The organism is Streptomyces sp. SCPE 10 (assembly GCF_051980735.1).
GTDB classification, from domain to species: Bacteria; Actinomycetota; Actinomycetes; order Streptomycetales; family Streptomycetaceae; genus Streptomyces; species Streptomyces misionensis.
The window spans coordinates 2,706,431-2,764,101 of the sequence record NZ_CP197069.1 but is presented as its reverse complement, the minus strand read 5'-3'; the positions used below and the strand labels follow the sequence as shown (position 1 = coordinate 2,764,101).

General features: G+C 72.7%; 48 protein-coding genes and 2 tRNA genes (2 of these 50 running past the window's edge). 43 read left to right on the top strand and 7 right to left on the bottom strand.

Annotated elements, in window-relative coordinates; all coding sequences use genetic code 11:
* Together ACSP97_RS12955 and ACSP97_RS12950 are read left to right on the top strand one after the other, a co-directional pair.
* Positions 1 to 1,311, top strand: partial view of a CYTH and CHAD domain-containing protein gene (locus tag ACSP97_RS12955; RefSeq protein WP_440557562.1) — the 3' portion only. The gene continues 186 nt to the left of window position 1, outside the view; only the last 1,311 of its 1,497 coding nucleotides appear in the window; the start codon falls outside the window, past its left edge; its stop codon occupies positions 1,309 to 1,311.
* Between the two features lie 70 nt (positions 1,312 to 1,381).
* Complete coding sequence (locus ACSP97_RS12950; RefSeq protein WP_355144708.1) at positions 1,382 to 3,343, top strand: TIGR03960 family B12-binding radical SAM protein; 1,962 nt, start codon at positions 1,382 to 1,384, stop codon at positions 3,341 to 3,343.
* A 77-nt stretch (positions 3,344 to 3,420) separates the two neighbouring features.
* Here the strand turns inward: ACSP97_RS12950 and ACSP97_RS12945 are convergent, their stop codons facing one another.
* Complete coding sequence (locus ACSP97_RS12945) at positions 3,421 to 4,281, bottom strand: YhjD/YihY/BrkB family envelope integrity protein (RefSeq protein ID WP_440557560.1); 861 nt, start codon at positions 4,279 to 4,281, stop codon at positions 3,421 to 3,423.
* 282 nt (positions 4,282 to 4,563) lie between these two features.
* On the opposite strand from ACSP97_RS12945, the gene ACSP97_RS12940 reads away from it, so the two are divergent.
* The 8 genes from ACSP97_RS12940 (at position 4,564) to ACSP97_RS12905 (ending at position 18,041) form a co-directional block, all read left to right on the top strand.
* Positions 4,564 to 5,340: a TIGR03936 family radical SAM-associated protein gene (locus ACSP97_RS12940; RefSeq protein WP_355530095.1), complete on the top strand. Its 777-nt coding sequence runs from the start codon at positions 4,564 to 4,566 to the stop codon at positions 5,338 to 5,340.
* 260 nt (positions 5,341 to 5,600) lie between these two features.
* Positions 5,601 to 10,055, top strand: a complete 4,455-nt coding sequence (locus ACSP97_RS12935) for an Rne/Rng family ribonuclease (RefSeq protein ID WP_440557558.1) — start codon at positions 5,601 to 5,603, stop codon at positions 10,053 to 10,055.
* 230 nt (positions 10,056 to 10,285) lie between these two features.
* Positions 10,286 to 10,606, top strand: a complete 321-nt coding sequence (rplU, locus tag ACSP97_RS12930; RefSeq protein ID WP_030653874.1) for a 50S ribosomal protein L21 — start codon at positions 10,286 to 10,288, stop codon at positions 10,604 to 10,606.
* Between the two features lie 14 nt (positions 10,607 to 10,620).
* Positions 10,621 to 10,875, top strand: a complete 255-nt coding sequence (gene rpmA, locus ACSP97_RS12925) for a 50S ribosomal protein L27 (protein WP_023550764.1) — start codon at positions 10,621 to 10,623, stop codon at positions 10,873 to 10,875.
* A 119-nt stretch (positions 10,876 to 10,994) separates the two neighbouring features.
* Positions 10,995 to 12,443 carry a GTPase ObgE gene (obgE, locus tag ACSP97_RS12920; protein WP_355144691.1) on the top strand — a complete coding sequence of 483 codons (1,449 nt, stop codon included), beginning with the start codon at positions 10,995 to 10,997 and terminating at the stop codon, positions 12,441 to 12,443.
* 290 nt (positions 12,444 to 12,733) lie between these two features.
* Positions 12,734 to 14,230 (top strand): bifunctional cytidylyltransferase/SDR family oxidoreductase, encoded by a 1,497-nt coding sequence (locus ACSP97_RS12915; protein ID WP_355530100.1) that lies wholly within the window; start codon positions 12,734 to 12,736, stop codon positions 14,228 to 14,230.
* Positions 14,231 to 14,400: 170 nt separating this feature from the next.
* Positions 14,401 to 16,503 carry a hypothetical protein gene (locus tag ACSP97_RS12910; protein WP_355327361.1) on the top strand — a complete coding sequence of 701 codons (2,103 nt, stop codon included), beginning with the start codon at positions 14,401 to 14,403 and terminating at the stop codon, positions 16,501 to 16,503.
* Positions 16,504 to 16,829: 326 nt separating this feature from the next.
* A complete protein-coding gene (locus ACSP97_RS12905) occupies positions 16,830 to 18,041 on the top strand; it encodes a glycosyltransferase family 2 protein (RefSeq protein ID WP_355144685.1) in 1,212 nt (403 codons plus the stop codon).
* Between the two features lie 18 nt (positions 18,042 to 18,059).
* Here ACSP97_RS12905 and ACSP97_RS12900 read toward each other — a convergent pair whose 3' ends face one another.
* Positions 18,060 to 19,490, bottom strand: a complete 1,431-nt coding sequence (locus ACSP97_RS12900; protein ID WP_440557554.1) for a polysaccharide pyruvyl transferase family protein — start codon at positions 19,488 to 19,490, stop codon at positions 18,060 to 18,062.
* Positions 19,491 to 19,707: 217 nt separating this feature from the next.
* Here ACSP97_RS12900 and proB point away from each other — a divergent pair, with 217 nt between their 5' ends.
* From proB to ACSP97_RS12875, 5 genes are all read left to right on the top strand, one after another.
* Complete coding sequence (proB, locus tag ACSP97_RS12895) at positions 19,708 to 20,835, top strand: glutamate 5-kinase (RefSeq protein ID WP_355327358.1); 1,128 nt, start codon at positions 19,708 to 19,710, stop codon at positions 20,833 to 20,835.
* A 122-nt stretch (positions 20,836 to 20,957) separates the two neighbouring features.
* Positions 20,958 to 21,383, top strand: a complete 426-nt coding sequence (locus ACSP97_RS12890; RefSeq protein WP_070027071.1) for a hypothetical protein — start codon at positions 20,958 to 20,960, stop codon at positions 21,381 to 21,383.
* A gap of 75 nt (positions 21,384 to 21,458) precedes the next feature.
* Positions 21,459 to 22,745, top strand: a complete 1,287-nt coding sequence (locus ACSP97_RS12885) for a glutamate-5-semialdehyde dehydrogenase (RefSeq protein WP_355144679.1) — start codon at positions 21,459 to 21,461, stop codon at positions 22,743 to 22,745.
* Between the two features lie 76 nt (positions 22,746 to 22,821).
* Positions 22,822 to 23,370 (top strand): SCO2584 family spore wall biosynthesis protein, encoded by a 549-nt coding sequence (locus ACSP97_RS12880; RefSeq protein WP_440557551.1) that lies wholly within the window; start codon positions 22,822 to 22,824, stop codon positions 23,368 to 23,370.
* 84 nt (positions 23,371 to 23,454) lie between these two features.
* Positions 23,455 to 24,522, top strand: coding sequence for an SCO2583 family membrane protein (locus tag ACSP97_RS12875; protein ID WP_355144675.1), 1,068 nt, complete (start codon positions 23,455 to 23,457; stop codon positions 24,520 to 24,522).
* 46 nt (positions 24,523 to 24,568) lie between these two features.
* On the opposite strand, the gene ACSP97_RS12870 is transcribed toward ACSP97_RS12875, so the two are convergent.
* On the bottom strand, positions 24,569 to 25,648 hold the full coding sequence (locus ACSP97_RS12870) for a M48 family metallopeptidase (RefSeq protein ID WP_382014103.1): 1,080 nt from the start codon (positions 25,646 to 25,648) through the stop codon (positions 24,569 to 24,571).
* Positions 25,649 to 25,748: 100 nt separating this feature from the next.
* On the opposite strand from ACSP97_RS12870, the gene ACSP97_RS12865 reads away from it, so the two are divergent.
* From ACSP97_RS12865 to ACSP97_RS12800, 14 genes are all read left to right on the top strand, one after another.
* The gene (locus tag ACSP97_RS12865; RefSeq protein WP_107409123.1) at positions 25,749 to 25,919 is read left to right on the top strand and encodes a hypothetical protein; all 171 of its coding nucleotides are present in this window, start codon (positions 25,749 to 25,751) and stop codon (positions 25,917 to 25,919) included.
* A 141-nt stretch (positions 25,920 to 26,060) separates the two neighbouring features.
* On the top strand, positions 26,061 to 26,213 hold the full coding sequence (locus ACSP97_RS12860; protein ID WP_180331113.1) for a hypothetical protein: 153 nt from the start codon (positions 26,061 to 26,063) through the stop codon (positions 26,211 to 26,213).
* 50 nt (positions 26,214 to 26,263) lie between these two features.
* Positions 26,264 to 26,962, top strand: a complete 699-nt coding sequence (gene nadD / locus ACSP97_RS12855; RefSeq protein WP_355144670.1) for a nicotinate-nucleotide adenylyltransferase — start codon at positions 26,264 to 26,266, stop codon at positions 26,960 to 26,962.
* A 19-nt stretch (positions 26,963 to 26,981) separates the two neighbouring features.
* Positions 26,982 to 28,850: a LytR C-terminal domain-containing protein gene (locus tag ACSP97_RS12850; protein WP_388310587.1), complete on the top strand. Its 1,869-nt coding sequence runs from the start codon at positions 26,982 to 26,984 to the stop codon at positions 28,848 to 28,850.
* A 92-nt stretch (positions 28,851 to 28,942) separates the two neighbouring features.
* On the top strand, positions 28,943 to 29,386 hold the full coding sequence (gene rsfS, locus ACSP97_RS12845) for a ribosome silencing factor (protein WP_355144666.1): 444 nt from the start codon (positions 28,943 to 28,945) through the stop codon (positions 29,384 to 29,386).
* Complete coding sequence (locus ACSP97_RS12840) at positions 29,386 to 30,054, top strand: histidine phosphatase family protein (RefSeq protein ID WP_355144664.1); 669 nt, start codon at positions 29,386 to 29,388, stop codon at positions 30,052 to 30,054. The genes rsfS and ACSP97_RS12840 overlap by 1 nt, the downstream gene beginning before the upstream one ends.
* Positions 30,055 to 30,152: 98 nt before the next feature.
* Positions 30,153 to 30,225: transfer RNA gene (locus tag ACSP97_RS12835), tRNA-Ala, on the top strand.
* Between the two features lie 217 nt (positions 30,226 to 30,442).
* Entirely contained in the window at positions 30,443 to 30,676 is a 234-nt protein-coding gene (locus ACSP97_RS12830) for a hypothetical protein (protein WP_067006897.1), read from the top strand.
* Between the two features lie 118 nt (positions 30,677 to 30,794).
* Positions 30,795 to 30,867, top strand: a tRNA-Ala gene (locus tag ACSP97_RS12825).
* Positions 30,868 to 31,142: 275 nt separating this feature from the next.
* A complete protein-coding gene (leuS, locus tag ACSP97_RS12820) occupies positions 31,143 to 34,016 on the top strand; it encodes a leucine--tRNA ligase (RefSeq protein ID WP_355144662.1) in 2,874 nt (957 codons plus the stop codon).
* Between the two features lie 128 nt (positions 34,017 to 34,144).
* Positions 34,145 to 34,798 carry a hypothetical protein gene (locus tag ACSP97_RS12815; RefSeq protein ID WP_422129950.1) on the top strand — a complete coding sequence of 218 codons (654 nt, stop codon included), beginning with the start codon at positions 34,145 to 34,147 and terminating at the stop codon, positions 34,796 to 34,798.
* Positions 34,799 to 34,882: 84 nt separating this feature from the next.
* Positions 34,883 to 35,728 (top strand): DegV family protein, encoded by an 846-nt coding sequence (locus ACSP97_RS12810; protein ID WP_355144658.1) that lies wholly within the window; start codon positions 34,883 to 34,885, stop codon positions 35,726 to 35,728.
* Positions 35,729 to 35,925: 197 nt separating this feature from the next.
* Entirely contained in the window at positions 35,926 to 36,924 is a 999-nt protein-coding gene (locus ACSP97_RS12805; RefSeq protein WP_391870046.1) for a helix-hairpin-helix domain-containing protein, read from the top strand.
* Positions 36,921 to 39,443 (top strand): ComEC/Rec2 family competence protein, encoded by a 2,523-nt coding sequence (locus ACSP97_RS12800; RefSeq protein ID WP_440557546.1) that lies wholly within the window; start codon positions 36,921 to 36,923, stop codon positions 39,441 to 39,443. The genes ACSP97_RS12805 and ACSP97_RS12800 overlap by 4 nt, the downstream gene beginning before the upstream one ends.
* A 26-nt stretch (positions 39,444 to 39,469) precedes the next feature.
* Here the strand turns inward: ACSP97_RS12800 and ACSP97_RS12795 are convergent, their stop codons facing one another.
* Entirely contained in the window at positions 39,470 to 39,979 is a 510-nt protein-coding gene (locus tag ACSP97_RS12795; RefSeq protein WP_388310580.1) for a DUF3761 domain-containing protein, read from the bottom strand.
* Positions 39,980 to 40,255: 276 nt separating this feature from the next.
* Between ACSP97_RS12795 and ACSP97_RS12790 the strand changes: the two genes are divergently transcribed.
* The 3 genes from ACSP97_RS12790 to holA all read left to right on the top strand — a co-directional run bounded on the left by ACSP97_RS12790 (position 40,256) and on the right by holA (position 42,480).
* A complete protein-coding gene (locus tag ACSP97_RS12790; RefSeq protein WP_355144650.1) occupies positions 40,256 to 41,137 on the top strand; it encodes a YceI family protein in 882 nt (293 codons plus the stop codon).
* A 41-nt stretch (positions 41,138 to 41,178) separates the two neighbouring features.
* Entirely contained in the window at positions 41,179 to 41,424 is a 246-nt protein-coding gene (locus tag ACSP97_RS12785) for a hypothetical protein (RefSeq protein WP_180331125.1), read from the top strand.
* Between the two features lie 66 nt (positions 41,425 to 41,490).
* Entirely contained in the window at positions 41,491 to 42,480 is a 990-nt protein-coding gene (gene holA / locus ACSP97_RS12780) for a DNA polymerase III subunit delta (protein ID WP_440557544.1), read from the top strand.
* Between the two features lie 213 nt (positions 42,481 to 42,693).
* Here the strand turns inward: holA and rpsT are convergent, their stop codons facing one another.
* Positions 42,694 to 42,960, bottom strand: a complete 267-nt coding sequence (gene rpsT, locus ACSP97_RS12775; protein ID WP_070027045.1) for a 30S ribosomal protein S20 — start codon at positions 42,958 to 42,960, stop codon at positions 42,694 to 42,696.
* Between the two features lie 225 nt (positions 42,961 to 43,185).
* On the opposite strand from rpsT, the gene lepA reads away from it, so the two are divergent.
* The 4 genes from lepA to hemW all read left to right on the top strand — a co-directional run bounded on the left by lepA (position 43,186) and on the right by hemW (position 50,552).
* Positions 43,186 to 45,060, top strand: a complete 1,875-nt coding sequence (gene lepA / locus ACSP97_RS12770) for a translation elongation factor 4 (RefSeq protein ID WP_355144646.1) — start codon at positions 43,186 to 43,188, stop codon at positions 45,058 to 45,060.
* Positions 45,061 to 45,341: 281 nt separating this feature from the next.
* On the top strand, positions 45,342 to 47,216 hold the full coding sequence (locus ACSP97_RS12765) for an AMP-dependent synthetase/ligase (RefSeq protein ID WP_440557541.1): 1,875 nt from the start codon (positions 45,342 to 45,344) through the stop codon (positions 47,214 to 47,216).
* A gap of 239 nt (positions 47,217 to 47,455) precedes the next feature.
* Positions 47,456 to 49,276 carry a SpoIIE family protein phosphatase gene (locus ACSP97_RS12760; protein ID WP_440558414.1) on the top strand — a complete coding sequence of 607 codons (1,821 nt, stop codon included), beginning with the start codon at positions 47,456 to 47,458 and terminating at the stop codon, positions 49,274 to 49,276.
* 43 nt (positions 49,277 to 49,319) lie between these two features.
* Positions 49,320 to 50,552, top strand: coding sequence for a radical SAM family heme chaperone HemW (gene hemW, locus ACSP97_RS12755; RefSeq protein ID WP_382009650.1), 1,233 nt, complete (start codon positions 49,320 to 49,322; stop codon positions 50,550 to 50,552).
* A 21-nt stretch (positions 50,553 to 50,573) separates the two neighbouring features.
* Here hemW and ACSP97_RS12750 read toward each other — a convergent pair whose 3' ends face one another.
* Both ACSP97_RS12750 and ACSP97_RS12745 read right to left on the bottom strand, forming a co-directional pair.
* A complete protein-coding gene (locus ACSP97_RS12750) occupies positions 50,574 to 51,383 on the bottom strand; it encodes a DUF3097 domain-containing protein (RefSeq protein ID WP_355144640.1) in 810 nt (269 codons plus the stop codon).
* A 34-nt stretch (positions 51,384 to 51,417) separates the two neighbouring features.
* Positions 51,418 to 52,140, bottom strand: coding sequence for an MBL fold metallo-hydrolase (locus ACSP97_RS12745; protein WP_440557539.1), 723 nt, complete (start codon positions 52,138 to 52,140; stop codon positions 51,418 to 51,420).
* A 163-nt stretch (positions 52,141 to 52,303) separates the two neighbouring features.
* Between ACSP97_RS12745 and hrcA the strand changes: the two genes are divergently transcribed.
* The 7 genes from hrcA to ACSP97_RS12710 all read left to right on the top strand — a co-directional run.
* The gene (gene hrcA / locus ACSP97_RS12740; protein WP_146467661.1) at positions 52,304 to 53,320 is read left to right on the top strand and encodes a heat-inducible transcriptional repressor HrcA; all 1,017 of its coding nucleotides are present in this window, start codon (positions 52,304 to 52,306) and stop codon (positions 53,318 to 53,320) included.
* Positions 53,321 to 54,457: a molecular chaperone DnaJ gene (dnaJ, locus tag ACSP97_RS12735; RefSeq protein ID WP_070027038.1), complete on the top strand. Its 1,137-nt coding sequence runs from the start codon at positions 53,321 to 53,323 to the stop codon at positions 54,455 to 54,457. It begins immediately after the preceding gene.
* A gap of 224 nt (positions 54,458 to 54,681) precedes the next feature.
* On the top strand, positions 54,682 to 55,755 hold the full coding sequence (locus tag ACSP97_RS12730; protein ID WP_355144635.1) for a nitronate monooxygenase: 1,074 nt from the start codon (positions 54,682 to 54,684) through the stop codon (positions 55,753 to 55,755).
* Positions 55,752 to 56,498: a 16S rRNA (uracil(1498)-N(3))-methyltransferase gene (locus ACSP97_RS12725; protein ID WP_355144633.1), complete on the top strand. Its 747-nt coding sequence runs from the start codon at positions 55,752 to 55,754 to the stop codon at positions 56,496 to 56,498. The genes ACSP97_RS12730 and ACSP97_RS12725 overlap by 4 nt, the downstream gene beginning before the upstream one ends.
* Positions 56,499 to 56,517: 19 nt before the next feature.
* Positions 56,518 to 56,910 carry a VOC family protein gene (locus tag ACSP97_RS12720; RefSeq protein ID WP_358675550.1) on the top strand — a complete coding sequence of 131 codons (393 nt, stop codon included), beginning with the start codon at positions 56,518 to 56,520 and terminating at the stop codon, positions 56,908 to 56,910.
* Positions 56,911 to 57,022: 112 nt separating this feature from the next.
* A complete protein-coding gene (locus tag ACSP97_RS12715; protein WP_355144629.1) occupies positions 57,023 to 57,562 on the top strand; it encodes a hypothetical protein in 540 nt (179 codons plus the stop codon).
* Positions 57,563 to 57,658: 96 nt separating this feature from the next.
* Positions 57,659 to 57,671, top strand: partial view of a S41 family peptidase gene (locus tag ACSP97_RS12710; RefSeq protein ID WP_388289498.1) — the start only. Its footprint extends 3,146 nt past the window's final position; only the first 13 of its 3,159 coding nucleotides appear in the window; the start codon lies at positions 57,659 to 57,661; its stop codon lies beyond the right edge, outside the window.

Below are 57,671 nucleotides of genomic sequence, written 5' to 3'. Positions count from 1 at the left end.
GGAGGCGCGGACGCCGGCTGGCACCTCAAACTCCCGGTCGCCCCGGACATCCGCGACGAGATCCGGGCCCCGCTGGCCGACACCCTCCCCGCCGAACTCGCCGCCCTGGTCCGCTCCCGCGTCCGCGGCGCCGAACTCGTCCCCCTGGTCCGGCTGCGCACCGCCCGCACCATCCGCCACCTGGTGGACGCGGACGGCGCCCTGCTGGCCGAGGCGAGCATCGACGCCGTGACCGCCGAGCGGCTCACCGGCGCGGGCGGCACCGCCGAGTGGACCGAGATCGAGCTGGAACTGGCCGACGGCGGAGACCCGGCACTCCTCGACCGGGTGGAGAAACGGCTGGTCAAGGCGGGAGTGCGGCCCTCCGCCGCGCCGTCCAAGCTCGCCCGCGCACTGGCCCGGACCGGAGCCCGTCGAGGGCCCGCCGCGCCCGCCGAGCCGGTCACCGCGGGCGACCACGTCCTCGCCTACCTCCGCGCCCAGCGGGACGCGCTGGTCGCGCTCGACCCCGCCGTCCGCCTGGACACCCCCGACGCCGTGCACCGGATGCGCGTCGCCACCCGCCGCGCCCGCGGCACCCTGCGCACCTTCCGCAGCGTCCTCGACCGCGCCGCCACCGACCCGGTCGCCGCCGAACTGAAATGGCTCGCCGGCGAGCTGGGCGTCGACCGCGACCAGGAGGTGCTGGCCGACCGCCTCACCACCGCCCTGGACGCCCTCCCGCCCGCCCTGGCCCTCGGCCCGGTCCACGACCGCCTCACGGCCTGGGCACGGGCCCGGCGGGCCGGCGCCCACGGCCATCTCACCGGCGTCCTCGACTCCCCCCGCCACCTCGCCCTGCTGAACTCCCTCGACGCCCTCCTCGCCGACCCGCCGCTGCGCGCGGCCGCCACGCGCAAACCCCGGAAGGTGCTCGGCAAGGCGGTGCGCAAGGACCTGGCGCGGCTCACCACACGCGTCGAGCGGGCCCTGCGCCTGCCCCCGGGCGAGGAACGCGACCTCGCCCTGCACGAGGCCCGCAAGAAGGCCAAACGCGCCCGCTACGCCGCCGAGGCCGCCACCCCCGCCCTCGGCACCCCGGCCGCCGAGCTGACCGCCGCCATGAAGACCCTCACCACCCTGCTCGGCGACCACCAGGACAGCGTGATGGCCCGCAAGGCCCTGCGCGAGCTGGCCGCGGTGGCCCACGCGGCGGGAGAGAGCGCGTTCCCGTACGGGGTGCTGTACGGCCGGGAGGAGGCCCGGGCGGCGGCCGCGGAGGCCGAGCTGCCCGACCGCTGGCGGGCGGCCGGCGCCCGCTTCCCCCGCTGACCGTTCGGAGGAGCCCTTCGGCCGGGTTACGCTGGATGGTCACCCCTGTCAGCTCATGAAGGTTCGCGAGATGCCTGTCGAGTCGGTTTTCCCGCAGCTCGAAGCTCTGCTCCCGCACGTGCAGAAGCCCATCCAGTACGTGGGTGGAGAACTCAACTCCACCGTCAAGGACTGGGACGAGTGCGACGTCCGCTGGGCGCTCATGTACCCGGACGCGTACGAGGTCGGCCTGCCCAACCAGGGGGTCATGATCCTCTACGAGGTTCTCAACGAGCAGGAGGGCGTGCTCGCCGAGCGCACCTACAGCGTCTGGCCGGACCTGGAGGCGCTGATGCGCGAGCATCGCGTCCCGCAGTTCACGGTCGACAGCCACCGGCCGGTGAAGGCCTTCGACGTGTTCGGGCTGAGCTTCTCCACGGAGCTGGGCTACACCAACATGCTCGCCGCGCTGGACCTGGCCGGCATTCCGCTGGAGTCCAAGGACCGCACCGACGAGGACCCGATCGTCCTGGCCGGCGGCCACGCCGCGTTCAACCCGGAGCCGATCGCCGACTTCATCGACGCGGCGGTCATCGGCGACGGCGAGCAGGCCGTCCTCGACATGACCCGGATCATCCGCGAGTGGAAGGCCGAGGGCCGCCCCGGCGGCCGCGAGGAGGTCCTCTTCCGGCTGGCGAAGACCGGCGGGGTCTACGTCCCGGCGTTCTACGACGTCGAGTACCTGCCCGACGGCCGTATCGCCCGCGTCGTCCCGAACAAGTCGGGCGTGCCGTGGCGGGTGTCCAAGCACACCGTCATGGACCTGGACGAGTGGCCGTACCCGAAGCAGCCGCTGGTCCCGCTGGCCGAGACGGTCCACGAGCGGATGTCGGTGGAGATCTTCCGCGGCTGCACCCGCGGCTGCCGCTTCTGCCAGGCGGGCATGATCACCCGCCCGGTGCGCGAACGCTCCATCACCGGCATCGGCGACATGGTCGACAAGGGTCTGAAGGCCACCGGCTTCGAGGAGGTCGGCCTGCTCTCGCTGTCCTCCGCGGACCACTCGGAGATCGGCGACATCGCCAAGGGCCTGGCGGACCGCTACACGGACGACAAGATCGGCCTGTCGCTGCCGTCCACCCGCGTGGACGCCTTCAACGTCGACCTGGCCAACGAGCTGACCCGCAACGGCCGCCGCTCCGGCCTGACCTTCGCCCCCGAGGGCGGCTCCGAGCGCATGCGCAAGGTCATCAACAAGATGGTCTCGGAGGACGACCTCATCCGCACCGTGGCGACGGCCTACGGCAACGGCTGGCGCCAGGTGAAGCTGTACTTCATGTGCGGCCTGCCCACGGAGACCGACGAGGACGTCCTGCAGATCGCCGACATGGCGACGCACGTCATCCAGAAGGGCCGCGAGGTCTCGGGCTCCAACGACATCCGCTGCACGGTCTCCATCGGCGGCTTCGTGCCCAAGCCGCACACGCCCTTCCAGTGGGCCCCGCAGCTGTCGGCGGAGGAGACGGACGCACGCCTGGAGAAGCTGCGCGACAAGATCCGCGGCGACAAGAAGTACGGCCGCTCCATCGGCTTCCGCTACCACGACGGCAAGCCGGGCATCGTCGAGGGCCTGCTGTCCCGCGGCGACCGCCGGGTGGGCGACGTCATCCGCGCCGTCTACGAGGACGGCGGCCGCTTCGACGGCTGGCGCGAGCACTTCTCCTACGACCGCTGGATGGCCTGCGCCGACAAGGCCCTCGCCGACCACGGCGTGGACGTCGACTGGTACACCACCCGCGAGCGCACCTACGAGGAGGTCCTGCCCTGGGACCACCTCGACTCCGGCCTGGACAAGGACTGGCTCTGGGAGGACTGGCAGGACGCCCTCGACGAGACCGAGGTCGAGGACTGCCGCTGGACTCCCTGCTTCGATTGTGGCGTCTGCCCGCAGATGGACACCCACATCCAGATCGGCCCGACGGGCAAGAAGTTGCTGCCCTTGACGGTCAAGAACGCGGGCCCGGCGCCGGCTTCGAGCGGGCACGCGCACTGACGACCGGTGTGGGCGGGGCCCGTCGGCCCCGCCCTTCGCGGGTCGGTCCAGGTGGGGCGGGCCGGGATGTGGCGGCCTCAGTCGTCCGTCGGAGGGCCGGGGCGGCGCAGGGTGCGGCGGGCGTCGCGCCAGCGGGAGCGGGCGTGGTCGACCATGGCGTTCCACTGGCGGCGCACCTCGTCGTCGGGGGTGCGTTCGCCGTGGCCGATGCGGGTGAGTTCGTCGCGGATCTCGCGGCCCGCCGCGGCGGAGCCGACGATGCACAGCATCACCGCGAACAGCGCGGAGATCATCGCGAAGACGGCGCCGACGACGCCGTAGCGCTGGGCGGAGGTGTTGAACAGGAGGGGGAGGTAGAGGGACGCGCCCACCGAGTAGGCCGCGATGGCCACGGCGCCGGTGACGCCGAACGGGACCAGGTCGCGCCAGGCGACGCGGTGCGCGGACAGCAGGACGCCGCTCCAGACCAGGAAGACGGCGGTCACCGGCAGTTCGGCGGTCGCGCCGATCAGGTGCGCGCGGCTTTCCCCCGGCAGGGCCTGGACCAGGGCGCTGACGACCATGTAGCAGGCGCCTAGCAGGAGCCAGGCCAGGCCGCCCCGGGTGTTGCGGACGCTGAGGGAGCGCAGTTCCCAGGTCTGCTCGAAGAGGCGTTGCAGGGCGCGGGTGAAGCTCAGCGCGGAGACCGCGAGGAAGAGCACGCCGACGACGCTCACGTCCGGTTGTCCCTGCCCGGGCGCGAAGAGGGAGTTCACCGCCGCGGCGCCCTCGCCGGTCAGGCCGTAGCGCGTGATCAGCTGCTGGGCGACGTCGTGCGAGCCGATGCTCGTCAGCAGGGTCGCGCCCAGGATCGCCAGCGGGACCAGCGCGGTCAGGGCGCTGGAGGCGAGCGCCATGGAGCGGTCGAAGCCCGCGATCCGCTGGAACCGGGCCAGCACCCGCAGTACGAACGCAGGACGCAGCCAGAAGGTGAGGGTCCTGCGCAGACGACGGCCGCCGTGCTCCGCGATCGTGCCCTCCGGGGATCGGTCGGAAGGGGGCGAATTGCTTGAAAGGGGCTGGTTGTGAAGGGTATCCGGCCGTCCCGTGCCGCCCCTGGTCGACACGGCGGGAACCTCCGGGCGCGACGGCACGTACTCTTGGTAGGAGTACGACCGCTCTCACGAAGGACTAGGACACTGGGCAAGCGACAGCCCGAAGGCCCGCCGCCCGCACCCGCGGTGCAGCGCATCCGACTGCGCTACACCAAGCGCGGCCGCCTGAGGTTCACCAGCCACCGAGACTTCCAGCGCGCCTTCGAGCGTGCGCTGCGCCGTGCCGAGGTGCCCATGGCCTACTCGGCCGGGTTCACGCCGCACCCGAAGGTGTCGTATGCCAATGCCGCACCCACCGGCACGGGCAGTGAGGCGGAGTACCTGGAAATCGCGCTCACCGCGCCGCGCGACCCCGAGAAACTGCGCGTCCTCCTCGACGAGTCGCTGCCCGCCGGGCTCGACGTCGTCGACGCGGTGGAGGCGCACACCTCGGGCCTCGCCGACCGGCTGACGGCCTCCGTCTGGGAGCTCACGCTGGCCGGAGTCGATCCGGCCGACGCCGAGCGCGCGGTCGAGGCCTTCAACGGGGCCGAGACCGTCGAGGTGCAGCGCATGACCAAGAACGGTGTGCGCACCTTCGACGCCCGCCCGGCCGTGGTGAGCCTCCAGGCGCACGGCGCACCGGCTGATGGGCCGATCGACCAGCCCTGTGCGATACTGCGGCTGGTTGTTCGGCACGTGACGCCTGCCGTACGACCCGACGACGTCCTGTCCGGTCTCCGCGCCGTGGCCGACCTGGCGCCGCCGGTCCCCGCAGCGGTGACCAGGCTGGCGCAGGGGCTGTTCGATGAAGAGACCGGCACGGTGACCGACCCGCTCGCGCCCGACCGCGAGGCAGCCACGGCCCTGACGGCCGCACCCGCTGCCGCCGCGACGGCGGCGATGCCGGAAGGTCCCGCGTAGGACGGACGTCGTAGCGCCGCCCTCGTACTCGGGAGCCACCTGGGTCGGGCAGCGCACCGACCAGAAGACTTTCGCCAGGCCGTACCGACAAGGCGTACGGAACCGGCGAGACAGGACACAGAGTGCTCCCGTGCGGCGCCCGCGCCCCGGACGGCGGCCATCGCGCATCGCGCGGGCCGCGGACGTCAACGGCGGACGGCCACTGAGGCCGATGCCGGACCGGGTGCGGCGCCCGGGAGCCTGACGGGAGAAACGCCCGCATGCTCGAACCGACCGAACCCAACGAGGGTTCCGAACTGAACACTCCGAGCGACACCCTGCCGCCGCGCAGGCGTCGCCGTGCCGCCTCCCGCCCGGCGGGTCCGCCCGTCGCGGCGGAGGCGCCCGCCGAGGTCACCGTCCCGGCCATACCGGCCGCCGAGACGGACGAACCGGCCGAGGCCGAGGAGACCGCAGCCGAGGCAGCCGCCCCGGCCGAGGAGGCACCGGCCGCGCGTCCGCGTCGCCGCGCCACCCGCCGGGCGTCCGCGCCCGCCGGGGCTCCCGCTTCCGCCGAGGAGGCACCGGCCGCGGAGACCGTCGCACCGGCCGCGTCCGCGGCCGTCGCCGAGGGCGGCGAGGTCGTCGTCGGTGAGGAGGCCGCACCGCGCCGCACCCGCCGCCGGGCCACGCGCAGCGTCGCCACGCCCACCGCCGCGGCCGGGGAAGCGGACACCGCGACCCCTGCCGAGACCCCCGCCGAGGCCGAGGCGCCCGCCGCGCGTCCGCGTCGCCGGGCCACGCGCCGTACCGCCGCGGCCGCCGAGGCGCCCACCGTGACCGAGGCCGCCGAGACCGCGCCGGCCGTCGCCGAGGAACCCGCCCGGCAGACGGAGGAGGCCGAGGCGCCCGCGCGTCCGCGGCGCCGCGCCACCCGCCGGGCGTCCGCGCCCGCCGGGGCGCCCGCCGAGACCGAGGCCGCCGAGACCGTCGTGCCGGCCGCCGCCGAGGCGGCCCGGGAGACGGCGCAGGAGCCGGAGACGGCCGAGGAGGCACCGGCCGCGCGTCCGCGCCGCCGGGCCACCCGCCGGGCGTCCACGCCCGCCGGAGCGCCCGCCGAGGCCACCGAGGCCACCGAGACGGTGGTCCGGGTCGCGGTCGAGGACACGCCCGTCGAGGCCGCCCAGCAGCAGAGCGGCCAGGAGCCGGCCGTCGAGGAGACGGAGGAGGCGGTCCCCGCCCCCCGTACCCGTCGTCGCGCCGCCCGCCGCGCCTCCGCCCCCGCCGGGGCGCCGAAGGCCGCCGAGGGCGCCGAGGGCGCCGTGACGGAGGCCCCCGCCGCGGCGGAGGCTCCCGTCGTCGCCGAGGCGTCCGTCGAGGACGAGTCCGCCGAGGACGCCGCGCCGCGCCGCACCCGTCGCCGCGCCACCCGCCGGGTCTCCGCGCCCGAGAGCACCCCCGCTGCCGAGGCCGCGCAGACCCCGGAGGTTCCCGTCACCACGCACACCACCGAGCCCGCCCCGGCCGCCGAGGCTGTACCGGCCGCCGCCGAGGCGACGCAGGGTGCCGAGAGTGCCGCGCCGCGCCGTGCCCGGCGCCGGGCCGTGCGCCCCGCGTCCGGCTTCGCCGCGCCCGCCCGGGAGGGCGCCGAGAACGAGGCGGACGGCCCGCGCCGGCCCGCCCGTCCCGCCGTCGCCGTCTTCCAGCCGCCGGTGTTCGCCGAGCCGCGCTTCCAGACCCCCGAGCGCGCCGCGGCCGAGGCCGCCGCGGAGGCCGCCGGGGCGGAGGAGCCCGAGGAGGCGCAGGCCGAGCAGGTCGAGGAGCGCCCCGAGGAGCGCGCGGAGGCCGGTTCGCGCCGTCGCCGTCGCCGCCGTGCCGAGCGTCCTGAGGAGACCCCGGTCGCCGAGGCCGCGGAGGCCGCCGAGGACGAGGACGCCGAGGAGGCGGAGGGCGCCGAGGACGAGGACACCGAGGACGCCGAGGGCTTCGAGGAGTCCTCCTCGCGCCGCCGTCGCCGCCGGGGCGGCCGTCGTCGCCGCCGCGGGGACGCCGCCGAGGGCGAGGGTGCCGACGGCGAGGGCGAGGAACTGGCCGCCGAGCAGGCCGCGCAGGACGCCGAGGACACCGCCGAGCAGGAGGAAGAGGACGCCGAGGACGCGCGTGGCGAGGAGTCCGGCGGTTCCAGCGCCGGCAGCCGTCGTCGCCGTCGCCGGCGCCGCCGTGCCGGTGACTCCGGCCTCGACGCCGAGCCGTCCGCCGACGACCCGGAGCGCACGGTCGTCAAGGTCCGCGAGCCGCGCAAGCAGAGCGAGCCGTCCGACGAGGTGCAGTCCATCAAGGGCTCGACCCGGCTGGAGGCGAAGAAGCAGCGCCGCCGGGAGGGCCGTGAGCAGGGCCGCCGCCGCGTCCCCATCATCACCGAGGCCGAGTTCCTGGCCCGCCGCGAGGCCGTCGAGCGGGTGATGGTCGTGCGCCAGCACGGCGAGCGCACCCAGATCGGCGTCCTCGAGGACAACGTGCTCGTGGAGCACTACGTCAACAAGGAGCAGTCCACCTCGTACGTAGGCAACGTCTACCTCGGCAAGGTGCAGAACGTGCTGCCGTCGATGGAGGCCGCCTTCATCGACATCGGCAAGGGCCGCAACGCGGTGCTGTACGCCGGTGAGGTCAACTTCGAGGCGCTGGGCATGGCGGGCGGTCCGCGGCGCATCGAGTCCGCCCTCAAGTCCGGGCAGTCCGTGCTCGTCCAGGTCACCAAGGACCCGATCGGGCACAAGGGCGCGCGGCTGACCAGCCAGGTCTCCCTGCCGGGCCGCTACCTCGTGTACGTGCCCGAGGGCTCCATGACCGGCATCAGCCGCAAGCTGCCCGACACCGAGCGGGCCCGGCTGAAGAGCATCCTCAAGAAGATCGTCCCCGAGGACGCGGGCGTCATCGTGCGCACCGCCGCCGAGGGCGCGAGCGAGGACGAGCTGCGCCGGGACGTCGAGCGGCTCCAGGCGCAGTGGGAGGAGATCCAGAAGAAGGCCAAGAGCGGCAACGCGCCGACGCTGCTGTACGGCGAGCCGGACATGACCGTCCGGGTCGTGCGCGACATCTTCAACGAGGACTTCTCCAAGGTCATCGTCAGCGGTGACGAGGCCTGGTCGACGATCCACGGGTACGTCTCGCACGTCGCGCCGGACCTGGCGGGCCGGCTGTCCAAGTGGACCTCCGAGGTCGACGTCTTCGCCACCTACCGGATCGACGAGCAGCTCGCCAAGGCGCTGGACCGGAAGGTCTGGCTGCCCAGCGGCGGCTCGCTGGTGATCGACCGGACCGAGGCGATGGTCGTCATCGACGTCAACACCGGCAAGTTCACCGGCCAGGGCGGCAACCTGGAGGAGACGGTCACCAGGAACAACCTGGAGGCGGCCGAGGAGATCGTGCGCCAGCTGCGGCTGCGCGACCTCGGCGGCATCATCGTGATCGACTTCATCGACATGGTGCTGGAGTCCAACCGTGACCTGGTGCTGCGCCGCCTGCTGGAGTGCCTGGGTCGCGACCGTACGAAGCACCAGGTGGCCGAGGTGACCTCGCTGGGCCTGGTGCAGATGACCCGCAAGCGGGTCGGCCAGGGCCTGCTGGAGTCCTTCTCCGAGACCTGTGTCCACTGCAACGGGCGCGGTGTCATCGTCCACCTGGAGCAGCCCGGTTCCGCTGGTGGCGGCGGCAAGCGCAAGAAGCGCGGCAAGGGTGGCGAGGCGACCGAGCAGACGCCCGAGCCGCATGTGCACGAGACCGCCGCGGTCGTCGTGGAGAGCGGCGAGGCCGTCGAGCCGGAGATCGAGACGGCCGCCGAGGTGGCCGCCGAGGCCGCCGAGCCGGTCGCCCTGCCGGCGCCCGACTTCGCGCCGGACGAGGAGCTGTACAGCAGCGTCGCCGAGGCGGAGGCGGCGGCCGGCCGTGGCCGTACCCGCCGCCGGGCGAGCCGCCGCGCATCGGCCCCGGCGGGCGCGCCGAAGGCCGAGAAGGCTCCCGCGAAGGCCGCCAGGGCCGCCGAGCCCGAGCGGGCCGTGGCGCCCACCGCCCAGGACGTCACCGCCGAGGAGGCGGCGGCGCGCCCGGTGCGGCCCGAGCCCGCCGAGCAGGCCCTGGCCGAGCCGGTGGCCGCCGAGGACCAGGTGGTGCCGGCGCCGCAGGCCGAGGCCGCCCCGGCCGCCGACGAGGCCGCGCCGAAGGGGCGCACGCGCCGTCGGGCGACCCGGAAGGTGTCCGCGCCGGCCGGTTCCCCCGCGGGTGCCGAGGCCGCCGCTGCCGTGGTGACCGTCGCCGAGACCGCCCCCGCGGCCCCGGAGCCCGCGGCCTTGGCCGAGGAGGCGCCGGCGCCTGCCGAGAGCGCCGCTCCGGCCCGTCCGCGCCGCCGTGCCGTGCGGCAGGCCGCCGCGCCGACCGCGCCCGAGGAGGCGGCCGTCGTGGTCGTCCCGTCGGCCGTACCGGAGACGGCCGGGGCGCCCGCCGACGCCACCGTCGAGGCCCCCGCCGAGGAGGCCCCGGCACCGGCCAAGAAGACCGCCCGCAAGACGGCCAAGAAGGCCACGGCGAAGAAGGCGGCCACCAAGAAGACGGCGGCCACCAAGAAGACCGCCGCCAAGAAGACGACGGCCAAGAAGGCGGCCAAGACCGCCAAGACGGCCGCCGCGAAGAAGACGGCGGCGAAGAAGACCACCAAGGTCTCCGCCACCGACGAGGGCTGACGCCCGGGGTGTGCGGCCGGTCCACGTGACCGGCCGCACACCCGAGGGGCCCGGTTTGATTTTGCCGGTCGTGGCCCCGTACTCTTGACCGTCGGCGTGTCACTGAGCACGCCACATCCCCGTAAACCTCTTCCTCCCGGACGCACGGCCGACCGGGAGAGGTCGCCCGTGCTGTTACCGGGCGGCTGGCCTGCGGGGGTGCCGTTTCTTCGAGCGAAAGAGAGATCCGCGTGTACGCCATCGTGCGCAGCGGTGGTCGCCAGCACAAGGTTGCTGTCGGCGACATCGTTGAGGTTGACAAGATTTCCACTGCCAAGGTGGGCGACACGGTCGAGCTCTCGACCCTGCTCGTCGTCGACGGCGACTCCGTGACCAGCGACCCGTGGGTGCTGGCCGGCATCAAGGTCCAGGCCGAGGTCGTGGACCACCACAAGGGCCAGAAGATCGACATTCTGCGCTACAAGAACAAGACCGGTTACCGTCGTCGGCAGGGCCACCGCCAGCAGTACACGGCGATCAAGGTCACGTCGATCCCCGCGGCTGCGAAGTAAGGGACTGAGGAGACATGGCACACAAGAAGGGCGCATCGTCCACCCGGAACGGTCGCGACTCCAACGCCCAGCGGCTCGGCGTGAAGCGCTTCGGCGGTCAGGTCGTCAACGCTGGTGAGATCCTGGTCCGCCAGCGCGGCACCCACTTCCACCCCGGCGCCGGCGTCGGCCGTGGCGGCGACGACACGCTGTTCGCCCTGCAGGCCGGTGCGGTGGAGTTCGGTACCCACCGTGGCCGCAAGGTCGTGAACATCGTTCCGGTCGCCTGAATCAGCTGATTCGGCACCGAACGCACGCGAGGCGGACCTCACTTCCCGGTCGGGAAGGCGGGTCCGCCTTTGCGCGTTAGTACCTAGACACACCCGTACTTTTCTGGAGGCACCGAACCATGACCACCTTCGTGGACCGCGTCGAACTGCACGTCGCCGCGGGTAACGGAGGCCACGGCTGTGCCTCCGTCCACCGTGAGAAGTTCAAGCCGCTGGGCGGCCCGGACGGCGGCAACGGCGGCCGTGGCGGTGACGTCGTCCTCATGGTGGACCAGTCGGTCACCACGCTGCTCGACTACCACCACTCCCCGCACCGCAAGGCCACCAACGGCAAGCCCGGCGAGGGCGGCAACCGCTCCGGCAAGGACGGCGAGGACCTGATCCTGCCGGTGCCGGACGGCACCGTCGTGCTGGACAAGGCGGGCAACGTGCTCGCCGACCTGGTCGGGCACGGGACGTCGTACGTCGCCGCGCAGGGCGGCCGGGGCGGCCTCGGCAACGCGGCGCTGGCCTCGGCCCGCCGCAAGGCGCCCGGCTTCGCGCTGCTCGGCGTGCCCGGCGACGTCCAGGACGTGGTCCTGGAGCTGAAGACCGTCGCCGACGTGGCGCTGGTCGGCTACCCGAGCGCCGGCAAGTCCTCGCTGATCTCGGTGCTGAGCGCGGCCAAGCCGAAGATCGCGGACTACCCGTTCACCACGCTGGTGCCCAACCTCGGTGTGGTCACCGCCGGTTCGACCGTCTACACCATCGCCGACGTGCCGGGTCTGATCCCGGGCGCCAGCCAGGGCAAGGGCCTCGGCCTCGAGTTCCTGCGGCACGTGGAGCGGTGCAGCGTGCTGGTGCACGTCCTGGACACCGCCACCCTGGAGTCCGACCGCGACCCGGTCTCCGACCTCGACATCATCGAGGAGGAGCTGCGGCAGTACGGCGGTCTGGACAACCGGCCCCGGATCGTCGTCCTGAACAAGGTGGACGTGCCCGACGGCAAGGACCTCGCCGAGATGGTCCGTCCCGACCTGGAGGCCCGCGGCTACCGCGTCTTCGAGGTGTCGGCGGTCGCCCACATCGGGCTGCGCGAGCTGACCTTCGCCCTGGGCGACCTGGTCGGCAAGGCGCGCGCGGCCAGGCCCAAGGAGGAGGCGACCCGGATCGTCATCCGGCCCAAGGCCGTGGACGACGCCGGTTTCACCGTCACCCGCGAGGAGGTCGGCGGCGAGCCGCTGTTCCGGGTGCGCGGCGAGAAGCCCGAACGCTGGGTGCGCCAGACCGACTTCAACAACGACGAGGCCGTCGGCTACCTCGCGGACCGGCTCAACCGCCTCGGTGTGGAAGAGCGGTTGATGAAGGCGGGCGCCCGGAGCGGCGACGGCGTGGCCATCGGGCCCGAGGAGAACGCGGTCGTCTTCGACTGGGAGCCCTCGGTCATGGCGGGCGCCGAGATGCTCGGCCGCCGCGGCGAGGACCACCGCTTCGACGCGCCCCGGCCCGCGGCCCAGCGCCGCCGGGACAAGGACGCGGAGCGGGACGAGGCGCTGCGCGAGTACGGCGACTTCGACCCCTTCGAGTGAGAGTGCGGTGACGCACGAGTGCCGGGCGCCTCTTGGGGCGCCCGGCACTCGTGTCCGGGGCGATACCGAATTGCCGCGGATTCTTGATGAAACGGATCTGTGCGGTGACATCTGTGCAGTTACTCACAGCAAATTCACGGGAGTTCACACCGGGGGCACTGGAATCACCGGGTGTGCAAGGTAAATGACAGGTTGCGATCCCCTATGCACGGGATGGCGCTCACCTTGCACTGCGCTTACCTAAAGTGGGACCATTTCACGGTTCCCTGTCGCCCCAAGGTAGGTCACCTGTGTCACAGCACATAGCCAAGCCCCGTACCACCGCAGTGATCCTGGCCGGGGGTACCGGTCAGCGGGTGGGTCTGTCGATCCCCAAGCAGCTGCTGAAGATCGCCGGCAAGGCAGTCATCGAGCACACGCTGACCACCTTCGAGAAGGCGGATTCGATCGACGACGTCATCGTGCTGATGGCGCCGGGATATGTGCCGGACATCGAGAAGATCGTGGCGAAGGCCGGATTCACGAAGGTGAAGAAGGTCATCGAGGGCGGCTCCACGCGGAACGAGACCACCGAGCGCGCCATCGCGGCCCTCGGCGAGGGCCTGCCTGAGGGCGAGGACCTCAACGTCCTTTTCCACGACGCCGTGCGCCCCTTGCTCTCGCAGCGCGTCATCGACGACTGCGTGGCGGCGCTGGAGCGCTACCAGGCGGTGGACGTCGCCATCCCGTCCGCGGACACCATCATCGTCACGCGCACCCACGGCGAGGACGGCGAGTTCATCACCGAGATCCCGGACCGCTCCCGGCTGCGCCGCGGCCAGACCCCGCAGGCCTTCAAGCTGTCCACCATCCGGCGCGCCTACGAGGTCGCCTCCGGTGACCCCAACTTCCAGGCCACGGACGACTGTTCGGTGGTCCTCAAGTACCTGCCGGACGTGCCGATCCACGTGGTGGCGGGCGACGAGTACAACATGAAGGTGACGCAGCCGGTCGACGTCTTCATCGCCGACAAGCTGTTCCAGCTCGCCTCCACCGCCGCGCCCGAGCAGAAGGGCGAGGACGTCTACCGCGAGCTGCTCACCGGCAAGACGGTGGTCATCTTCGGCGGCTCGTACGGCATCGGCAAGGACATCGCCGAGCTCGCGGAGTCCTACGGCGCACGGGTCTACGCGCTGGGCCGCTCCACCACCGGCACCCACGTGGAGAACCCGGAGGAGGTCGACGACGCGCTGTCCAAGGCGTACGCGGAGACCGGCCGGATCGACTACGTGGTCAACACCGCGGGCGTGCTGCGCATCGGCAGGCTCGCCGAGACCGACAACGCCACCATCGAGGAGGCGCTGAAGGTCAACTACCTGGCGCCGGTGCAGATCGCGCGCTCCTCCTACAAGTACCTGGCGGAGACCCAGGGCCAGCTGCTGCTGTACACCTCCAGCAGCTACACCCGGGGCCGCGCCGAGTACAGCCTCTACTCCTCCACCAAGGCCGCCATGGTGAACCTCACCCAGGCGCTGTCCGACGAGTGGGCGGGCGACGGCATCCGCGTCAACTGCGTCAACCCGGAGCGCACGGCCACCCCGATGCGCACCAAGGCCTTCGGTCAGGAGCCGGCCGGCAGCCTGCTGTCCTCCGAGGCGGTGGCCCGCACCTCCCTGGACGTGCTGCTGTCGGAGCTGACCGGTCACGTCATCGACGTCCGCCAGCAGGACCCGACCGCCGGTGCCGCCACGGCCTCCGGTTTCGAGCAGGCCCTGGCCTCCGTGTTGGACCGTCAGGACGGCGTGTAATAATTCGACAATAGCTTTTTAGGAATTCAGGCCTCTGCGATCGCTTATTCACCGGGCGTTCACAGGGGCCTGAATCCGTACACCGCGAATACCCCTACACCCTGTGCATCACCGGCATTTGCGGCATTACCGACAAAACCGGCACTCCCCCTCCCAGAGCAGGTTTCTCCGTGATATCCACCGCTATTCGCGTCGCCCGGGTGGGCAGCGCGGCCGAGCTGGCCGCGGCGGCACTCATGATCCTGGGCTACCCGGCGCTCATGCTGGCCGCGCTCGTCCCGAGCATCCCCGCCTTCGCGGCCGCGGCCCTCGTGACGTACCTGGCGGACCACTATCTGCACCGCAAGGGCAGTTATCTGATCAACCGCCTCAGCAAGGTCCGCGCCGGTCTGTCGATCCGCTTCCTGATCCGGCAGCTGCTGCTGATCCTCCTGCTGGCCCGGCTGTCCCACGCGGACGACCTGATCTTCTACGGCGCGGTCGCCTGCTTCATCGCCTTCTACGGCCTCCAGGCCCCGCACGGAGCGCTGGTCACCCTCATCCGCAACCGCCGCAAGATGCCGGTCGCGACCCGCAACGTGGACCTGAAGTCCCGCATCCGCATCCCGGACGCCCCCTCGCAGTTCCTGCTGCACCGCAGCGCGGAGAAGATGCTCCACCTCGACCTGTTCGCGGTCGTCGGCATCCTCGTCTCCGCCCACCTGGACGCCTCCGCCGCGGGCTTCGCCGGCATGTGCCTGACCATCGGCCTGGGCGTGCTCTACGTCCTGGTGCTCACGCCGTACGTGCGCGGCCGCAAGGTCCCGCCGAAGGCCGAGGTCGTCCTCGCCGCCGTCGACGACTGGCTGGCCGGCTACAAGCCCGAGACGGTGCTGTACTTCTCCGGCTCCAAGGACTCCGCCTACCAGGTCAACATGTGGCTGGAGACGATGGAGCAGCTGGAGTCCCGGCCGCTGATCCTGCTGCGCGAGCGGGTCATCCTGAACAACCTGGCGCCCACCACGGTCCCCGTCATCTGCGTGCCCGGAGGGGTGCACCTGATGAACATGGACCTGTCGACCGTGCGCGTGGCGCTGTACGCGGCCAACGTCGGCAAGAACATCCACCTGCTGCGCGTGCCCACCATGAAGCACGTCTTCATCGGCCACGGCGACAGCGACAAGCTCGCCAGCGTCAACCCGTTCAGCAAGGTCTACGACGAGGTGTGGACCGCGGGCCGGGCGGGCCGCGACCGCTACGCCATCGCCGACGTCGGGGTCCGCGACGACGACATCGTGGAGGTGGGCCGCCCGCAGCTCGCGCCCATCCAGGGCTGGCAGGGCGTGCCCGAGGGCCGCATCCCGACCGTCCTGTACGCGCCCACCTGGGAGGGCTGGGACGGCAACCCGGGCAACACCTCGATCGTGCTGGCCGGCGAGAACATCGTGAAGAAGCTGGTCGCGGCCGACCCGCCGGTGCGCGTCCTGTACAAGCCGCACCCCTTCACCGGCACCGTCTCCAAGCGGGCCGGCGCCGCCCACCAGCGGATCACCGCCCTGGTGGAGAAGGCCGCCGCCCAGCGGGCCGGCGATCCCCGGTTCACCGCCGACGCCAAGGCGATGGCGCAGGCCAAGGCCGAGCTGGCCCGCATCGAGGCCCGGCTCGCCGAGCTGGCCGGCCCGGTCGGCGAGCGCGGCGACGAGGCCGAGGCCACCCGTGACGGCGTCGTGGACGTGGCCAGGCACCGGGAGGTCGCCCGGCTGCGCGCCGAGTGGAACGACGCCTACTGGCGCTCCTTCCCGTCGTACGAGCACCGGGTGATCACCGGGGCCGAGCCGCGCCTGTACGACTGCTTCAACGTCTCCGACGCGATGGTCTCCGACATCTCCTCGGTGGTCTCCGACTTCATCGCGAGCGGCAAGCCGTACGCGGTCACCGACTCCGGCGAGCTGGGCGCCGAGGAGTTCAAGCGGCAGAACACCGCGGTGCGCGCCGCGACCATCCTGACCAACAGCGCGGCCGAGCTGGGCGAGCTGCTGGCCGCCGTGCGCGATCCGGCCGGCGACCCGCTGGCCGCGGACCGGGTGGAGCTCAAGCGCTATCTGCTGGGCCCGGACGAGCCCGCGTCGATCCAGCAGTTCAACAACGCCGTGACCGATCTCGCCGTCAAGGCGGAGGCCCGCAACGTCGGCCAGCAGGCGCGGCTGAGCGGCGAGGACGGCGGCCTGGCCGGGGCGGTGCCCGGACCGCGCACCGCGACCGCCGGCGACCCCGACGGCGTGAACGCCGGCTGACGCCCGTAGCCGAGCAGGGCCGGCCCCGGGAGACGCTCCCGGGGCCGGCCCTTTTCCGCGCTCTTGCCGCGGTTTTCCCCGGTTCTCGCCCGCCGTTCAGGTTTCCTGCGCCGTCTCTTACCCGGACCGCCGGTCGCGCGCGCACGGGTCTTACCGGCCCTGCGTACTCTCGGGCCGTGCCACCCCCAGGCGGCCCGTCCGCAGGGGGCGGTGTGACATGTACCACTCATGGCCGTGCGGAGGGCAACCGCTTCCCCTTCTTGCCCGTCTAACAAGGTGCCATTGCGGCGAAACACGGGGGAATGTTCCTTTTGCAAGGGGGAAGTGTGACCGTCGGGACGCAGCCTGATGTGACAGTGATCATCGGGGCGTACGAAGCGATGCCGTATCTGGTCGAGTGCCTGGCCTCCGTCGAGGCGCAGACCATCGACCCGGCGCGCCTGGAGGTCATCGCCGTCGACGACGGTTCCACCGACGGCACCGGGGAGTGCCTGGAGGAGTTCGCCGCCCGCGCGCCCATGCCGGTCACCGTGATCCGCCAGGAGAACTCCGGCGGCCCCAGCGGCCCGCGCAACGTCGGCCTCGGCAAGGCGGCCGGACGCTACGTCTTCTTCCTCGACGCCGACGACCGGCTGGGCCCCGAGGCCCTGGAGCGCATGGTCGCCATGGCCGACGAGAACGGCACCGACGTCGTGCTCGGCCGGGTCGAGGGCATCAACCGCACCCCGCCGAAGTCCATGTGGGGCAAGACGCTGCCGCGGACCGACGTCTTCTCCTCCAACATCAAGTTCACGCTCAGCGCCCAGAAGATGTTCCGCCGCGCGCTGCTGGAGCGGCACGGCATGCGGTTCGACGAATCGCTGTTCACCGGCGAGGACGCGCTGTTCACGCTGGAGGCGTATCTGCGCGCGGACGGCGTCTCCGTGCTCGCCGACTACACCTGCTACTACCTGGTCGGCCGCGACGACGGCAAGCACGTCACCAAGACCGGCAGCTACACCCTGCGCTTCGACTCCGCGCGCGCCCTGATGGCGCTGATCGAGGAGATGGTGCCAGCCGGCGACAAGCGCGACATCCTCATGGTCCGGCCCTTCCTGATCACCCTGCTGCCGCAGTTCGGGCCGAAGTTCCTCAAGGACAGCGAGGAAGTGCGGCGCCACAAGCTGGAGCTGGCCAAGCCGCTCATGGACGCCCACTGGACCCCCGGAGTGGCCCGGCGGCTGCGGGTCCACGAACGGCTGCGGCTGCACCTGGTCGCCCGCCAGCGCCCCGAACTCCTGCTGGACGTCCTGGAGTTCATGAAGGCGAAGAAGGAGCCCGAGGCGCGGCTGGAGAAGCGCGGCACCCAGGTCTACCTGGCGTACCCGCACTTCCGGTCGAAGGCGGCCGGCATCCCCGACGACATCTACCTCGCCGAGCCCCGGGAGGCCCGCGCCGTCCCGGGCTACCGCGCGGCCGCCGCCAACACCTTCCTGCGCCGCGCGGTGCGCAAGGTCCGCCGCACCCTGCGCGCGCGGCACTTCAAGGCGGCGGCCTGAGGGCCGCCCGCCCCGGGCTCACTGCTGCTGCCGGCCCGACTGAAGCGCGCGCTTGAGGGGCCGGCCCACCGCCCGGCGGGCGCGCCGGTAGACCGACGGGGCGGCCGCCGCGCCCTGCGCCTTCTTCGCCCGCGCCAGCTCCTTGCGCAGCTCGGCGTTGTCCTGGGTCAGTTCGCTGACCTGGGTGTGCAGCCAGGAGAAGCGGCCGCTGAGGGAGGCCGGGTCGGAGTCGTTCCAGGGCCGCACGCCCGGCGGGAACGGCAGCGAGCGCATCCGCTTCTCGAAGGCCGCGCCGCCGTCGCCGTGGGTGAAGGTGTTCCGCAGCCCGTTGCGCTCCATGAACCCCGTGAACCGCGCGAAGCGCTCGCCGTGGTTGCCGACCAGGGCGCCGAAGTCGGCCTGCGCGTACAGCAGCGCCGGGTCGGCCGAGGCCGGGTCCTTCGCGGCCTGGTCCAGGCGCCGGTGCGGGATCTCGAAGTAGCGGCACAGCTCCAGGGTGCGCGAGTCGCCGCACAGCACCGTCGCGGGTGTGCCGGCCAGCAGCGCGGCGATGTTGCCGTGGATGCGGGAGCCGAAGGAGAAGTCGAACCGGCGCAGGTCCTCGATCCAGGTGCGCGGATCCACGTACACCCGCACCTGGTCCGCCCGGTACATCGGGTGCTCCGGGTGCGTCGGCATCGCGGTCAGCCGGGCGTTGGGGTCCGTCAGGTCCCGCCAGTGCAGCTGCCGCGCGTCGCTGAGGTTCTGCCCGACGAAGCGCAGGTTCGGGTAGCGCGACCGCGTCCGGTCGAGGATCTTGTCGAAGCCCTGGCTGCGTATCGCGCCGTGCGAGCCGTTGACCGAGATCCGCGAGTCGGGCGTCAGCTCGGGCACCCGCTTGCGCACGTCGAGGTCGGGGCCGTGCAGGAACAGGGACGGACAGCCGATGACCTCGACGTCGTTGAAGCCCATGTCCTTCAGATACCGCTCGGTGAACTCGCCGCGCACCCCGATGGAGGCGCTGCGCTCCAGGACCGCCGCGCAGAAGTCCCGCACGGCGGGCTCCATGCGCTTGAGCCGCGCCGGGTCGTAGCCCACCCCGGTCTGCGCGCCGACGCCGAGCACCACGACCGGGATGCGCAGCCGGGAGATGAACCGGGTCAGCCGGGTCAGCGCGGCCTCGAAGGAGGGGCGGAAGGCGTTGGCGAGCGGCACCACGAAGGCGTCGTACTCCTCGTTGACCCGCGCCGCCGCGGCCAGGTCGGTCCGTACACCCCCCGAGACCACCTCGGTGCCCGGCACTTCGAGGATCTTGTGCGCCGCCTCCTGGAACACCAGGTTCCCGGAGTTGGTGGCGATCACGTCCCGGTGCAGGGCCTCTTCGACGGACAGGACGTCGTACGGGTTCTTGCCCGAGCGGAGCAGAATGCGCTTTTGCTGGCGAACGCTGGATGACACGGTGATCAACATAAGTTTGCCCGAGATTTAATTTCTATAGGCAACCGGTACAACCTTTTTGCCGTGAGCAAATCGTGAGCAAACGATGACCGAGCGTGGCGGCACCTGGTGTGGAGTGCGGCGACGGTCGCATCGCGTCCAGCCGGCGAAACCGGGGCGCGGCGGATGTGTCCGGTCGCGTACATTGCGCAGCACGCAGGCGAACCCGGGTGAAAGGGACGACGGCAAGGTGGGAAGTGCAAGGCGGGGCGTCGCTCAGGCGCGCAGGGTTGTCGTCAAGGTGGGGTCCTCCTCGCTGACCACCGCCGCGGGCGGACTCGACGCCGACCGGGTCGACGCCCTGGTGGACGTGCTGGCCACCAGCAGGCGCAAGGGCGACAGGGAGATCGTGCTGGTGTCCTCCGGCGCCATCGCCGCCGGGCTCGCGCCGCTCGGGCTGCGCCGCCGTCCCCGTGACCTCGCCCGCCAGCAGGCCGCCGCCAGCGTCGGCCAGGGACTGCTCGTCGCCCGCTACACCGCCTCCTTCGCCCGCTACGGCATCCGCGTCGGCCAGGTCCTGCTCACCAGCGACGACATGAGCCGCCGCGCCCACCACCGCAACGCCTCCCGCACCCTCGACAAGCTGCTCGCCATGGGCGCCCTCCCGGTCGTCAACGAGAACGACACCGTCGCCACCGACGAGATCCGCTTCGGCGACAACGACCGCCTCGCCGCCCTCGTCGCCCACCTCGTCCACGCCGATCTGCTCGTCCTCCTCTCCGACGTCGACGGCGTCTACGACGGCGACCCCGGCAGGCCCGGCACCTCCCGGATAGCGGAGGTGCGCGGCGCCGAGGACCTCGCGGGCGTGGAGATCGGCAGCGCGGGCAAGGCCGGCGTCGGCACCGGCGGCATGGTCACCAAGGTCGAGGCCGCCCGGATCGCGGCCGCCGCCGGCATCCCCGTGGTGCTGACCAGCGCGGTGCACGCGGCGGACGCCCTCGGTGGCGGCGACACCGGCACCTACTTCCACCCCACCGGCAAGCGCTCCGCCGACCGGCTGCTCTGGCTCCAGCACGCCTCCACCCCCCAGGGCGCGCTCATCCTGGACGACGGCGCCGTGGACGCGGTGGTCAGGGGCCGCAAGTCGCTGCTGCCCGCCGGGATCGCCGCCGTCGAGGGCGAGTTCGGCGCCGGCGACCCGGTCGAGCTGCGGGACACCTCGGGCCGCGCGGTCGCCCGCGGCCTCGTCGGCTTCGACGCCAGGGAGATCCCCCCGATGATCGGACGTTCGACCCACGAGCTGGCGCGCGAACTGGGTCCCGCGTACGAACGCGAGGTCGTACACAGGGACGATCTGGTGCTGCTGCGCTCGTAAAACGGGGCGTACCCCGGGCCTCCGGTGGGGGACGTTCCGTAAAACCGCCCCGCGAAGCCTTACGGCCTGCTCAACTTTGTGTCGGAGACATCTTTCCGAGCACTTGGGTGAAGGAGGCCGTCGTGAGACGAGTGCGCCCTGGGGGGACCACCCGAGGTGCCCTGACGAGCGTCGCGGCCGGGGACACCTACGAGGAACCCAGGGACCTGCCCCGGCTGTGGCACGTCACCCTCAGCGTGGCCGGCCCCGGCGTCCCCCTCACGGAGCTGCGCCGGTCCCTCGAACAACTGGCTCACGACCACCCCTTCCTGCTGACCAGCAGATACGCGAGCGACCACGCGGAGATCCGGTACTGGGAAGAGGCCCGCGACCTGCACGACGCGGCAGCCGTCGCGCTGCGCCTGTGGGGCGAGCACCGGCTCAGCGCCGGACTGCCCCCGTGGGAGATCGTCGGCCTGGAGGTCGTCGACCGGGAGACGTACCACCAGCGTGTCGCCGAGGGATACGGGCCGCCGCCCGCGGTGCCCGTGGGGGTCCACCCCTTCTGAGCCCTTACGGGCGATTGCGTCTCGGGGTGTGGAACGTGCGCGGAAGGGCTCCGCACCGCGCACTACCCTTCCCCCATGACCACGCTCTCGCCGTACGACTCGATGTCCCCGGTCACCCAGGCCGCCTACCGGGCCAAGGCCGCCGCCGCCGACCTCGCGCCGCTGCCGCGCGCCGCGAAGGACGACGCCCTGCTCGCCATCGCCGACGCGCTGGAGGTCCGCACCGGCGAGATCGTCGAGGCCAACGCCGAGGACGTGGCCAAGGCGCGGGCGAACGGCACCAGCGAGGCCATCGTGGACCGGCTCACCCTCACCCCCGAGCGGGTCCGCGCCATCGCCTCCGACGTCCGCGACGTCGCCGGGCTGCCCGACCCGGTCGGCGAGGTGGTGCGCGGCTCCACCCTGCCCAACGGCATCGACCTGCGCCAGGTCCGCGTCCCGCTCGGTGTCGTCGGCATCATCTACGAGGCCCGCCCCAACGTCACCGTCGACGCCGCCGCGCTCTGCCTCAAGTCCGGCAACGCCGTGCTGCTGCGCGGCTCCGCCTCCGCCTACGCGTCCAACACCGCCCTGGTCCGGGTGATCCGGGACGCGGTCGGCGGCGCCGGGCTGCCCGCCGACGCCGTGCAGCTGGTGCCGGGGGAGAGCCGCGAGTCCGTGCGCGAGCTGATGCGCGCCCGCGGCCTGGTCGACGTCCTCATCCCGCGCGGCGGCGCCTCCCTGATCCGGACCGTGGTCAACGAGTCCACCGTGCCCGTCATCGAGACCGGCACCGGCAACTGCCACGTCTACGTCGACGCGCGGGCCGACATCGACATGGCGGTCGACATCCTGGTCAACTCCAAGGCGCAGCGGGTCAGCGTGTGCAACGCCGCCGAGACCCTGCTGGTCCACCAGGACATCGCCGCCGAGTTCCTGCCGCGCGCCCTGGACGCGCTGGCCGAGGCCGGCGTCACCGTGCACGCCGACGAGCGGGTCATGGCCTACGCCAAGGACTCCAAGGCCACCGTGGTCGAGGCCACCCCGGAGGACTGGGAGACGGAGTACCTGTCGTACGACATCGCCGCCGCCGTGGTGGACTCCCTCGACAAGGCCGTCGAACACATCCGGCTGTGGAGCTCCGGGCACACCGAGGCGATCGTCACCACCTCGCAGCAGGCCGCCCGCCGGTTCACCCGATTGGTGGACTCGACCACGGTCGCCGTGAACACCTCCACCCGGTTCACCGACGGCGGCCAGTTCGGCTTCGGCGCGGAGATCGGCATCTCCACGCAGAAGCTGCACGCCCGGGGCCCGATGGGGCTGCCGGAGCTGACCAGCACCAAGTACATCGTCACCGGCGACGGGCACGTGCGGCGCTGACTTCCGGGCGTCTCAGCCCGTGGATGAATTTCCATACCGTCTGCCCAAATTGACCCCCCAGGTCTACTCTGGATGCGTGCCGGAGGACGTGGGGGGCACGCCGTTCCCGGACGGCTGGGAGCCCGACGACGACCACGACCGCGGGGTGTCGGACGAAGAGTTCGCCTCCGTGGTCTTCGACGAGGCCTTCGTACGGGCGGCGGTGGTCCGCGAGCCGTCCGCCGTCGAACGCCTCCTCGCCGCGGCGGAGGCCAGAGCCGAGGCCGAGGCCCGCCGGGCCCGGGCCCGCAGCGAGCGGTACGACGACACCTACGCGAGCGCCGACCTCGTCGACGACGCGGACGACGAGCCGGACGACCTGGACGACGTCCACGCCCTCGACCACGGCCCCTTCGACGGCCACGGCAGACAGGCCCGCTGGCACCGCCCGGTGGCCTGGGTCCTCGCCGTGGTGATCGGCGTCGGCATGGTCGCCCTGGCCTTCGCAGCGGTCTACCGGGGCACGTCCTCGGGCACCCGGGACCAACTCCCGCCCGCCACCCCGACGGGCCTGAACCAGGCCACGTCGGCGCCGTCCGCCGCCCCGGCCCGGCCCCAGGTGTCGGCGGTCCCGCACACTCCCTGACCGCCCCGGCCGTGGTGAGCCCCTGTCAGAAGTTGGCGTGGAGCGCGGCGTTTACCCGGCGTCCCCGGAACCCACTCTGAAAGTATGGGCGGGCCTGGAGACCCACCGGAGGGGACACCCGAGGGCGGCCCCGGTGGTGCCGAGGACGAGTACCGATCCGTCGTGTTCGACGAGTCGTTCGTCCGTGCTGCCCGTCTCCAGGAGTACTCCGCCGAGGAGCGGATGGCCGACCACGCGCCCGCCGTGCGCCGCCGCTCGCCGCTCCGCCCGGGGCTCGTCCGCCAGGCCATGATCCTCGTCCTGCTGCTGGCCGTGGCCTTCTGCACCGCCGTCTACATGGGGGTGCGCCACCCCGACGACTCCGCCCGGGCCCCGCGGCCCGCGCAGCCCCTGCGGACGACCGTCATACCGCTGGCCCCGCAGGGCAGGGTGCCCGGCGGGACGGACGCCGAGGCGCTGTACGCGCACAGCCCCGCGGCCGGGTTCGACATCGGCGCCGAGGGCGTCCCGCTGCCGGCCGCGCGCGGTACCGCCCACTTCTCCGACAGCCAGGTCATGGCGGCGCTGACCACGGTCAAGGACTACATCGTGCGCTCCGCGCTCTATCCCGAGGTGCTCAGCGGCCGTACGGCGGCCCCCGCGCGGGCCCTGGTGGACTCCGACCAGCTGGCCCAGTTCGACCAGAGCTTCGACCACCCGGCGGCGGACGGCCGGCACGCCGCCACCGGCTGGGTGGTGCGCCTCGACCCGTCCCGGGCCCGGCTGGCCGACGACCGGGTCCGCGTCCAGGGCGACCTGAGCGCCACCGAGGCCGACCCGGCCGCGCTGGACGTCACCGCCGACCACACCTTCGTCTACGCCCTGCGCCCGGCCGGCGCCGCGAGCGCGCGGGTGTCCCTGTTCACGGTCCGCCGCGCGCTGACCTTCCGGCTCACCCGCGACGACCTGCGCACCCGCCAGGTCCAGCTGGTCACGGCCGATGTCGAGGCCGGGCCCCTGTCCTGCGCCGACGACTCCACGTCCTACCTGCGCCCCCTCCTGGCCGGGCAGACCTCCCACCCGGGCAGCCCCGCCGCCACCGACCCCTACGCGACCGAGACCCCCGCCTCCCTGTGCGGCACCCTCGCGCGGGCCTCCCAGCCAGGGACGTAGACGCGGGGCCCGGGCGGGGGCTTCGGACGCCGTCGGGCCCCTTGTGCTACTGCGCCTCCGTGGCCGGGCCGTTCTTCGGCGGGGGCGGGCTCTTGAAGCCGTCGAAGCCGCGCTTGACCCGGCCGCCCAGGTCGCCCGCGCCGCCCGCGAGGTCGCTGACCAGCTTCATCAGCGGATCCTTGGAGGACTTCACGTCGCTCGCATAGCTCGCCGCGGACTCGCGGAAGGAGTCGCCGAAGGAGGCGTCCTTGTCCTCGTCCCGCCGCGGGTAGTGGCCGTCCATGATCCGCTGGTGGTCCCGCGACTCGGCCCACCGCTTCAGCTCGGCCGCCCGCACGGTGGTGAACGGGTGTGAGCGGGGCAGCACGTTGAGGATCTTCAGCACGGAGTCGCGCAGATCACCCCCGGAGTCGTACTCCTCCGCCTGCTCCAGGAACGCGTCCACGTTCATCTCGTGCAGGTGGTTGCCGCCCGCGATCTTCATCAGGCCGCGCATCGAGGCCCGTACGTCCTGGCCCACCAGCAGCCCGGCCCGGTCGGCGGACAGCTCCGACTTGCGGAACCACTCCCGCAGCGCCGTGACGAGCCCCATGATCGCCAGATTGCCCAGCGGGATCCACGCCACCTTCAGTGCCAGGCTGGTCAGGAAGAGCAGGATCGTGCGGTACACCGAGTGGCCGGACAGCGCGTGGCCCACCTCGTGCCCGACGACCGCCCGCATCTCCTCCTCGTCCAGGAGCTCCACCAGGCCCGTGGTGACCACGATGATCGGCTCGTCGAGGCCGATGCACATCGCGTTCGGCTGCGGGTCCTGCGTGACGTACATCGGCGGGACCTTCGCCAGGTCCAGGATGTAGCAGGCGTCCAGCAGCATGTCGTGCAGATGACCGAACTGCCGCTCGGAGACCCGCACCGAGTCGGACAGGAACAGCAGTCTGAGGCTCCGCTCCGGCAGCAGCCCGCTGAGCGCCTTGAACACCTGGTCGAAGCCGCTGAGCTTGCGCAGCGCCACCAGTGCGGAGCGGTCCGCCGGATGCTCGTACGCACGCGAGGAGATCCCCGGGAAGCGCGTCCGCTGCCTGCCGGGCACCCGCTCGTGCCCGCCCTGCCCATCGCCGTCGTGCATGTCTTCCCCCAACTGCGTCCGAGAGTGCCGTGCCCCCGAGGCGGGACACAGCCTAGGCGGAGATACCGTGGACGGGCAGACAGCCGAAGGAGTCCACGCCATGGAGCACCACCCCGCAGCCGCCCGGCTGACCGAGGCCGCAGCGAACGCCGTCCAGCAGCACGGGGGCGGAGGAGGGAACCTGCTCCGCATCGTGCTGGTCGTGATGATCCTGGGCTGCGTGCTGACCGCCTGGTTCCTGCTGCGCGGCTACAAGCAGAAGGACGACTGACCCCCGCCGGGAGTTCCCTGCCCGGGCCGTGGCGCCCGCCCGGCGGTCCCCAACGGCGGAGTCGGCGTGATCGCCGAAGGACCGCCCGCATACGATGAGCCGACATCTTTATCCCGCCCACACGCGAAGGTCCCGCCGAAGATGATGCTCAACAGCGCAGCCCAGTTGGTCTCCCTTGCAGCCGAAGAGGGCGGCCACCACGACAGCCTGAACCCCGCCGTCACCGGCGGCAGCGCCCTCGTCATCCTGCTCCTGCTGCTGTGGATCACCACCCGCTTCAACCGCGACCGCTGAGCCGAGACCCCGGCCGGGCGTCCCGGACCGGGCCGGTAGGGTCTGCACGCATGGGAGAGCAGGACATGCCTACCGGCCCGGCGCACACGAAGGCCGCCGACGACACGGTGAACGAGCCGCACTACCGGCGGCACCGGCCGGGTCACGGCCCCGTCCGCCCGGGCAAGCGGCGGCTGGGCGTCATGGGCGGCACCTTCGACCCGATCCACCACGGGCACCTCGTGGCGGCCAGCGAGGTCGCCGCGCAGTTCGAGCTGGACGAGGTGGTGTTCGTACCCACCGGCGAGCCCTGGCAGAAGTCGCATCGCCGGGTCTCCCCGGCCGAGGACCGCTATCTGATGACGGTCATCGCCACCGCCGAGAACCCGCAGTTCTCCGTCAGCCGCATCGACATCGACCGCGGCGGCCCCACCTACACCGTGGACACCCTGCGCGACCTGCGCGCCCTCAACCCCGACACCGACCTGTTCTTCATCACCGGTGCCGACGCCCTCGCCCAGCTGCTGACCTGGCGCGACAGCGAGGAGCTGTTCTCGCTCGCGCACTTCATCGGCGTCACCCGGCCCGGCCACCACCTCAGCGACAAGGGCCTGCCGGAGGGCGGCGTCTCCCTCGTCGAGGTCCCCGCGCTCGCCATCTCCTCCACGGACTGCCGGGCGAGAGTCGCCAAGGGGGACCCCATCTGGTACATGGTGCCGGACGGAGTCGTGCGCTACATCGACAAGCGCGAGCTGTACCGCGGCGAGTGAGCCGAGAGGGGCACCACCGGTGAACGACCGATACGACGCGGGTGACGCCGGCCACGGCGCCGGCCCGTACGAGCTCGTCGGCTACGACGAGTACGGCCAGCCCGTGTACCGCCAGGTTCCGGCACAGCAGGCGCCGAACGGGTCCTACGACCCCTACGGCCGGCAGCACCAGCAGCAGGACTACGGCTACGACCCCTATGCCGCGGGCACCCAGCAGCCCGCGCCGCCCTACGGGTCGTACGACACCGGGCAGCAGCCGCCGGCCACCGCCTACCCCGGGTACGACGCCCACCCCGGCTACGACCCCTACGGCACCCAGGCCCCCGGCCACCAGGCGCACCCCGGGTACGACCCCTACGGGCAGGCGGCGAGCAGCGGGCCCCAGCCCCGGGTCGCCGAGCAGACCGCCCACATCCCCCAGCAGGCCGGCCCGGCCGACGACGCCCGGCACGACCCGTACGCCGGGCCGCGGAGCGACGAGCCGGCACACGACCCGTACGCCGAACTGCGCGGCGACGAGCCCGCGCACGACCCCTACGGGGAACCGCGGCCCGAGGACGGCCGCCCCGACCCCTACGCGGAACTCGCCGCCGACGACACCCCCGGCGAACCGGACTACCGCACCGAGCAGTTCGCCTTCGTGGAGGAGCCGGACGGCGACTCCGAGGACGTCATCGACTGGCTGAAGTTCACCGAGAACCGCACCGAGCGACGCGAGGAGGCCCGCCGCCGCGCCCGCGGCCGGCTCGTCGCCCTCGCCGTGGTCCTCGCCCTCGTGGCCGTCGGCGGCGTCGGCTACCTCTGGTACGCCGGGAAGCTGCCCTTCCTGTCCTCCTCCGGCGGCGCGGCCGGCACGGACACGGCGGTCGGCGCCCAGAAACGCGACGTGATCGTCGTCCACCTGCACAACACCGGCAAGCGCGGCACCTCCACGGTGCTGCTGGTCGACAACACCACCACCAAGCAGGGCAGCACCGTGCTGCTGCCCAACTCGCTGGCGCTGACCGACGACGACGGTTCCACCACGACGCTCGCCAAGTCGGTCGACGACGACGGCTCCTCCGGCACCCGCGACCAGCTCAACACCGTCCTCGGCACCGACATCCAGGGCACCTGGCGCCTGGACACCCCCTATCTCCAGAACCTGGTCGACCTGGTCGGCAACATCGACATCGACACCAACACCGACGTGCCCGACCCGGACGCCAAGAAGAAGGGCACCGAGCCGCTCGTCACCAAGGGCGCCGACCAGACCCTCAGCGGCAAGATGGCCGTCGCCTACGCCACCTACCGGGCCCCGGGCGAAACGGACAGTGCCCAGCTGGAGCGGTTCGGACAGGTCCTCCAGGGCGTCCTGCGCAAGATCTCCTCCGACCCGGCCGACGCCACGGTCACCGTGCAGTCCCTCGCGCAGATCCTCGACCCCTCGCTCACCGACAAGGACCTCGGCGCCTTCCTCGCCAAGCTCGCCGACCTGGCCAAGAGCGGCGCCTACAAGACCGCCCTGCTGCCCGTGCAGCCCGACGGCACCCTCAGCGCGCAGACCGGCGACAGCGTGGTCAAGGACATCCTGGGCGGCACCGCCAAGAGCCCCGACGCCGGCTCCGCGGTCCGGGTCTCCGTGCAGAACGCCACCGGCGTCAAGGACGACACCCAGCAGGCCCGCGTGGTGCTCCTCAACGGCGGCTTCACCTTCCTGGAGGGCGGCAGCGGCGGCACCCAGGCCATCTCCAAGGTCGTCTACCAGGACGCCGCCGACAAGCAGAACGCGACCGAGGTCGCCAAGACCCTCGGCCTGCCCGCCGGCGCCGTGGCCAAGGGCACGGTCTCCTCGGGCGCCGACGTCTCGGTCGTCCTGGGCCGGGACTACCGGCCGTCCGGTTCCTGACCCCGGCCGGGGCACCCCCGCAATCGCGTGGGGTGCCCCGGGCGGTCCGTGAGACCCTTGAGGTTCAGTGACCGCCGACGGAAAGCCACGCAGTGACCGCCACCGACCGTTCCCTTGAGCTCATCAACACCGCCGCCCAGGCGGCCGCCGACAAGCTCGCCCACGACGTCATCGCCTACGACGTGAGCGACGTCCTGTCGATCACGGACGCCTTCCTGCTCGCCTCCGCGCCCAACGACCGCCAGGTCAAGGCCATCGTCGACGAGATCGAGGAGCGCCTCCAGAAGGAACTCGGCGCCAAGCCGGTGCGCCGCGAGGGCGACCGCGAGGCCCGCTGGGTGCTGCTCGACTACGTCGACATCGTGGTCCACGTCCAGCACAGCGAGGAGCGGGTCTTCTACGCCCTGGAGCGGCTGTGGAAGGACTGCCCCGAGCTGGAGCTGCCCGCCGACGCGAAGGCCACCCGCGGCAAGGCCGAGGAGCACCGCCGTCTCCAGGCCGCCGAGGCCGACCAGGAGCCGGGCGGGGAGTGGTGATGAGCGCCACGGGTGAGGTGACCGACCGCAAGGACCGGGGCCGCCGCATCATCCTGTGGCGGCACGGCCAGACCTCGTGGAACGTGGAGCGCCGCTTCCAGGGCAGCACGGACGTGCCGCTGACCGAGACCGGCGTCGGCCAGGCCCGGCGGGCCGCCCGGCTGCTCGCCTCGCTGCGGCCCGACGCGATCGTCTCCTCGGACCTGACGCGGGCCGTGGACACGGCCGCCGAGCTGGCCGCGCTCACCGGCCTCGACGTCATCCGCGAGGAGGGCCTGCGCGAGACCTACGCGGGCGTCTGGCAGGGGCTGACGCACGAGGAGATCATCGCCCGGCACGGCGACGAGTACGCCGCCTGGAAGCGCGGCGAGGCGATCCGCCGCGGCGGCGGCGAACTGGAGACCGAGGTCGCCGACCGGGCCGCCCCCGTGGTGCTGCGGCACGCGGAGAAGCTGCCAGTGGACGGCACGCTCGTGGTCGTCAGCCACGGCGGCACCATCCGCACCACCATCGGCCGGCTGCTCGGGCTGGAGGCCCAGAGCTGGGAAAGCCTCGGCGGCCTCACCAACTGCTGCTGGTCGGTGCTGGGGGAGGGCGTGCGCGGCTGGCGGCTGCTGGAGCACAACGCGGGCACCCTGCCGGAGCCCGTGCTCGGCGACGACACCTGAGCCCGTTCCCGGCACTCCGGACCCCGGATTTCACTTTCTGGCAGGTCGCAGGCTAAAGTTCTTCTTGTTCGCCCCGCCGAGCGGGAAGAACACGGCAAGGGGCTATAGCTCAGTTGGTAGAGCGCCTGCATGGCATGCAGGAGGTCAGGAGTTCAATTCTCCTTAGCTCCACAGAGGAAGATCCCGTCCCCGTCAGGGGGCGGGATCTTCTGTTTGTCCCGCCTTCGCGCCCGGCCGCCGTGTCCGGACCGGTACCGCGGCGTCGCTGACCGTGTCCGCCCGCTCGTGGCAGAATCAAACGGCCGGAAGGGGGCGCGGCCCGACGGGAGGGAGTTCGATGCCTGCCAGCATCGTGTGTACGGCCTGCGGCCACGGCCGGAGCTGAGCCATGGGTGCACACAGGCGGAAGTGCGACTGGTGCGGCAGCGGCACGCCCATCGTCCGCGACATGGAGCCGATCAACGCCGACTACCAGTACTGGTGCGAGGAGTGCGCGCGTGCGCTGATCATAAAAGGCGACCCCATCGAGACGTACCGCGAGCTGGAGGGCGAGCCGATCTACGGCCGGCTGCTGGAGGAGCACTGCACGCTCAAGAGGTTCTACTCCTTCGTCACGGCCTGACCCCAAAGTCGGACATAAGCGACTAAAGGTGCAGAGTGGAAACGGATTTGGTGCTGAACCCCCGGGGCCTGTAATGTTTTCTTCGTCGCCGGGGGAACCGGGCGGCGAAACAAAACAAGGGGCTATAGCTCAGTTGGTAGAGCGCCTGCATGGCATGCAGGAGGTCAGGAGTTCAATTCTCCTTAGCTCCACAGAAGTCGAGGGCGGATCATCCGAAAGGATGGTCCGCCCTCGGCGCATTGCCTTCCCACGGGGCGGAACCCGTCGCGGCCGCCTCGGGGCCTGCGGTACCCTAGCGCCATGCGTGCCGTACGCCTTCTGCTTAGCGGGCCGCGCTGATCAGTACCGACCCCGGTGACACCCGAGAGGTCGGCATCGGCGCGGCATCCCCTCCTGCGTGAGGGGATTTTTCGTTTCTTGAAATGGCACAGCCGCTGGCAGGACGATCGATGGAGCTTTGAGGATCATGAGCGAGACGAACCCCGCTGCCGCCGCTACCCCGGCGGAGGCCGCCCCGTACCGCTACACGGCCGCCATGGCAGCCGACATCGAGGCACGCTGGCAGGACTTCTGGGACGCCGACGGCACCTACGCCGCGGACAACCCGACGGGCGACCTGGCGGGCGACGGCGCCGCCAAGCCCAAGAAGTTCATCATGGACATGTTCCCGTACCCCTCCGGTGCGGGCCTGCACGTCGGCCACCCGCTGGGCTACATCGCCACCGACGTCTACGCCCGGTTCCAGCGCATGACCGGCCACAACGTCCTGCACACCCTGGGCTTCGACGCCTTCGGCCTGCCCGCCGAGCAGTACGCCGTGCAGACCGGCACGCACCCGCGCGTGTCCACCGAGGCCAACATGGAGAACATGAAGGCCCAGCTGCGCCGGCTGGGCCTGGGCCACGACAAGCGCCGGTCCTTCGCCACGATCGACCCGGACTACTACAAGTGGACCCAGTGGATCTTCCTGCAGATCTTCGACTCCTGGTACGACGACGAGGCCCGCAAGGCCCGTCCGATCAGCGAGCTGATCGCCCAGTTCGAGACCGGTGAGCGCGCGATCCCGGGCACCACGCGCGGCTGGAACGAGCTGAGCGCCCGCGAGCGCGCCGACGTCCTGGGCGAGTACCGCCTGGCCTACGCCTCCGACGCGCCGGTCAACTGGTGCCCCGGCCTGGGCACCGTGCTGGCCAACGAGGAGGTCACCGCCGACGGCCGCTCCGAGCGCGGCAACTTCCCGGTCTTCAAGGCCAAGCTGCGCCAGTGGAACATGCGCATCACCGCCTACGCCGACCGCCTGCTGGAGGACCTGGAGGAGCTGGACTGGCCCGAGGCCATCAAGCTGCAGCAGCGCAACTGGATCGGCCGCAGCGAGGGCGCCCGCGTCGACTTCCCGATCGACGGCGAGCACATCACCGTCTTCACCACCCGCCCGGACACCCTGTTCGGCGCCACCTACATGGTGCTGGCGCCCGAGCACCCCCTGGTCGACGCGTTCACCCCCGAGGCCTGGCCCGAGGGCACCCACCAGGTGTGGACCGGCGGCCACGCCACGCCCGCCGAGGCCGTCGCCGCCTACCGCGCGCAGGCCGCCTCGAAGTCCGACGTCGAGCGGCAGGCCGAGGCCAAGGACAAGACCGGCGTCTTCACCGGCGCGTTCGCGACCAACCCGGTCAACGGCGAGCGCGTCCCCGTCTTCATCGCCGACTACGTCCTGATGGGCTACGGCACCGGCGCGATCATGGCCGTACCGGCGCACGACACCCGTGACTTCGCCTTCGCGCGCGCCTTCGAGCTGCCCATGCGCTGTGTGGTCGAGCCGACCGACGGCCGCGGCACCGACCCCGCCGAGTGGGACGACGCGTTCGCCTCGTACGACGCGAAGATCGTCAACTCGCGCGGGGAGGGCGTCGACCTGAACGGCCTGGGCGTCACCGAGGCCAAGGCGCGCGTCACCGAGTGGCTGGAGCGCAAGGGCATCGGCCAGGGCACCGTCAACTTCCGCCTGCGCGACTGGCTGTTCAGCCGCCAGCGCTACTGGGGCGAGCCCTTCCCGATCGTCTACGACGAGGACGGCGTCGCGCACGCGCTGCCCGAGTCGATGCTGCCGCTGGAGCTGCCGGAGGTCGAGGACTACAGCCCCCGCACCTTCGACCCGGACGACGCGGACACCCAGCCCGAGACCCCGCTGTCGCGCAACGAGGAATGGGTGCACGTCACCCTGGACCTGGGCGACGGGCCGAAGAAGTACCGCCGCGAGACCAACACCATGCCCAACTGGGCCGGTTCCTGCTGGTACGAGTTCCGCTACCTGGACCCGCACAACGACCGGCGGATGGTCGACCCCGAGATCGAGCAGTACTGGATGGGCCCGCGCGAGGGCATGCCGCACGGCGGTGTCGACCTGTACGTCGGCGGCGCCGAGCACGCCGTGCTGCACCTGCTGTACGCCCGCTTCTGGTCCAAGGTGCTGTACGACCTGGGGCACGTCTCCTCCGCCGAGCCGTTCCACAAGCTGTTCAACCAGGGCATGATCCAGGCCTACGTCTACCGCGACAGCCGGGGCATCGCCGTGCCGGCCGCCGAGGTGGAGGAGCGCGACGGCGCGTACTACTACCAGGGCGAGAAGGTCACCCGCCTGCTGGGCAAGATGGGCAAGTCCCTGAAGAACGCGGTGACCCCGGACGACGTGGCCGCCGAGTACGGCGCCGACACCCTGCGCCTGTACGAGATGGCGATGGGCCCGCTGGACGTCTCCCGTCCCTGGGACACGCGCGCCGTGGTCGGCCAGTTCCGGCTGCTGCAGCGGCTGTGGCGCAACATCGTGGACGAGGAGACCGGCGAGGTCACCGTGGTCGACGCGGCGCCCGACGAGGACACGCTGCGCGCGCTGCACAAGGCGATCGACGGGGTGCGCCAGGACCTGGAGGGCCTGCGCTTCAACACCGCCATCGCCAAGATCACGGAGCTGAACAACCACCTGACCAAGGCCGGCACGGCGGTGCCGAGGTCGGTGGCCGAGCCGCTGGTGCTGATGGTCGCCCCGCTGGCCCCGCACATCGCCGAGGAGCTGTGGCGCCGCCTGGGCCACACCGACTCGGTCGTCCACCGGGACTTCCCGGTCGCCGACCCCGCCTACGTGGTGGACGAGACGGTGACCTGCGTCGTCCAGATCAAGGGCAAGGTCAAGGCCCGCCTGGAGGTGGCGCCCGGCATCTCCGAGGAGGAGCTGGAGAAGGTGGCGCTGGCCGACGAGAAGGTCGTCGCGGCGCTGGACGGCGCGGGCATCCGCAAGGTGATCGTGCGCGCGCCGAAGCTGGTGAACATCGTTCCGGCGTAACGGCTACGCCTCTCGGGGTACTCCCCTACGGGCAGGTTCGGGGTTTTTCTGGAACCCCGGGCCTGCCCGTTGCGTTTACGGTGGAGGAGTGTCGCGTCGCGCGGCGCACCGGTCCGAGGAGGAGCGTCGTGGAAGCAGTGATCATCGTCATCGCCCTCTTCTTCCTGGCCTTCGTCGTCCTCGGCGCGTACGCCACGGTCAAGGTGGTGGGCGCCGCCAAGCGCGGCGTGGACCGCACCATCGGGCAGGCCCGGCGCACCGTCGAGGACCACACGCTGCGCGCCAAGTCCTTCGCACAGGTCGGTCCGGCCGCCGAGCTGGCCCAGCTGCGGCTCACCCTGCGCACCTCGATGCGCGCCACCCAGGAGGCGCTGTACGCGGGCGCCGCCGAGGACGAGTCGCTCAAGGAATCCGTCGGCCTCTTCGAGCGCCTGAGCGTGCACGGCCGCGAGCTGGACGCCGACCTCAAGCGCCTGGAGTCCGAGCCGGACCGGGCCACGCTCGCCGCCCGCCTGCCCGAACTGCGCGCCCGCACCGAGCAGATCGCCAAGTCCGCGGACGCGCTGCGCTGGGCCGCCCGCGACCGGGCCCGCCGCTTCGCCGACGACGACCTCGGCGCGCTCAGCGCCCAGATCGACCTGGAGGCCGACGCCCTGCGCCACTGGACCGCACCTGCCGGGCCCCGGGCCGCCGAGGAGCCGGTCCCGCCCCCGATCACACCGCCCGGCCCGCGCCGGGGCCACCCCTGGCAGAAGAACCCCCGCCCGGAAAGCACCACATGACGCCTGGCGCGGGTGCAGCGCGCCGGGCGCACACCCCGGGGGCCGGGCTGCCGTGCGCGCGCTACGGCAGGTAACCTCCAGCTCATGTCCCGCCATGTCGCCATCGTCACCGATTCAACGGCCTACCTGCCGCCCCGGATGATGGAGCGCCACGGCATCACCGCGGTGCCGCTGACCGTGGTCCTCGGCGACCGGGCGCTCGAAGAGGGCACCGAGATCTCCACCCGCGCCCTCGCCCAGGCGCTGCAGAAGCGGCGCTCCGTCACCACCTCCCGCCCCGCTCCCGAGGTGTTCGCCGCGACCTACCGCGAGGTCGCCGAGTCCGGGGCGAGCGGCATCGTCTCCCTGCACCTGTCCGGCGAACTCTCCGGCACCTACGACGCGGCCGTCCTCGCCGCGCGCGAGGCGCCGGTGCCGGTGCGGGTGGTGGACACCGGGATGGTCGCGATGGCCCTCGGCTTCTGTGCGCTGGCCGCGGCCGAGACCGCGGAGGCGGGCGGCACCGTGGACGAGGCGGTCACGGCCGCCGAGAAGCGGGCCGCGGGCAGCTCCGCCTACTTCTACGTCGACACCCTCGACTACCTGCGCCGCGGCGGCCGCATCGGAGCCGCCCAGGCCCTGCTGGGCTCCGCGCTCGCGGTCAAGCCCCTGCTCCGGCTCGACGGCGGCCGCATCGAACTGCTGGAGAAGGTGCGTACGGCGTCCAGGGCGATCGCCCGCCTGGAGGAGATCACCGCCGAGCGCGCGGGGAGCGCCGAGGTCGACATCGCCGTCCACCACCTGGCCGCGCCCGAGCGCGCCGCCGCCCTCGCCGACCGGCTGCGGGAACGGGTGCCGGGCCTGGCCGAACTGCACGTCAGCGAGGTCGGCGCGGTGATCGGGGCGCACACGGGGCCGGGGCTGCTGGGAGCGGTGATCTCCCCTCGGTGAGACCTCTTCCCCTCGGTGAGACCCGGGTCCGTCGCGGTGATCGACGTCTGCGGCCGGGCCGGATCCGGCGCCGGACCGGACGCCCGATCTGACGCGTGGTCACTCACACGGGTGGCGGAGTTTTCCACAACCGGGCGGATTTCCCCGGGAATTGACCAAGATCATCGCGATGGGGCGGGATGTCCGATCCTCGTCCCATGGCACTTCGATCACGTTCCCGCACCGTAACCCCGACCAGCGGCCCCGGCCGCGGCCCCGCCTCCGACGGCCGCGTGCGTCATCGCACGAGCGAGCACCGACGCCTCCGCCCCCGCGCGCACGCGCCCGCGGACGAACTGCGTCGCCGAGCGGAACTCCTCTTCGGCGAACGCGCCGTGCCGTGGGGGGAGTCGGGGAAGGCACCACCGGAACCGGACCTGCCGGACCAGGGTCTGCCGCCCGCGGCGGAGCCGCCGGAGCCGCCGGAGCCGTACGGCGGGGGGTTCCCGGGCCGGCGCGAGCGGGCGGGGGCGGCGCTGCGGGAGCGGCTGCCGGTGTGGTTGCAGACGCGGTGCGGGGTGGAGCGCCGGGGCACGGTGGCCCTCGCCGTGCTGCTGGTGGCCGCCGCCCTCGTCGCGGTGCAGCACTTCTGGACGGGCCGGCCCCAGACCGTGAGCGCCCCTCAGGTGGTGCGCGCCCAGGCGACGTACGCGAGGGGACCGGGCGGGGACGGGGAGGCGCCGGCCGTGGGCGGGGGAGCCTCCCCGACTCCGGGCGGGGAGATCGTGGTGGACATCGGCGGCAAGGTCCGTGAGCCCGGCGTCCGCCGGCTCCCGGCCGGCTCCCGGGTGGCCGACGCGCTGCGCGCGGCGGGCGGCGTCCGGCCGGGGGTGGACACCGACGGGCTCAACCGCGCCCGCTTCCTGGTCGACGGCGAGCAGGTGCTGGTCGGCGGACCGGGGCCGGCCGGCGGACAAGGGCCCGGCGGCGCGCCCGCCGGGCCCGCCGCCCCGTCCGGCCCGGCCGGACAGATCTCCCTCAACACGGCCACCGAGGACCAGCTCGACACCCTGCCCGGGGTCGGCCCGGTGCTCGCCCGGCACATCATCGACTACCGCACCCGGCACGGCGGTTTCCGCTCGGTCGACGAACTGCGCCAGGTCAACGGCATCGGCGACCGCCGCTTCACCGACCTGCGGAACCTGGTACGGCCATGAGCGGCGCCCACGGGCAGGGCACCGTACCGGTGGGCGAGCCGGGCCCCGCGGACCTGCGTCTGGTGCCGCCCGCGCTCGCGGCCTGGGCCACGGCGGCGCTGACCCCGGACGCGCCGCCGGCCCGGACCGTTGGCATCGTGCTCGGCTGCCTGGCCTGCGGGGTGCTCCTGCTCGTGGCGGGACGGTCCGGGAGGGCTCCGCGGTGGGCGCGCGGACGGCCCGAGTGGGCGCGGTCCTCGATCGCCGCGGTGCTGCTCTGCGCCGCCGCGGCGGCCGCGTCGGCGGGACTGCACGGAGCGGACGTACGGCGCGGACCGGTGCCCGAGCTGGCCCGCCGCTCCGCCACCGTGACCGTCGAGGCGGAGCTGACCGCCGATCCCCGGCTGAGCAGGCCCCGGGTGCGCGGCGATCACACGGCCCCGGTGGCGGTGCTGGTCCAGGCGCGGGTACTGCGCGTCGAGGAGAGCGACGGCAGGAGCACGCGGACCAGGGCGCCGGTCCTGATGATCGTCGACGCGGGCACCCCGGCACCCGGGGGCGGCTCGCGGGCCCGGGGCGGCCGGGCGGCCTGGCTGCGGCTGCTGCCGTCCACCACGCTGCGGGCGACCGGGCGGCTGGCGCCCGCCCTCGCCGGGGGCGATCGGACGGCGGCCGTGCTCCGGGTGCGCGGCGGGTCCGGGCCACGGGTCGTGGCGGGGCCGAGCGGGGCGCAGCGACTGGCGGGACGGCTCAGGGCGGGGCTGCGGGAGGCGACGGACGGGCTGCCGGGGGACGCGCGGGCGCTGCTGCCGGGGCTCGTCGTCGGCGACACCTCGCGGATCACCCCGGAGCTGGACGACGCCTTCAAGGCGACCGACCTGACCCATCTGCTCGCGGTCTCCGGCAGCAACCTCACCGTGCTGCTCGCCCTGCTCGTCGGTCCGCCCGGCCTGGCCCGGCTCGCCGAACGCCGGGGCCTGGCCCCCCGCCTGGGACTCTCGCTGCGGGCCACCGCCCTGCTCGCGGGGGCGCTCACGCTCGGCTTCGTGATCGTGTGCCGCCCCGACCCCAGCGTGCTGCGGGCCGCCGCCTGCGGAACGGTCGCGCTGCTCGCCCTGGCCACCGGCCGCCGCAGATCCCTCGTCCCGGCGCTGGCCACGGCCGTACTGCTGCTGGTGCTGTACGACCCCGCGCTGGCCCGCAGTTACGGCTTCCTGCTCTCGGTGCTGGCCACCGGGGCGCTGCTGGTGCTCGCGCCCGGCTGGAGCGAGGCGCTGCGGCGGCGCGGGGTGCCCCCGAGGCTCGCCGAGGCGCTGGCGGCGGCCCTCGCGGCGCAGGCGGTGTGCGCACCGGTGGTGGCGGTGCTGTCGGCCCGGGTGAGCCTGGTCGCGGTGCCCTGCAATCTGCTGGCCGAGGCGGCGGTGGCGCCCGCCACGGTGCTGGGCTTCGCCGCGCTCGCGACCGCACCGGTGGGCCTGCCCCTGGCCAAGGCGCTGGCATGGTGCGCGAGTTGGCCGGCCGGGTGGATCGCCGAGGTCGCCCGGACCGGGGCGGCGCTGCCCGGGGCGGGAGTGGACTGGCCGGGCAGCTGGCCGGGGGCGCTGCTGCTCGCGGCGGTCACCGTGGCCGTCGTCCTGGCCGGGCGGCGGCTGGTGCGGCACCCGTGGTGGTGCGGGCTGCTCGGCGCGCTGCTCCTGCTGGCGGTGGTGCGGCCGGCGCCGCTGACCCGGGTGGTGACGGGCTGGCCGCCGCCCGGCTGGCGGTTCGCGATGTGCGACGTGGGGCAGGGCGACGCGACCGTGCTGGCGGCGGGCGCCGGGGCCGGGGTGGTCGTGGACGCCGGTCCCGATCCGGCGCCGGTCGACCGCTGTCTGCGGCGACTGGGCATCACCCGCGTCCCCCTCCTCGTGCTGACGCACTTCCACGCCGACCATGTGGCGGGGCTGACCGGTGTGCTGCGGGGCCGGGAGGTCGCCGCGATCGAGACGACCGGGTTCGAGGAGCCGGGGCAGGAGGCGGAGTTCGTCAGGAAGGAGGCCGCCGCCCGGCACATCCCGGTCACCCGGGCCGTCGCGGGGGAGGAGGGGCGCACCGGCCCGCTGGCCTGGCGCGTCCTGTGGCCGCCGGCGGACACCGCGCCCGCCTTCGACGGCCCGAACGACGCCAGCGTGGCCCTGCTGGTCCGCACCGGCGGGCTGCGGCTGCTGCTCCTCGGCGACCTCGAACCCCCGGACCAGCAGGCCCTGTTGCGCTCCCCGCGGGCGGCGGAGCTGGCCGGTGTGGACGTCCTGAAGGTGGCCCATCACGGATCGGCGTACCAGGACCCGGAGCTGATACGGCTCGCGGCGCCCCGGCTGGCGCTCATCTCCTGTGGCACCGGCAACCCCTACGGGCATCCGGCCCCGTCGACGGTGGCCGCGTTGCGGGCCGGTGGCGCGCTGGTGCTGCGGACGGACCGGGACGGGGCGCTCGCGGTCGGCGGGGGCGAGGGAACCGCCGGCCCGGGCCGGGAGGTGGAGGTGACGCGCGAGGAGTCCTGAACGGCCGACGGGGCTCCGCGGTCCGTCTACCGGTAGAAGACGGCCACGCCCCCGTGGTGGGAGCAGGCGCCCTGGTGGTGGGCGGCGTACGAGTAGGTGCCGTCGTTGCACCGGGCGGTGGCGCCGTTCGCGGCGCCGCCGGAGCCTCCCGAGGAGCCGGAGCCCCCGCTCCCCGACGACCCGCCCGAGGAGCCCCCGCTGCCGCCGGAGCCGCCCGAGCCCGCGGCCGGCGCGTGCCGGGTGACGGTCACCTCGACCTTCACCGTCTTGGTGGCGGTCACCGTGGGCGCGGGCTCGGGCGCCGCCGTCTCCGTGGCCGTCGCGGTGGCGGTGGCGGTGACCGTGGCGGTCGGCCGTACCTTGGCGGCCGTCGGCTGCTCGTCGCCCCCGCCGCCCTGACCGCCGGCGCCGGCTCCGATGCCGAGACAGAAGGCGAGTCCGATCGCGGGCAGTATGTACCGCTTGCGCGCCCATCGCGGGGCCGTTCGCTCGGGCGGGTGCGGCGGCCGTGGCGGCATGACGTACGGGTTGCTCATGTGTCCCCCCAAGTGAGTTCGGAGGTAAGACCGTAGCCCCGCTCGTGATGTTCGTGTGAAGTTTCCGTGAAGTGGTCGCCGGTTCGTGATGGAGCGAGGTGATGGTGCGAATCGGGTGCCGACCGGAGAAAGAGCGCAGTTCCCGCAGTTTCCACAGTTCCGGCGCATGGGCCGGATTGCCGTGATGTGGGCCCGTGTTGCCTCGAAAGCCGCAACAGTGATCGAATGAACCTTCGGCAACAGTAGATGTCGAGGGGTACAGGGGGTGTGTCGTAGATGTTCGGCCGTTGGCTGGGTGATCGGACGAACCGGGTGCAACAGGCGGGTCCCCTGGGGGCGGTTCGGACGCCGCCCGGCGCGGGGGTGCTCGGCTGCCGGGTGGTCGACCCGGTCAACCAGCCGGTCACCGGGGCCGAGTTCACGGTCAGTGCCCCGACGGGCCGCAAGGTGGTGACGGGCGGCACGGACCCGTACGGGTCGTTCCTGACGATGGTGCCGGCCGGGGAGTACCGGCTCGCGGTGTCCGCCGAGGGGTACGCGCCCTACCGGGCCACCGCGCGGGTCGCCGAAGGCACCCTCGCCTCGCTGGGCGACGTCACCCTCCAGCTCGCCCCGCCGCACGAGCCGCCCGCGCCCGGCGACTGGGAGGTGGACCCCGCGCACTCCTCGATCGCCTTCACCGCGCGGCACATCGGACTGGCCCGCGTCCACGGGCGGTTCGAGTCGTTCGCCGGGGCGGTGCGGATCGCCGAGCGGATCGAGCGGTCGGCGATGCACGTGGTGATCGACGCGGCGTCCATCGACACCGGGGTCCGGATGCGCGACGACCATCTGCGCTCGGGGGACTTCCTGGACGTACGGCGGTTTCCGACGCTGGAGTTCTACAGCGACCGCTTCACGCACAAGGGCGGCAACCGCTGGGCGGTCACCGGAGCGCTGTCGCTGCACGGCGTGACCCGCACGGTGACGCTCGACACCGAGTACCTCGGGCTCGGCAGCGGCATCGAGGGCGAGACCCGGGCCGCCTGCCGGGCCACCACCGAACTGCACCGCGACGACTTCACGGTCAGCTGGCAGTCGATGCTGGCCCGGGGGATCGCGGTGGTGGGGCCGAGCATCCGCGTCGACCTGGACGTGCAGATCGTGCCCAAGGGCTGACCTGGCGGTTCGCCCCCGGACGGGTGCCGGACAATGGCGTCGTGAGCGATGTGAGACACGTGCTGGTACTGCCCGACCGGGACGCCGCGCAGGAGGCGGCAGAGGCGCTCGGGGAGCGGTTCGGCCTGGACGAGGAACCCCGGCTGCTCCGCGACGCGCTGGCCGGCGAGGACGACGCCGAGGACGCCCAGTGGCTGGTCGTACTGGCCGACGAGGAGGAGCGGCTGGACCCCCGGGAGCTGGACGCGTTCGCGGCGCAGTGGGACGGCTGGCGCGAGGAACCGTAGGCCCCCGGGGCGCGGTGCGGACCGGGGCCGGGGGCGTTGTCGGTGGGGCGTGGGATGCTTGGTGCGATGGCCAGGAAGACTGCGAACGACGACCCCCTCGCCCCGGTGACCGTTGCCGTGGGCCAGGAGGACCTGCTGCTGGACCGTGCGGTGCGGGAGGTGGTGGCCGCCGCCCGGGCCGCCGACGCCGACACGGACGTACGGGATCTGACCCCGGACCAGTTGCAGCCCGGCACCCTCGCCGAGCTGACCAGCCCCTCGCTGTTCGCCGAGCGCAAGGTCGTGGTCGTGCGGAACGCGCAGGACCTGTCGGCCGACACCGTCAAGGACGTGAAGGCGTACCTCTCCTCGCCCGCCGAGGAGATCACCCTCGTGCTGCTGCACGCGGGCGGCGCCAAGGGCAAGGGCCTGCTGGACGCCGCGCGCAAGGCGGGGGCGCGGGAGGTGGCCTGCCCGAAGATGACCAAGCCGGCGGACCGGCTGGCGTTCGTGCGGGGCGAGTTCCGCACCGCGGGTCGCTCGGCGACCCCCGAGGCGTGCCAGGCGCTGTGCGACGCCATCGGCAGCGATCTGCGCGAGCTGGCGTCCGCGGTGACCCAGCTGGTCGCGGACATCGAGGGCACGATCGACGAGGCCGTCGTCGGGCGCTACTACACCGGCCGGGCCGAGGCCTCCAGCTTCACGGTCGCGGACCGGGCGGTGGAGGGGCGTACCGCGGAGGCGCTGGAGGCGCTGCGCTGGTCGCTGGCGACGGGGGTGGCCCCGGTGATGATCACCAGCGCGTTGGCGCAGGGCGTGCGCGCGATCGGGAAGCTGTCCTCCGCGCGCGGGGGGCGCCCCGCGGACCTCGCGCGGGAGCTGGGGATGCCGCCGTGGAAGATCGACCGGGTGCGCCAGCAGATGCGGGGGTGGACGCCGGACGGCGTCTCGGTCGCGATGCGGGCCGTCGCCGAGGCGGACGCGGGCGTGAAGGGCGGGGGGGACGACCCCGAGTACGCGCTGGAGAAGGCGGTCGTGGTGATCGCGCGGGCCGCCCGGTCGCGCGGGCGCGGGTAGCGGCCCCCCGGCCCCGGAAGCCGAAAGCCGGAAAGCCGAGAACCCCGGCACCCGCCCTGGGGAAGGGAAGGGTGCCGGGGTTCTCGGTGCAAAGCTGTCGAGCCCGTTCCCGCGTGGCGAACGCAGGCCGCGAACAGGCTCTGGGTGCCGGTCGGGAGCGGATGAGAGAGGGCCCGCTCTGGGTCCTTCCGGCGGTCAGATCAAAGGGAGAACTCAGCCCTTGAGGGTCGCGACCTTGGAAGCAAGCGCCGACTTCTTGTTGGCGGCCTGGTTCTTGTGGATGACGCCCTTGGAGACGGCCTTGTCGAGGGCACGCGCGGCGGCGCGCTGCAGCTCGGTGGCCTTCTCGAGGTCACCCGCGGCAGCGGCCTCACGGGCCTTGCGGATCGCGGTCTTCAGGGAGGACTTGACGGCCTTGTTGCGCAGCCGAGCCTTCTCGTTGGTCTTGATCCGCTTGATCTGGGACTTGATGTTCGCCACGAAGGAGCCTTTTCAGGTTCAGGCACGGGGCCGCTCGGGTCCCGTACCGGTGATCCAAAATTTCTCTGACGTGCCTCGGCCGAGAGGGCATGAGGCACAGCCATCTACAGTACCAGTGGCCCTGCGACCGGCCCAAAACGCCTCTCGGTCCCTCCGCGTGGGACCATGGAGACTACGTATCGATCCGACCCGAGGCATAAGGCGCCTCAAGAGACAGGACCCTGCGTGCCCGCGACCCCTAACCATGTGCCCGAGCCGAGCCGTACCGACCCGGCTCTGATCCGCAACTTCTGCATCATCGCGCACATCGACCACGGCAAGTCCACGCTCGCCGACCGGATGCTCCAGCTGACCGGTGTGGTCGAGCAGCGGCAGATGCGTGCTCAGTACCTCGACCGGATGGACATCGAGCGCGAGCGCGGCATCACGATCAAGTCCCAGGCGGTGCGTCTGCCCTGGGCCCCGACCGAGGGCCCCGACCAGGGCACGACCCACATCCTCAACATGATCGACACCCCGGGGCACGTCGACTTCACCTACGAGGTCTCGCGGTCGCTGGCCGCCTGCGAGGGGACCATCCTCCTCGTCGACGCCGCCCAGGGCATCGAGGCGCAGACCCTCGCCAACCTCTACCTGGCGATGGAGAACGACCTCACGATCATCCCGGTGCTCAACAAGATCGACCTGCCGGCCGCCCAGCCGGAGAAGTTCGCCGAGGAGCTGGCGAACCTGGTCGGCTGCGAGCCGGACGACGTGCTCAAGGTCTCCGCGAAGACCGGTCTCGGCGTCGACGCGCTGCTCGACAAGGTCGTCAGGGAGATCCCGGCCCCGGTCGGCGTCGCCGACGCGCCCGCCCGCGCGATGATCTTCGACTCGGTCTACGACTCCTACCGCGGTGTCGTGACGTACGTCCGTGTCATCGACGGCCAGCTCAACAAGCGCGAGCGCATCAGGATGATGTCGACCGGCGCCACCCACGAGCTGCTGGAGATCGGCGTCAACTCGCCCGAGATGCTGCCGGCCGACGGCCTGGGCGTCGGCGAGGTGGGCTATCTGATCACCGGCGTGAAGGACGTCCGCCAGTCCAAGGTCGGTGACACCGTCACCAGCCAGAACAAGGGCGCCACCGAGGCCCTCGGCGGCTACAAGGACCCCAAGCCGATGGTGTTCTCGGGCCTGTACCCGCTGGACGGCTCCGACTACCCGGAGCTGCGCGAGGCACTGGACAAGCTCCAGCTCAACGACGCGGCCCTGGTCTACGAGCCGGAGACCTCCGCCGCCCTCGGCTTCGGCTTCCGCGTCGGCTTCCTCGGCCTGCTGCACCTGGACGTGATCCGGGAGCGCCTGGAGCGCGAGTTCGGCCTCGACCTGATCGCCACCGCCCCCAACGTGGTCTACCGCGTGGTCATGGAGGACGGCAGCGAGCACACGGTCACCAACCCGAGCGAGTTCCCCGAGGGCAAGATCGACGAGGTCTTCGAGCCGGTCGTACGGGCGACGATCCTCGCGCCCACCGAGTTCATCGGCGCGATCATGGAGCTGTGCCAGACCCGGCGCGGCACCCTGCTCGGCATGGACTACCTCTCCGAGGACCGGGTCGAGATCCGCTACACCCTTCCGCTCGCGGAGATCGTCTTCGACTTCTTCGACCAGCTGAAGTCCAAGACCCGCGGCTACGCCTCGCTCGACTACGAGCCCACCGGCGAGCAGGCCAGCAGCCTGGTCAAGGTCGACATCCTGCTGCACGGCGACAAGGTCGACGCCTTCTCGGCGATCACCCACAAGGACCAGGCGTACGCGTACGGCGTACGGCTCGTCGCCAAGCTCAAGGAGCTGATCCCGCGGCAGAGCTTCGAGGTGCCGGTGCAGGCCGCCATCGGCTCCCGGGTCATCGCCCGCGAGACCATCCGCGCCATCCGCAAGGACGTCCTCGCCAAGTGCTACGGCGGTGACATCTCCCGTAAGCGCAAGCTGCTGGAGAAGCAGAAGGAAGGCAAGAAGCGGATGAAGATGGTGGGTTCGGTGGAGGTTCCGCAGGAGGCCTTCATCGCGGTCCTCTCCAGCGATGACAGCGCGGGGTCGGGCAAGGGCAAGAAGTAACCGGGAAGTAACCGGGGGCGGCATCCGGTCACCTGCCCAAAACGGACAGCAGGGGGCCCGTCGTGCGAAAGCGCGGCGGGCCCCCGCGCGTACCCGGCGCCGCCCAGAGGTGCGGACGCGGGGAAAGAGACAGGCCGAAGCCCCTTACGCGGCGGGCACTCGCGCCTTACCCTGATGCCTGCTCGATAGTTACTCGCGAGTTAAACAAGCCCGAACACCACCGTGAGTTGACCCAGCCGCACCGAGTACCAGCCGCGCTGTCGCGGGCCCCGGAGGATGTCGTGAGCGACACACAGACCCTGATCGAGAACCGTCCGCCGTCCGTCGCGGCCCTCTTCCTGGAGCGCGTGGCGGCCACACCGGACGCCGAGGCCTACCGCTACCCGGTGCCCCCCGCGTCCGGCCAGGGCCCCGACGACTGGAAGTCGCTGAGCTGGGCGGGGGCGGCCGAGCGGGTCTACGCCATCGCGGCCGGTCTGATCGAGCTGGGCCTGCGGCCCGAGCAGCGGGTGGCGCTGGCCTCCTCCACCCGGGTGGAGTGGATCCTCGCCGACCTCGGCATCATGTGCGCCGGCGGCGCCACCACCACGATCTACCCGCAGACCAACGCCGACGAGTCCGCGTTCATCCTCTCCGACTCCGAGAGCCGGGTGCTGATCGCGGAGGACGCCGCGCAGGTCGCCAAGGCCGCCGAGAAGCGCGCCGAGCTGCCCGAGCTGACCAAGGTCGTCGTCATCGACCCGGCGGGCGTGGACGGCGACGACTGGGTGATCACCCTGGACGAACTGGAGAAGCGCGGCGCGGCCCATCTGGAGCAGCACCCGGAGCTGATCAAGGAGCGGGTCGGCGCCCTCGCCAAGGACCAGCTCGCCACCCTCATCTACACCTCCGGCACCACCGGCCGCCCCAAGGGCGTGCGCCTGCCGCACGACAACTGGTCCTACATGGCCAGGGCCATCTCCGCGACCGGGCTGCTCGGCCCCGACGACGTGCAGTACCTGTGGCTGCCGCTCGCGCACGTCTTCGGCAAGGTGCTCACCTCCGGGCAGATCGAGATCGGGCACGTCACCGCCGTGGACGGTCGCGTCGACAAGATCATCGAGAACCTCCCGGTGGTGCGGCCGACGTACATGGCCGCGGTGCCGCGCATCTTCGAGAAGGTCTACAACGGCGTCGCCGCCAAGGCCCGCGAGGGCGGCGCGGCCAAGTACAAGATCTTCCAGTGGGCCGCCGAGGTCGCCCGCGAGTACGCCAAGACGGAGCAGGACAACTTCCGGCGCACCGGCAACCGCTCCGTGCCCTTCGGCCTGGCCGCCAAGCACAAGGTCGCCGACACCCTCGTCTTCGCCAAGATCCGCGAGGCCTTCGGCGGCCGGCTGCGCGCCTGTGTCTCCGGCGCCTCCGCGCTCGCCCCGGAGATCGGCTACTTCTTCGCCGGCGCCGGCATCCACATCCTGGAGGGCTACGGCCTCACCGAGTCCTCCGCGGCCTCCTTCGTCAACCCCGGCGAGGCCTACCGCACCGGCACGGTCGGCAAGCCGCTGCCCGGCACCGAGGTGCGCATCGCCGACGACGGCGAGATCCTGCTGCGCGGCCCGGGCATCATGCAGGGCTACCACAAGCTGCCCGACAAGACCGACGAGGTGCTGGAGCCCGACGGCTGGTTCCACACCGGCGACATCGGCGAACTCTCGCCCGACGGCTATCTGCGCATCACCGACCGCAAGAAGGACCTCATCAAGACCTCCGGCGGCAAGTACGTCGCCCCGGCGGAGGTGGAGGGCCAGTTCAAGGCGGTCTGCCCGTACGTCTCCAACATCCTCGTGCACGGCGCCGACCGGAACTACTGCACCGCCCTCATCGCCCTGGACGAGGACGCGATCATGGAGTGGGCGAAGGAGAACGGCCTGGAGGGCAAGCCGTACGCCGAGGTCGTCGCCGCCCCGGTGACGGTCGAGATGGTCGACGGCTACGTCCAGCAGCTCAACGCCGGGCTCCAGCGCTGGCAGACCATCAAGAAGTTCCGGCTGCTGCCGCGGGACCTCGACGTGGAGCACGGCGAGATCACGCCGAGCCTGAAGCTGAAGCGGCCGGTGGTGGAGCGGGAGTACAAGGGGCTCATCGACGAGATGTACGCGGGGACGCGGGAGAAGTAGCGGACGCGGGGAACCGCGGCGGGACGGGGGAGCCGCCGCGGGAGTCGGGAGCCGCTCCGGGACGCGGGAGCCGCCGCGGGGCGGAGGAGGGCGGCGGGGCGCGCGGGGCCGAAAGGAAGGGAGCGCTCGAAAGGCGCCGCCTTTCAGTCCCGTCGTAGCACGCTTCTCGGCCAGGAGTGGGCAGTTCGGTGACTTCACGCTTATGCGTGACACCCTTCTGTCACCCTGGCCGCATGGACATGGCGGCCATACCCACCCAGTGGGAGACCGAGGGCCGGGGCGCCGGGGCGCGCGGCCACGTCACGCTGCCCGGCAGCCCGCTCGCGCCCGGCTCCGCGCGGGCCCTGGTGCGGGCCGCGCTGACCGAGGCGCCAGGAGTCGCGCCCCGGCTGCTGGACGACGCGCTGGCGGTCGTCAGCGAGCTGGTCACCAACTCCGTGGTGCACGCCGGCACCGAGATAGATGTGGACTGGTGCCTGGAGGAGGACGGCGCGTTCGTGGTCGAGGTCGGCGACCGGCACCCGGCCCGGCCGCCGCGTGACGCGACCGCGGGCGAGCCGCCGTACGAGATCCCGGAGTACGGGCGGGGGCTGCGGCTGGTCGGCGCGCTCGCCGAGTCCTGGGGCGTCACCTACCGCACCGGCGCCAAGTCGGTGTGGGCCAGGCTGCCCCCGGGCGGCAACGAGACCCCGGCCGGCGCCGGGGCGCGGGACGCCCTGGAGGTCGCCGAGGACCTGGCCCCGCAGGCACAGCGCGCCGACAGCGACCGGGACTGGCTCGGCCGGGGCGCGCTGTCCTTCCTCGCCGAGGCCTCCGACCTGCTCGCCGGGCAACTGGACGAGAACCTGGTCACGGCCCTCACCGGCCAGCTGATCGTGCCCCGGCTCGCCGACTGGTGCGCGGTGTGGCTGGAGGACGAGGCGTCGGCGCGCGGCGGGTCGTACGACGGCCCCGCCCGGGTCTGGCACGCCAGCGAGAACCGCATCGAGGAACTGCGCGGGGCGCTGGAGAAGGAGCCGCCGCGGACGGGGGACGGGGCGGGGTTCGGCCCCGAGCCGTACCCGTGGCCCGGCCCCTCGCTCGGCCCGCAGGGCGCCGACGGCACGGCGCTGGCGTACCGGCTGGTCGCGGGCGGGCGTCCGCTCGGCACGCTGGTCATCGGGCGGTGCGGGCTCAGGCGCTTCCCGGACGAGATCACCGGGCTGGTCGAGGACCTGGCCCGCCGGGTCGCGCTCGCCATCGGCGCGGCCCGGCAGTACGCCCGCCAGGCCACCATCAGCGCGGTGCTCCAGCGGGGCCTGCTGCCCGGCGCGGTCGCGGAGATCCCCGGGATGAGCAGCGCGCTGGTCTACGAGCCCTGCGACAAGAGCGGGCCCAGCGGCGACTTCTACGACCTGTTCCCGGCGAGCGACGGCCGCTGGTGCTTCGCCATCGGCGACGTGCAGGGCAAGGGCCCGGAGGCGGCGGTCGTCATCGGCCTCGCCCGGCCCTGGCTGCGGCTGCTGGCCCGCGAGGGCTACCGGGTGGCCGACGTGCTCGACCGCCTCAACCAGCTCCTCCTGGACGACGCCACCGAGGCCGCGGACGCCGCGGCCCGCGCGCTGGTGGCCGCCGACGGCCTGGCCGTGGCGCCCGGGGAGGGCCCGCAGACCCGCTTCCTGTCCCTGCTCTACGGCGAGCTGACCCCGTTCGAGGGCGGGGTCCGCTGCACCCTGGCCTCCGCCGGGCACCCGCTCCCGCTGGTCCTCGGCCCCGACGGCGCCGTGCGCACCGCGGCCCGCCCGCAGACCCTGCTCGGCGTGGTCGAGGACGAGACCTACGTCAGCGAGACGCTGGACCTGCTGCCCGGCGACAGCCTGCTGTGCGTCACCGACGGGGTGACCGAGCGACGCTGCGGCTCCCGCCAGTTCGACGACGCCGACGGCCTCGCCGCCGCCCTGGCCTCCTGCGTCGGTCTCACCGCGGAGGAGATCGCGGAAAGGATCCGCCACCTGGTGCACACCTTCGGCGAGGCCCCGCCGGAGGACGACCTGGCACTGCTGGTGCTCCAGGCGGGATGAGACGGCGGCCGGGGGAGCGCGGCGGTGCTGGACAATGGGTCGTATGCCTTCCGCACTCCCCGACGGTGAGCCCGTTCCCGACGACGGCGCGTTGCCCGCACACGCGCTCGCCGGGGCGGTTGACCGTCCGCTCGGTTTCTATCTGCACGTGCCGTACTGCGCGACCCGCTGCGGCTACTGCGACTTCAACACCTACACCGCGACCGAGCTGCGCGGCACCGGCGGGGTGCTCGCCTCCCGCGACAACTACGCGGACACCCTCACCGACGAGATCCGGCTCGCCCGCAAGGTGCTCGGCGACGACCCGCGCCCGGTCCGCACGGTCTTCGTCGGCGGCGGCACGCCCACCCTGCTGGCCGCCGACGACCTCGTACGGATGCTGGCGGCGATCCGCGACGAGTTCGGGCTGGCCCCGGACGCCGAGGTCACCACGGAGGCGAACCCCGAGTCCGTCGACCCGGCCTACCTCGCGACCCTCCGGGAGGGCGGCTTCAACCGGATCTCCTTCGGCATGCAGAGCGCGAAGCAGCACGTGCTGCGGATCCTGGACCGCACCCACACCCCCGGGCGCCCCGAGGCGTGCGTGGGGGAGGCGCGGGCGGCGGGCTTCGACCACGTCAACCTCGACCTGATCTACGGCACCCCGGGCGAGAGCGACGACGACTGGCGGGCCTCCCTGGAGGCGGCGATCGGCGCCGGCCCCGACCACGTCAGCGCGTACGCGCTCATCGTGGAGGAGGGCACCCAGCTCGCCCGCCGGATCCGCCGGGGCGAGATCCCGATGACCGACGACGACGTGCACGCCGACCGCTATCTGATCGCCGAGGAGACCCTCTCCGCCGCGGGCTTCGCCTGGTACGAGGTCTCCAACTGGGCCACCTCCGCGGCCGGCCGCTGTCTGCACAACGAGCTGTACTGGCGCGGCGCGGACTGGTGGGGCGCCGGGCCGGGCGCCCACTCGCACGTGGGCGGCGTCCGCTGGTGGAACGTCAAGCACCCCGGCGCCTACGCCGCCGCCCTGGCCGCGGGCCGCTCCCCGGGCGCCGGCCGCGAGCTGCTGACCGCCGAGGACCGCCGCGTCGAGCGCATCCTGCTGGAACTGCGCCTGCGCGAGGGCGTCCCGCTGGACCTGCTGAAGGAGGCGGGCCGCGCGGCGGCGCGCCGGGCCGTGGCGGACGGACTCCTCCAGGAGGGCCCCTACGCCGGGGGCCGCGCCGTGCTCACCCTGCGCGGCCGGCTGCTCGCGGACGCGGTGGTGCGGGACCTGGTGGACTGAGCCACCCGGCGGCGAAGCGGGTCAGGCCCCGCCGCCCGTGACGAAGTCGATCAGCTCCTCCACCCGCCCCAGCAGCTCCGGCTCCAGGTCCTTGTAGGAGCCGACCCGCTTGAGGATCGCCTGCCACACCGCGCCCGTGTTGTCCGACGGCCAGCCGAGGGCGCGGCACACGCCCGTCTTCCAGTCCTGGCCGCGGGGCACGGCGGGCCAGGCGGCGATGCCCAGGGCGGCGGGTTTCACCGCCTCCCAGATGTCGATGTAGGGATGGCCCACGACCAGGGCGTGCTCGCTGGTCACCGACTCGGCGATGCGCCATTCCTTGCTGCCGGGCACCAGGTGGTCCACCAGGATGCCGAGCCGGGCGTCGGGGCCGGGGGCGAAGTCGGCGACGATCGAGGGCAGGTGGTCCACGCCCTCCAGGTACTCCACGACCACGCCCTCGATGCGCAGGTCGTCGCCCCAGACCTTCTCGACCAGCTCGGCGTCGTGCCGCCCCTCGACGTAGATGCGGCCGGCGCGGGCCACGCGGGCGCGGGCGCCGGGCACCGCGACCGATCCGGACGCCGTGCGGGCCGGGCGGGCCGGGGCGGCGGCGGGACGTACCAGGGTCACCGGGCGGCCCTCCAGCAGGAAGCCGCGGGGTTCCAGCGGGAAGACCCGGTGCTTGCCGAAGCGGTCCTCCAGCGTGACCGTGCCCGCCTCGCAGCGGATCACCGCGCCGCAGAACCCGGTGCCGGGCTCCTCCACGACCAGGCCCGGTTCCGCGGGCACCTCCGGCACCGGCTGGGGCTTCTTCCAGGGCGGGGTCAGGTCGGGGGAGTACTGGCGCATTCGGATGACGATAGGAGAAGAGCGAGGCGGGCGCTCACGACACGCCGAAACGCGCGGCCAGGGCGTCCCGTTGGCGCCGTACGAAGGCCGCGTCCACCACCGCACCGTGACCGGGCACGTACAGCGCGTCCTCGCCGCCCAGCGCCAGCAGCCGGTCCAGCGCGGCCGGCCAGCGCGACGGTACGGCGTCCGGGCCCGCCTGGGGTTCGCCGGACTCCTCGACCAGGTCGCCGCAGAACACCACCTCACGCTCGCCCGGCACCAGGACCACCAGGTCATGGGCGGTGTGGCCGGGGCCGACGTTGGCCAGCAGCACCTGCCGGCCCCCGCCGAGGTCCAGGGTGCGCTCCCCGGAGACCAGGTGCCGCGGCGGGACCAGCGCCAGCGCCGCCTCCTCCGCGTCCGCCGCCGGCAGCCCGTGGTGGACGGCGTCATGGCGCAGCGCGTCCCGCTCGCCGGCGAGCACCGCCTCCGCGCCCACCGCCGCGTACACCGCCGCCCCCGCGAACGCGGCGGCGCCGAAGACATGGTCGAAATGGGCGTGGGTCAGCGCGAGATGGGTCACACGGCCGCCCGCCAGCTCCTCCGCCGCCGACCGCAGCCGCGCCCCCTCGCCCAGGCTCGACCCGGCGTCCACCATCAGCGCCGTGTCCGCGCCCAGGACCAGCCCCGCCGTGCAGTCCCAGCCCGGCAGGCGGCACCGCCCGACCCCCGTGGCCAGCCGCTCCCATCCCCGCTCTTCCCAAGTCACCGTCATAACCGCGACGCTAGCCCCACGAGCGGTCACGGGGGCACCGACCTTGCCCGGTGCGTACCCCACGGCCGTACACTGGGCCGGGGAACGCTGGCACTCGCACGCGAAGAGTGCCAGGCGCCCGAACCGAGGACAGAAGGGGACGACGTGCTGGAGGTGCGCGCGAATGCTGAGTGAACGCAGGCTTCAGGTACTGCGCGCCATCGTCCAGGACTATGTCGGCACCGAGGAGCCGGTCGGGTCGAAGGCCCTGACCGAGCGGCACAACCTCGGCGTCTCCCCGGCGACCGTGCGCAACGACATGGCGGCCCTGGAGGACGAGGGGTTCATCGCCCAGCCGCACACCAGCGCGGGGCGCATCCCCACCGACAAGGGCTACCGGCTGTTCGTCGACAAGCTCGCCGGCGTCAAGCCGATGACCGCGCCCGAGCGGCGCGCGATCCAGAACTTCCTGGACGGCGCCGTCGACCTCGACGACGTGGTGGCGCGCACGGTACGGCTGCTCGCGCAGCTGACCCGGCAGGTCGCCGTCGTGCAGTACCCGTCCCTGACCCGGTCCACCGTGCGGCACGTGGAACTGCTCGCGCTCGCTCCGGCGCGCGTGATGCTCGTGCTGATCACGGACACCGGCCGGGTCGAGCAGCGGATGGTGGACTGCCCGGCGCCGTTCGGCGAGGCGTCCCTGGCGGATCTGCGCGCGCGGCTGAACAGCCGGGTCGCGGGCCGCCGGTTCACGGACGTGCCGACACTGGTCGAGGACCTGCCGGACGCCTTCGAACCCGAGGATCGCGGTACGGTCTCCACGGTGCTCTCCACCCTTCTGGAGACACTGGTCGAGGAGAACGAGGAGCGGCTGATGATCGGCGGCACCGCCAATCTCACCCGTTTCGGACACGACTTCCCCCTCACGATCCGGCCCGTCCTGGAGGCTCTGGAGGAGCAGGTCGTGCTCCTCAAGCTCCTCGGCGAGGCGAAGGATCCGGGCATGACCGTGCGCATCGGGCACGAGATCGCCCACGAAGGACTCAACTCAACCTCCGTGGTGTCGGTGGGCTACGGTTCGGGCGGCGAGGCGGTTGCCAAGCTCGGCGTGGTCGGACCGACCCGCATGGACTACCCGGGAACGATGGGAGCGGTACGCGCAGTGGCACGGTACGTCGGACAGATCCTGGCGGAGTCGTAAGTGGCCACGGACTACTACGCCGTTCTCGGCGTGCGCCGCGACGCGTCGCAGGATGAGATCAAGAAGGCGTTCCGCCGGCTCGCGCGCGAGCTGCACCCGGACGTCAACCCCGATCCGAAGACCCAGGAGCGGTTCAAGGAGATCAACGCCGCTTACGAGGTGCTGTCGGACCCGCAGAAGAAGCAGGTCTACGACCTCGGCGGAGATCCTCTCTCGCAGTCCGGCGGCGCCGGCGCGGGCGGCTTCGGCGCCGGTGGCTTCGGCAACTTCTCCGACATCATGGACGCGTTCTTCGGCACGGCGTCGCAGCGCGGGCCGCGCTCGCGCACCCGGCGCGGCCAGGACGCGATGATCCGGATCGAGGTGGAGCTGGACGAGGCGGCCTTCGGGACCACCAAGGAGATCCAGGTCGACACCGCGGTCGTCTGCAACACCTGCAACGGCGAGGGCGCGGCCCCGGGCACGTCCGCGCAGACGTGTGACATGTGCCGCGGCCGCGGCGAGGTCTCGCAGGTCACCCGGTCCTTCCTGGGCCAGGTCATGACCTCGCGGCCGTGCCCCCAGTGCCAGGGCTTCGGCACCGTGGTGCCGACCCCGTGCCCGGAGTGCGCCGGCGACGGCCGTGTCCGCTCGCGGCGCACGCTGACGGTGAAGATCCCGGCCGGTGTCGACAACGGCACGCGGATCCAGCTCGCGGGCGAGGGCGAGGTCGGCCCCGGCGGCGGCCCGGCCGGCGACCTGTACGTCGAGATCCACGAACTGCCGCACTCCACCTTCCAGCGCCGCGGCGACGATCTGCACTGCACGGTGACGATCCCGATGACCGCGGCGGCCCTCGGCACCAAGGTGCCGCTGGAGACGCTGGACGGCCTGGAGGAGGTCGACATCCGGCCCGGCACCCAGTCCGGCCAGTCGATCCCGCTGCACAACCGGGGCGTCACGCATCTGCGCGGCGGCGGCCGGGGCGACCTGGTCGTCCACGTCGAGGTCCAGACGCCGACCAAGCTGGACCCCGAACAGGAGCGCCTGCTGCGCGAACTCTCCAAGCTGCGCGGCGAGGAACGCCCCCAGGGCCAGTTCCAGCCGGGTCAGCAGGGGCTGTTCTCGCGGTTGAAGGACGCGTTCAACGGGCGCTGACGCCGTTGACCGGAGCCGTGGCCGGGGGGCCGGGGGTTGTCCCCCGGGCGGGCACGGTCAGCCGGGTCGGCAGGGGCTGTTCTCGCGGTTGAAGGACGCGTTCAACGGGCGCTGACCGAGCCGTGGTGGCGGGTGTCCGCGGCGCGCTGACCGGGCGCGGAGTGGAATATGCCGATGCGGACACCCGATTCGGACTTGTTCCAAGGACGTGACACCATGCGGTCATGTCCTCCGCACTGACCGATCTGCTCCTGCACCCGATCGTGCAGGCACCCATGGCGGGCGGCGTCTCCGTGCCGGAGCTCGCCGCCGCGGTGTCCGAGGCCGGTGGGCTCGGGTTCCTGGCCGCCGGGTACAAGACCGCCGACGGCATGTACCAGGAGATCAAGCGGCTGCGGGGACTCACCGACCGCCCCTTCGGCGTCAACGTGTTCATGCCGCAGCCGGAGCACGCGGAGAGCGGCGCCGTGGAGGTCTACGCCCATCAGCTCGCCGGCGAGGCCGCCTGGTACGAGACCGAGCTGGGCGATCCGGACGGCGGCCGTGACGACGGTTACGACGCCAAGCTCGCCGTCCTCCTGGACGACCCGGTACCCGCGGTCTCCTTCCACTTCGGCGTGCCGAGCCCGGAGGCGCTCAAGCGGCTGCGGCGGGCCGGCACCGTCACGCTGGTCACCGCCACCACCGCCGAGGAGGCCCTCGCGGTGGAGCGGGCCGGCGCGGACGCGGTGATCGCCCAGGGTGTGGAGGCCGGCGGCCACCAGGGCACCCACCGGGACGTCGCGGAGAGCGACGGCACCGGCATCGGCCTGCTGTCGCTGGTCGCGCAGATCCGCGAGGCCGTGGGCATCCCGGTCGTCGCCGCGGGCGGCATCATGCGCGGCGCCCAGATCGCCGCCGTCCTCGCGGCCGGCGCGAGCGCGGCCCAGCTGGGCACCGCGTTCCTCGCCACCCCCGAGTCCGGCGCCCCCGCCGTGCACAAGGAGGCGCTGACCAACCCGCTGTTCGCGCGCACCGAGCTGACCCGCGCGTTCTCCGGTCGCCCGGCACGCGGCCTGGTCAACCGCTTCCTGCGCGAGCACGGCCCGTACGCGCCCGCCGCCTACCCCGAGGTCCACCACCTCACCTCCCCGCTGCGCAAGGCCGCCGCCCAGGCCGGGGACGCGCAGGGCATGGCGCTGTGGGCGGGCCAGGGCCACCGGCTGGCCCGGGAGCTGCCCGCCGGACGGCTGGTCGAGGTGCTGGCGGCCGAACTCGCCGAGGCCCGCGCCGCGTTGGCGAAGGACGGTGCCCGGTGACCGCCCCCGTCTTCGTCGTCCCCGGCTTCGACACGGACGGCGGCCGGTACGTCCTGGACGGCCCCGAGGGCCGGCACGCGGTCTCCGTGAAGCGGCTCCAGCCCGGCGAGGAGGTCGTGCTCACCGACGGCGCCGGGCGCTACGCGGTGTGCGAGGTGATCGGCAGCGAGGGCAAGGACCGGCTGGTCGTCCACCTGAGCGGGATCAGCGAGGAGGCCGCGCCGAGCCCCCGGATCACCGTCGTCCAGGCCCTGCCCAAGGGCGACCGGGGAGAGCTGGCCGTCGAGACGATGACCGAGGTCGGCGTCGACGCGATCGTGCCCTGGCAGGCCGCGCGCTGCATCACGCAGTGGAAGGGCGACCGGGGCCTCAAGGCGCTCGGCAAGTGGCGGGCCACCGCCCGCGAGGCCGGCAAGCAGTCCCGGCGGGTGCGCTTCCCCGAGGTCGCGGACGCGGCGACGACCAGGCAGGTGGCCGCGCTGCTCGCCGACGCGGACTTCGCCGGGGTGCTGCACTCCGACTTCGAGCACGCCAGCGAGCCGCTGGCCACCGCCCAACTCCCCGCGCAGGGCGAGATCGTCCTGGTCGTCGGCCCCGAAGGAGGCGTCTCCCGCGACGAGTTGGCGCTGTTCGAGGAGGCGGGCGCGCAGGCGTACGTGCTGGGCCCCAGCGTGCTGCGCACCTCCACCGCCGGCACCGCCGCGGCGGCCCTGCTGCTGGGACGCACCGGCCGCTGGTCCTGAACCTCATCCGGGAGACACCGTGGAACTCGCCCAAGTGCGCCTGCTGGTCACCGACTTCGCCGCCTGCTACCGCTTCTACGCCGACGTCCTCGGCCTCAAGCCGCAGTCCGGCGCGAGCGAGGGGCCGTACGAGAAGTTCAGCCCGCACACCGGGTCGGCGGGCATCGCCCTCCAGGACCGCGCCGTGATGGCCGAGATCCTGCCCGAACTGGCCGGTGCCGCGACGGGCCACCGCTCCCTGGTGGTGCTGCGGGTGGACGACCTCGACACCTACTGCGCGGGCCTCGTCGCCCGGGGCGCTACCCTCCTGCACGGCCCCGCCCCCATGACCGACCGCATGCGCGTGGCCCACCTCAGGGACCCCGAGGACAACCTGGTCGAACTCCAGGAGTGGCTGCTGCTGCGCGGCTGACCCCCGGGCGCTGCCACCGGCCGGGTCCCGGTCCGGAACGCGGGCCGCCGAACGGGTGAGTGATCGGGCGCGGGCTTCCGGCGCGGCCGTCCGCGATGGCAGTCTGCCGGGCATGGGGGCATTCATGTGGATCCGGGCCCGGCGCGGGCTGATCGGCGCCGCCGGGCTCGTGCTCGCGGGCGCGGGCGCCCTGGTGGCCTGCGAGCCCGATCAGCTCGGACCGGCGACCGTCGCCTACACCACCGACGGCACGGCGACCGCGGAACTGACCCGGCAGCACGTGGACGTCGGCTGGCTGACCTGCGACGGCGACCGGGGCGGCGGTGCCGCGGTGGCGGCGTCCGCGCCGGGCGCGAGCGCCGTGGTCGCCGTCGACTGCCAGGGCGAGACCAGGGACCGCCGCAGGATCACCGTCAACGGAGAGGTGACCAGGGCCGTCGACGGCGCCTGTGTGCGCGGCGACCTGCGGGCCAGGGTGGGCGGCAGACAGGTGTTCCACGTCAGCGGACTCGGCGACTGCGGTGCCGCGCCCGGCCCCGCCCACCGGCCCTTGTACACCCCCGCCGTCCCGCGCCCCGCTGTGACGGTCACCGTCACCCGCACCGTCTGGTGCACGGGCGATCCCGCCTGCCCGCCGGCCCAGGGCAAGTGATCGGAAAAGGACCCGCGAACGGCGTCCGCTGCGTATGGTGACGGGGTGACTCAGGGCGCTTCGACAGGAACCTCCGGCTACCTCCGATTCCCGCACCTGCACGGCGACT

Coding starts and splice junctions, on each gene's coding strand:
- ACSP97_RS12950 (WP_355144708.1), top strand. CDS start 1,382: ATGCCTGTCGAGTCGGTTTTCCCGCAGCTCGAAGCTCTGCTCCCGCAC.
- ACSP97_RS12935 (WP_440557558.1), top strand. CDS start 5,601: ATGCTCGAACCGACCGAACCCAACGAGGGTTCCGAACTGAACACTCCG.
- rpmA (WP_023550764.1), top strand. CDS start 10,621: ATGGCACACAAGAAGGGCGCATCGTCCACCCGGAACGGTCGCGACTCC.
- obgE (WP_355144691.1), top strand. CDS start 10,995: ATGACCACCTTCGTGGACCGCGTCGAACTGCACGTCGCCGCGGGTAAC.
- ACSP97_RS12900 (WP_440557554.1), bottom strand. CDS start 19,490: ATGTTGATCACCGTGTCATCCAGCGTTCGCCAGCAAAAGCGCATTCTG.
- ACSP97_RS12885 (WP_355144679.1), top strand. CDS start 21,459: ATGACCACGCTCTCGCCGTACGACTCGATGTCCCCGGTCACCCAGGCC.
- ACSP97_RS12875 (WP_355144675.1), top strand. CDS start 23,455: ATGGGCGGGCCTGGAGACCCACCGGAGGGGACACCCGAGGGCGGCCCC.
- ACSP97_RS12870 (WP_382014103.1), bottom strand. CDS start 25,648: ATGCACGACGGCGATGGGCAGGGCGGGCACGAGCGGGTGCCCGGCAGG.
- ACSP97_RS12865 (WP_107409123.1), top strand. CDS start 25,749: ATGGAGCACCACCCCGCAGCCGCCCGGCTGACCGAGGCCGCAGCGAAC.
- ACSP97_RS12860 (WP_180331113.1), top strand. CDS start 26,061: ATGATGCTCAACAGCGCAGCCCAGTTGGTCTCCCTTGCAGCCGAAGAG.
- nadD (WP_355144670.1), top strand. CDS start 26,264: ATGGGAGAGCAGGACATGCCTACCGGCCCGGCGCACACGAAGGCCGCC.
- ACSP97_RS12840 (WP_355144664.1), top strand. CDS start 29,386: ATGAGCGCCACGGGTGAGGTGACCGACCGCAAGGACCGGGGCCGCCGC.
- ACSP97_RS12830 (WP_067006897.1), top strand. CDS start 30,443: ATGGGTGCACACAGGCGGAAGTGCGACTGGTGCGGCAGCGGCACGCCC.
- leuS (WP_355144662.1), top strand. CDS start 31,143: ATGAGCGAGACGAACCCCGCTGCCGCCGCTACCCCGGCGGAGGCCGCC.
- ACSP97_RS12810 (WP_355144658.1), top strand. CDS start 34,883: ATGTCCCGCCATGTCGCCATCGTCACCGATTCAACGGCCTACCTGCCG.
- ACSP97_RS12805 (WP_391870046.1), top strand. CDS start 35,926: ATGGCACTTCGATCACGTTCCCGCACCGTAACCCCGACCAGCGGCCCC.
- ACSP97_RS12800 (WP_440557546.1), top strand. CDS start 36,921: ATGAGCGGCGCCCACGGGCAGGGCACCGTACCGGTGGGCGAGCCGGGC.
- ACSP97_RS12795 (WP_388310580.1), bottom strand. CDS start 39,979: ATGAGCAACCCGTACGTCATGCCGCCACGGCCGCCGCACCCGCCCGAG.
- ACSP97_RS12790 (WP_355144650.1), top strand. CDS start 40,256: ATGTTCGGCCGTTGGCTGGGTGATCGGACGAACCGGGTGCAACAGGCG.
- holA (WP_440557544.1), top strand. CDS start 41,491: ATGGCCAGGAAGACTGCGAACGACGACCCCCTCGCCCCGGTGACCGTT.
- ACSP97_RS12760 (WP_440558414.1), top strand. CDS start 47,456: ATGGCGGCCATACCCACCCAGTGGGAGACCGAGGGCCGGGGCGCCGGG.
- hemW (WP_382009650.1), top strand. CDS start 49,320: ATGCCTTCCGCACTCCCCGACGGTGAGCCCGTTCCCGACGACGGCGCG.
- ACSP97_RS12750 (WP_355144640.1), bottom strand. CDS start 51,383: ATGCGCCAGTACTCCCCCGACCTGACCCCGCCCTGGAAGAAGCCCCAG.
- ACSP97_RS12745 (WP_440557539.1), bottom strand. CDS start 52,140: ATGACGGTGACTTGGGAAGAGCGGGGATGGGAGCGGCTGGCCACGGGG.
- hrcA (WP_146467661.1), top strand. CDS start 52,304: ATGCTGAGTGAACGCAGGCTTCAGGTACTGCGCGCCATCGTCCAGGAC.
- ACSP97_RS12730 (WP_355144635.1), top strand. CDS start 54,682: ATGTCCTCCGCACTGACCGATCTGCTCCTGCACCCGATCGTGCAGGCA.
- ACSP97_RS12715 (WP_355144629.1), top strand. CDS start 57,023: ATGGGGGCATTCATGTGGATCCGGGCCCGGCGCGGGCTGATCGGCGCC.